The 57,671-nt window shown below is 59.7% G+C and carries 49 protein-coding genes and 1 riboswitch (2 of these 50 cut by a window edge); of the genes, 25 read left to right on the plus strand and 24 right to left on the minus strand.

Features of this window, described 5'->3' with window-relative positions; translation table 11 throughout:
* From ACPYOP_RS08035 to ACPYOP_RS08075, 9 genes are all read right to left on the minus strand, one after another.
* Nucleotides 1-840: the 5' portion of an ATP-binding protein gene (locus ACPYOP_RS08035; protein WP_481409856.1), read on the minus strand. Its footprint begins 426 nt before the window's first position; the window shows 840 of its 1,266 coding nt (coding positions 1-840); the start codon lies at nt 838-840; its stop codon lies beyond the left edge, outside the window.
* The gene (locus ACPYOP_RS08040; RefSeq protein ID WP_481409857.1) at nt 837-1,568 is read right to left on the minus strand and encodes a response regulator; all 732 of its coding nucleotides are present in this window, start codon (nt 1,566-1,568) and stop codon (nt 837-839) included. Before ACPYOP_RS08040 ends, ACPYOP_RS08035 begins: the two co-directional genes overlap by 4 nt.
* Nucleotides 1,569-1,808: 240 nt before the next feature.
* Nucleotides 1,809-2,864, minus strand: a complete 1,056-nt coding sequence (locus tag ACPYOP_RS08045; RefSeq protein WP_481409858.1) for a hypothetical protein — start codon at nt 2,862-2,864, stop codon at nt 1,809-1,811.
* 18 nt (nt 2,865-2,882) lie between these two features.
* On the minus strand, nt 2,883-4,208 hold the full coding sequence (locus ACPYOP_RS08050; protein WP_481409859.1) for a glycosyltransferase family 4 protein: 1,326 nt from the start codon (nt 4,206-4,208) through the stop codon (nt 2,883-2,885).
* Nucleotides 4,209-4,247: 39 nt separating this feature from the next.
* Entirely contained in the window at nt 4,248-5,111 is an 864-nt protein-coding gene (locus tag ACPYOP_RS08055) for an FkbM family methyltransferase (protein WP_481409860.1), read from the minus strand.
* Nucleotides 5,112-5,237: 126 nt separating this feature from the next.
* On the minus strand, nt 5,238-6,407 hold the full coding sequence (locus tag ACPYOP_RS08060; protein ID WP_481409861.1) for a polysaccharide biosynthesis/export family protein: 1,170 nt from the start codon (nt 6,405-6,407) through the stop codon (nt 5,238-5,240).
* A 57-nt stretch (nt 6,408-6,464) separates the two neighbouring features.
* On the minus strand, nt 6,465-7,250 hold the full coding sequence (locus ACPYOP_RS08065; protein ID WP_481409862.1) for a helix-turn-helix transcriptional regulator: 786 nt from the start codon (nt 7,248-7,250) through the stop codon (nt 6,465-6,467).
* A gap of 871 nt (nt 7,251-8,121) precedes the next feature.
* Complete coding sequence (locus tag ACPYOP_RS08070; protein WP_481409863.1) at nt 8,122-8,856, minus strand: ABC transporter ATP-binding protein; 735 nt, start codon at nt 8,854-8,856, stop codon at nt 8,122-8,124.
* Nucleotides 8,853-10,058: a KpsE/RkpR family capsule polysaccharide export protein gene (locus ACPYOP_RS08075; RefSeq protein WP_481409864.1), complete on the minus strand. Its 1,206-nt coding sequence runs from the start codon at nt 10,056-10,058 to the stop codon at nt 8,853-8,855. Before ACPYOP_RS08075 ends, ACPYOP_RS08070 begins: the two co-directional genes overlap by 4 nt.
* A 583-nt stretch (nt 10,059-10,641) precedes the next feature.
* On the opposite strand from ACPYOP_RS08075, the gene ACPYOP_RS08080 reads away from it, so the two are divergent.
* From ACPYOP_RS08080 to ACPYOP_RS08090, 3 genes are all read left to right on the plus strand, one after another.
* The gene (locus ACPYOP_RS08080; RefSeq protein ID WP_481409865.1) at nt 10,642-12,765 is read left to right on the plus strand and encodes a capsular polysaccharide biosynthesis protein; all 2,124 of its coding nucleotides are present in this window, start codon (nt 10,642-10,644) and stop codon (nt 12,763-12,765) included.
* Nucleotides 12,765-14,126 carry a glycosyltransferase family 4 protein gene (locus ACPYOP_RS08085; RefSeq protein ID WP_481409931.1) on the plus strand — a complete coding sequence of 454 codons (1,362 nt, stop codon included), beginning with the start codon at nt 12,765-12,767 and terminating at the stop codon, nt 14,124-14,126. The genes ACPYOP_RS08080 and ACPYOP_RS08085 overlap by 1 nt, the downstream gene beginning before the upstream one ends.
* An 86-nt stretch (nt 14,127-14,212) precedes the next feature.
* Nucleotides 14,213-15,265 carry an FkbM family methyltransferase gene (locus tag ACPYOP_RS08090; RefSeq protein WP_481409866.1) on the plus strand — a complete coding sequence of 351 codons (1,053 nt, stop codon included), beginning with the start codon at nt 14,213-14,215 and terminating at the stop codon, nt 15,263-15,265.
* Nucleotides 15,266-15,381: 116 nt separating this feature from the next.
* On the opposite strand, the gene ACPYOP_RS08095 is transcribed toward ACPYOP_RS08090, so the two are convergent.
* A complete protein-coding gene (locus tag ACPYOP_RS08095; protein WP_481409867.1) occupies nt 15,382-16,191 on the minus strand; it encodes an ABC transporter permease in 810 nt (269 codons plus the stop codon).
* A 164-nt stretch (nt 16,192-16,355) separates the two neighbouring features.
* Here ACPYOP_RS08095 and ACPYOP_RS08100 point away from each other — a divergent pair, with 164 nt between their 5' ends.
* Nucleotides 16,356-17,567 (plus strand): KpsE/RkpR family capsule polysaccharide export protein, encoded by a 1,212-nt coding sequence (locus tag ACPYOP_RS08100; RefSeq protein ID WP_481409868.1) that lies wholly within the window; start codon nt 16,356-16,358, stop codon nt 17,565-17,567.
* Nucleotides 17,568-17,711: 144 nt separating this feature from the next.
* Here ACPYOP_RS08100 and ACPYOP_RS08105 read toward each other — a convergent pair whose 3' ends face one another.
* The 9 genes from ACPYOP_RS08105 to ACPYOP_RS08145 all read right to left on the minus strand — a co-directional run bounded on the left by ACPYOP_RS08105 (nt 17,712) and on the right by ACPYOP_RS08145 (nt 28,654).
* Nucleotides 17,712-18,557: a tetratricopeptide repeat protein gene (locus tag ACPYOP_RS08105; RefSeq protein WP_481409869.1), complete on the minus strand. Its 846-nt coding sequence runs from the start codon at nt 18,555-18,557 to the stop codon at nt 17,712-17,714.
* Nucleotides 18,554-19,501, minus strand: a complete 948-nt coding sequence (locus ACPYOP_RS08110) for a hypothetical protein (protein WP_481409870.1) — start codon at nt 19,499-19,501, stop codon at nt 18,554-18,556. Before ACPYOP_RS08110 ends, ACPYOP_RS08105 begins: the two co-directional genes overlap by 4 nt.
* A gap of 7 nt (nt 19,502-19,508) precedes the next feature.
* Nucleotides 19,509-21,827 carry a glycosyltransferase family 4 protein gene (locus ACPYOP_RS08115; protein WP_481409871.1) on the minus strand — a complete coding sequence of 773 codons (2,319 nt, stop codon included), beginning with the start codon at nt 21,825-21,827 and terminating at the stop codon, nt 19,509-19,511.
* A gap of 164 nt (nt 21,828-21,991) precedes the next feature.
* Entirely contained in the window at nt 21,992-23,182 is a 1,191-nt protein-coding gene (locus ACPYOP_RS08120) for a Hint domain-containing protein (protein ID WP_481409872.1), read from the minus strand.
* Nucleotides 23,183-23,236: 54 nt separating this feature from the next.
* Entirely contained in the window at nt 23,237-23,932 is a 696-nt protein-coding gene (locus ACPYOP_RS08125) for an outer membrane protein (protein WP_481409873.1), read from the minus strand.
* A gap of 903 nt (nt 23,933-24,835) precedes the next feature.
* On the minus strand, nt 24,836-25,390 hold the full coding sequence (locus ACPYOP_RS08130) for a DUF982 domain-containing protein (RefSeq protein WP_481409874.1): 555 nt from the start codon (nt 25,388-25,390) through the stop codon (nt 24,836-24,838).
* Between the two features lie 547 nt (nt 25,391-25,937).
* Nucleotides 25,938-26,183, minus strand: a complete 246-nt coding sequence (locus ACPYOP_RS08135) for a helix-turn-helix domain-containing protein (protein ID WP_481409875.1) — start codon at nt 26,181-26,183, stop codon at nt 25,938-25,940.
* 312 nt (nt 26,184-26,495) lie between these two features.
* Nucleotides 26,496-27,029 carry an NUDIX hydrolase gene (locus ACPYOP_RS08140; RefSeq protein WP_481409876.1) on the minus strand — a complete coding sequence of 178 codons (534 nt, stop codon included), beginning with the start codon at nt 27,027-27,029 and terminating at the stop codon, nt 26,496-26,498.
* Between the two features lie 296 nt (nt 27,030-27,325).
* Complete coding sequence (locus ACPYOP_RS08145) at nt 27,326-28,654, minus strand: dicarboxylate/amino acid:cation symporter (protein WP_481409877.1); 1,329 nt, start codon at nt 28,652-28,654, stop codon at nt 27,326-27,328.
* 218 nt (nt 28,655-28,872) lie between these two features.
* Between ACPYOP_RS08145 and ACPYOP_RS08150 the strand changes: the two genes are divergently transcribed.
* Both ACPYOP_RS08150 and ACPYOP_RS08155 read left to right on the plus strand, forming a co-directional pair.
* A complete protein-coding gene (locus ACPYOP_RS08150) occupies nt 28,873-30,750 on the plus strand; it encodes a sensor histidine kinase (RefSeq protein ID WP_481409878.1) in 1,878 nt (625 codons plus the stop codon).
* Nucleotides 30,747-32,099 (plus strand): sigma-54-dependent transcriptional regulator, encoded by a 1,353-nt coding sequence (locus ACPYOP_RS08155; protein WP_481409879.1) that lies wholly within the window; start codon nt 30,747-30,749, stop codon nt 32,097-32,099. Before ACPYOP_RS08150 ends, ACPYOP_RS08155 begins: the two co-directional genes overlap by 4 nt.
* 99 nt (nt 32,100-32,198) lie before the next feature.
* On the opposite strand, the gene ACPYOP_RS08160 is transcribed toward ACPYOP_RS08155, so the two are convergent.
* From ACPYOP_RS08160 to ACPYOP_RS08170, 3 genes are all read right to left on the minus strand, one after another.
* Complete coding sequence (locus tag ACPYOP_RS08160; protein WP_481409880.1) at nt 32,199-33,806, minus strand: hypothetical protein; 1,608 nt, start codon at nt 33,804-33,806, stop codon at nt 32,199-32,201.
* Between the two features lie 211 nt (nt 33,807-34,017).
* Nucleotides 34,018-34,893, minus strand: coding sequence for a glutathione-dependent disulfide-bond oxidoreductase (yghU, locus tag ACPYOP_RS08165; RefSeq protein WP_481409881.1), 876 nt, complete (start codon nt 34,891-34,893; stop codon nt 34,018-34,020).
* A gap of 582 nt (nt 34,894-35,475) precedes the next feature.
* Nucleotides 35,476-35,622 carry a DUF1127 domain-containing protein gene (locus ACPYOP_RS08170; RefSeq protein WP_015342994.1) on the minus strand — a complete coding sequence of 49 codons (147 nt, stop codon included), beginning with the start codon at nt 35,620-35,622 and terminating at the stop codon, nt 35,476-35,478.
* A gap of 235 nt (nt 35,623-35,857) precedes the next feature.
* Nucleotides 35,858-35,954: riboswitch (TPP riboswitch) on the plus strand.
* A 50-nt stretch (nt 35,955-36,004) separates the two neighbouring features.
* Between ACPYOP_RS08170 and thiM the strand changes: the two genes are divergently transcribed.
* Genes thiM through ACPYOP_RS08190 form a run of 4 tightly spaced genes read left to right on the plus strand, consistent with a single transcriptional unit; the run spans nt 36,005 to nt 39,031 of the window.
* Nucleotides 36,005-36,808 carry a hydroxyethylthiazole kinase gene (gene thiM, locus ACPYOP_RS08175; protein ID WP_481409882.1) on the plus strand — a complete coding sequence of 268 codons (804 nt, stop codon included), beginning with the start codon at nt 36,005-36,007 and terminating at the stop codon, nt 36,806-36,808.
* Nucleotides 36,805-37,440 (plus strand): thiamine phosphate synthase, encoded by a 636-nt coding sequence (gene thiE / locus ACPYOP_RS08180; RefSeq protein WP_481409883.1) that lies wholly within the window; start codon nt 36,805-36,807, stop codon nt 37,438-37,440. Before thiM ends, thiE begins: the two co-directional genes overlap by 4 nt.
* Nucleotides 37,441-37,448: 8 nt before the next feature.
* Nucleotides 37,449-38,270 (plus strand): bifunctional hydroxymethylpyrimidine kinase/phosphomethylpyrimidine kinase, encoded by an 822-nt coding sequence (gene thiD, locus ACPYOP_RS08185; protein ID WP_481409932.1) that lies wholly within the window; start codon nt 37,449-37,451, stop codon nt 38,268-38,270.
* Complete coding sequence (locus ACPYOP_RS08190) at nt 38,267-39,031, plus strand: 3-oxoacyl-ACP reductase (protein WP_481409884.1); 765 nt, start codon at nt 38,267-38,269, stop codon at nt 39,029-39,031. The genes thiD and ACPYOP_RS08190 overlap by 4 nt, the downstream gene beginning before the upstream one ends.
* A gap of 80 nt (nt 39,032-39,111) precedes the next feature.
* On the opposite strand, the gene ACPYOP_RS08195 is transcribed toward ACPYOP_RS08190, so the two are convergent.
* Nucleotides 39,112-39,984 carry an undecaprenyl-diphosphate phosphatase gene (locus tag ACPYOP_RS08195; protein ID WP_481409885.1) on the minus strand — a complete coding sequence of 291 codons (873 nt, stop codon included), beginning with the start codon at nt 39,982-39,984 and terminating at the stop codon, nt 39,112-39,114.
* 540 nt (nt 39,985-40,524) lie between these two features.
* Nucleotides 40,525-41,229 carry a transcriptional regulator NanR gene (locus ACPYOP_RS08200; RefSeq protein WP_481409886.1) on the minus strand — a complete coding sequence of 235 codons (705 nt, stop codon included), beginning with the start codon at nt 41,227-41,229 and terminating at the stop codon, nt 40,525-40,527.
* A gap of 185 nt (nt 41,230-41,414) precedes the next feature.
* Here ACPYOP_RS08200 and oiaX point away from each other — a divergent pair, with 185 nt between their 5' ends.
* The 15 genes from oiaX to ACPYOP_RS08275 form a co-directional block, all read left to right on the plus strand.
* Nucleotides 41,415-42,674: a 3-oxo-isoapionate-4-phosphate decarboxylase OiaX gene (gene oiaX, locus ACPYOP_RS08205; protein WP_481409887.1), complete on the plus strand. Its 1,260-nt coding sequence runs from the start codon at nt 41,415-41,417 to the stop codon at nt 42,672-42,674.
* A gap of 5 nt (nt 42,675-42,679) precedes the next feature.
* On the plus strand, nt 42,680-44,014 hold the full coding sequence (locus ACPYOP_RS08210) for a four-carbon acid sugar kinase family protein (protein WP_481409888.1): 1,335 nt from the start codon (nt 42,680-42,682) through the stop codon (nt 44,012-44,014).
* Nucleotides 44,015-44,102: 88 nt separating this feature from the next.
* Nucleotides 44,103-44,930, plus strand: coding sequence for a phosphogluconate dehydrogenase C-terminal domain-containing protein (locus tag ACPYOP_RS08215; protein WP_481409889.1), 828 nt, complete (start codon nt 44,103-44,105; stop codon nt 44,928-44,930).
* Between the two features lie 78 nt (nt 44,931-45,008).
* Nucleotides 45,009-45,950: a substrate-binding domain-containing protein gene (locus tag ACPYOP_RS08220; RefSeq protein ID WP_481409890.1), complete on the plus strand. Its 942-nt coding sequence runs from the start codon at nt 45,009-45,011 to the stop codon at nt 45,948-45,950.
* Nucleotides 45,951-46,030: 80 nt separating this feature from the next.
* The gene (locus ACPYOP_RS08225; RefSeq protein WP_481409891.1) at nt 46,031-46,675 is read left to right on the plus strand and encodes a DUF2291 family protein; all 645 of its coding nucleotides are present in this window, start codon (nt 46,031-46,033) and stop codon (nt 46,673-46,675) included.
* Nucleotides 46,672-48,225: a sugar ABC transporter ATP-binding protein gene (locus tag ACPYOP_RS08230; protein ID WP_481409892.1), complete on the plus strand. Its 1,554-nt coding sequence runs from the start codon at nt 46,672-46,674 to the stop codon at nt 48,223-48,225. Before ACPYOP_RS08225 ends, ACPYOP_RS08230 begins: the two co-directional genes overlap by 4 nt.
* Nucleotides 48,222-49,286: an ABC transporter permease gene (locus ACPYOP_RS08235; RefSeq protein ID WP_481409893.1), complete on the plus strand. Its 1,065-nt coding sequence runs from the start codon at nt 48,222-48,224 to the stop codon at nt 49,284-49,286. Before ACPYOP_RS08230 ends, ACPYOP_RS08235 begins: the two co-directional genes overlap by 4 nt.
* A 1-nt stretch (nt 49,287) precedes the next feature.
* Complete coding sequence (locus tag ACPYOP_RS08240) at nt 49,288-50,322, plus strand: Gfo/Idh/MocA family protein (protein ID WP_481409894.1); 1,035 nt, start codon at nt 49,288-49,290, stop codon at nt 50,320-50,322.
* On the plus strand, nt 50,319-52,196 hold the full coding sequence (gene apnL / locus ACPYOP_RS08245; protein ID WP_481409895.1) for a D-apionate lactonase: 1,878 nt from the start codon (nt 50,319-50,321) through the stop codon (nt 52,194-52,196). The genes ACPYOP_RS08240 and apnL overlap by 4 nt, the downstream gene beginning before the upstream one ends.
* A gap of 58 nt (nt 52,197-52,254) precedes the next feature.
* Nucleotides 52,255-53,274: a dihydroxyacetone kinase subunit DhaK gene (locus ACPYOP_RS08250; protein ID WP_481409896.1), complete on the plus strand. Its 1,020-nt coding sequence runs from the start codon at nt 52,255-52,257 to the stop codon at nt 53,272-53,274.
* Nucleotides 53,271-53,915 (plus strand): dihydroxyacetone kinase subunit DhaL, encoded by a 645-nt coding sequence (gene dhaL / locus ACPYOP_RS08255; protein WP_481409897.1) that lies wholly within the window; start codon nt 53,271-53,273, stop codon nt 53,913-53,915. The genes ACPYOP_RS08250 and dhaL overlap by 4 nt, the downstream gene beginning before the upstream one ends.
* A gap of 80 nt (nt 53,916-53,995) precedes the next feature.
* A complete protein-coding gene (locus ACPYOP_RS08260) occupies nt 53,996-55,081 on the plus strand; it encodes an extracellular solute-binding protein (RefSeq protein WP_481409898.1) in 1,086 nt (361 codons plus the stop codon).
* Between the two features lie 95 nt (nt 55,082-55,176).
* A complete protein-coding gene (locus ACPYOP_RS08265; RefSeq protein WP_481409899.1) occupies nt 55,177-56,076 on the plus strand; it encodes a carbohydrate ABC transporter permease in 900 nt (299 codons plus the stop codon).
* Nucleotides 56,073-56,960 carry a carbohydrate ABC transporter permease gene (locus ACPYOP_RS08270; RefSeq protein WP_481409900.1) on the plus strand — a complete coding sequence of 296 codons (888 nt, stop codon included), beginning with the start codon at nt 56,073-56,075 and terminating at the stop codon, nt 56,958-56,960. Before ACPYOP_RS08265 ends, ACPYOP_RS08270 begins: the two co-directional genes overlap by 4 nt.
* 38 nt (nt 56,961-56,998) lie before the next feature.
* A protein-coding gene (locus ACPYOP_RS08275; RefSeq protein ID WP_481409901.1) for a DUF5060 domain-containing protein crosses the window boundary here: on the plus strand, nt 56,999-57,671 show its 5' portion. Its footprint extends 842 nt past the window's final position; only the first 673 of its 1,515 coding nucleotides appear in the window; it begins with the start codon at nt 56,999-57,001; its stop codon lies off the right edge, out of view.

The following is a 57,671-nucleotide window of genomic DNA, read 5'->3' on the forward strand; positions in this document are numbered from 1 at the left end:
AATCCTGTCGAGCCGTACCCGCTCCAGGCTGTCCTTGGAAATCTCTTCGCGAACGAGGCCAATGGCGCTGTCGGCGATCCTGTCGAGTTCCTCCAGATCGGCAAACCATTTGCGCCGTTCCTCGTGGTCCTGGATGAATTCGGCACGCAGCCGCATCCGGGTCATCGGGGTTCGCAGATCGTGCCCGGCGGCGGCAACGAGCCGCATCCGGCTTTCCGTGGCCGCTTTCACCCTGGCCGAAAGACCGTTGAGCGCTTGTGCGGTGGCGCGAATTTCGCCCGGGCCGCTTTCCGGTATGTGCGGCAGCGTGCCGTCCGGATTGACTGCCGCCACCGCCTGTTCCAGCAGACGCAGCGGTTTCATGATCTTCGAAGCCGCGAAGATGGAAACGAGCACGCTGCCGATGATGATGAGGCCGAGCCAGCCGACAAGGATCTTCCAGCCATCCGGAGGCGGGCCGTGCGGTGTCATCGGCATGACCAGCCACTTGCCGTCGGAGAGCTTCAGCGACGCGATCAACTCGCCCGTCGACTGATGCGATATGATTGCGTCGCGCATGCCGGAAATGCGAAGCAGCGCCTCCATGAGAAAGCGCGAGAGTTCTTCATCAGGCGGGCCGCCGGCCGGCATGGGAGCGATGATCAATCCTGCCGATTCCGCCATGGCTCGATCCTTCTCTGCGAAGGTCGCGAGAATGGAAAGCTGCCGGGCCGTCCGATCGATCGTCATGTCCGGTCGTGGCCCTCGCATAACGAGGCTGGCCACGAAAGAGGAGGAAATGACGACCAGGACGATGGCTGTCAGCAGGAGTAACGCCAGGCGCGCACCAAGTGACCTCATGAATCGCCTTTGATAGCCGTTACCGGGACGACGAGCTGATAGCCGCCGTTGCGGATCGTTCTGAAAATGGGATCTTCCGTCGTTTCTCCCAGCTTGCGTCGCAGCCGGCTCATCAAAACATCGATCGAGCGATCGGCGGGGTCGCGATCACGCCCCTGCGTCAGGTCGAGCAGCTGGTCACGCGACAGCAGCCGGCCCGCGCGCTCGAGAAACGCCTTGAGAAGATCGAATTCGGCACCTGTCAGCGCAATGACCTCGCCATTATCCCGGCTCACCCGACGAAGTTGCGGATCAAGCACCATATCCGCGAACTGATAGCGCCTTTGCCCAGGCTCTGTCGAAGAGTCCTCGTTCGTACGACGCAGCACGGCGCGAATGCGCGCCGCCAGCTCGCGCGGATTGAACGGTTTGCCGAGATAGTCATCGGCGCCGATCTCAAGACCGAGGATACGATCTATGTCTTCCTTCAGGGCGGTCAGCAGAATGACGGGAACCCGTGGACGACGGTTTCGCAAATCGCGGCAGAGATCGAGGCCGGATCCATCGGGAAGCATGACATCCAGCACCATCAGGTCGGGCTGGCGGCGGCTCAGCGCGTCGTTGCATCCGCGAAGGTCGCTCGCCGTCGACACACGGAAACCCTGTTCCTCGAGATACCGACCCAGGAGCGAACGTATCTCGTGGTCATCATCGACGATCAGAATATCCGGCGGGGCGTTGGCGTTCATAGGCTTCATTCCGTTTTCTCAACCCTTATACAAACTATCAATTCGCTGAAAAGAAGGGTTTTGCGGCGCCAATACGGAATTTTCAGCGCGGGAAACGTTGGTTTACAAAATTCCTAGAGCTGGAAATATTGAGCAATGAAATAATGTTCGGCACAGCAAAATGAGACGGCAATCAAGATGCCGTCGCCGCCGGAAGCATGTCCTGGCTCCATGACGCGCGAAGCCAGCGCGGTGGTCGGATCAGGCGGCTCGCCGCCACTCGACGCTCCAGGCGGAAAGCCGTCCCTCGATGGCGCCGCTGTCCATCATCAGGCGAATTTCGATCGGAGCGCGCGGATCGACGACATCAATCGGCACCGCAGCTTCGAATGAACCCGTGCCTTGCGGACAGACCCGCAGCCTCCCCAGCAATTCGGCGGCATGGATTTCTATCGTGAAGATCTGCCCGTAGCAGTCCTCGTTCACATCGAAATTGAGTTTCGCATTCCAATGGCCGGTCGGCAAGTGGAGGTAGGGGCCATAGATCAGGCAACGGGCTTCTCCGGTCAGATCCACCAGTTCATCCAGGCCCTGCTCCAATCTGTCGCCTGAAAAAAATGTCTCCTGCGGCCAGAAGATGGTGGTGCCGAAAGCCTCCGCCTGACCAAATTCCAACGGGTGAAGGACCTTCCTTGCCGTCTCGCGCAGGGACTCGCTAAGCTCGGGCACCTCTTCCCGCGGCGTCAGATATCCCGCGATGACCGCCGCCGCGGCCTCCTCCAGTTTCGGCGCTTCGGCGAGCGACAGCTGGCCGGACGGCGCCATGCCGACATGCAGCAGCGCGTTTGCAATCTGCTCCAAAGTCAGATCGGTGCTGAAATGGTCGTCGATCTTCCGGAGCAGCAGATCGATGCTGCCCTTTTGGCTGACATCGTTGCGGCGCAGGACCAGTGCCGCGGAAGCGTTTGCAAGCGGCTCCAGGCAGGCGAGGCTCGCGGACACGGCCCTGACCAGGCCGATATCCCGCTGTTCGGTGGCGCGTGCGAGATAGGAGACCGCATCGATGGGATCTTCGAGAAACAGCAGAAAAGGCACATTGACCCTGCGGATCAGTTCCGACAGCTTGGCTTCCGGAAATTGCGAGACGAGCACGGCATGCATCCCCGATCGGCTCTGGACGTGCTGCTTGAGATCCTCGATCGTGTCCGTTGCGATGATTGCATAGTCGCCGAACGCTTCGCGTGCGAGTGCATGGACGGCGGCGACACCCCAGGAAGACATGACACCCGGCATGCCGAAAGCGAAGAGGATGGTCATATCCAAGCTCTCCCGTGATTATCCGTTGAAAAGCGTGTCATAAAGCGCGCTCACCTTCTGCTGATACCGATCCGGCGAGAAGCGGGCCGCCTGCATCGGGCCTGCCTTGGCAAACGAGGCGCATAGTGCGTCGTCCTGATCCAGACTGGCAATCGCCTTGCGCATTTCCTCGGTATTGTACGGATCGACCAGCAGCGCCGCATTTCCGGCAATTTCCGGGATCGATCCTTCCGTGGAGCTGAGGACCGGCGTTCCCAGCTGCATGGATTCGAGCACCGGCAGGCCGAAGCCTTCGTAAAGCGAAGGAAACAGCACGGCGCGCGCGCCTCTGATCAGGCTTATCAGCAAGGGATAGGAGACGAAGTCGAAGCGTTGGATCTGTCGTTGCGGCAGGATGCGGTCTTCGGCGCGAAGATAGAAGCGGAACCGATCGTCATCGATGAGCTGCTGCGTTTCAGCGCCTTTCCATCCCGGAGCGCCGACGATGATGAGCGGCTTGCTCGTCTTTGCCGCAAGATAGGCTTCGACCAGCCGCGAAATGTTCTTTTTCGGCTCGAAGGCACCGAAAAAGAGGAAATACTCCTTCCAGTCGAGATGGAAGATGCCGGCAATCTCGTTGGCGACCACATCGGCCGGCTTCTCGCGAAGCTGTTCCGGCACGTGAACCGCCTGATAGGTATTGCTGACCCGCGCCTCGTCGGCGCCGAGAACCTTGATGATATCGGCACGGGAAGTCTCGGACACGGTCACGATATGGTCGGCCCGCCGCACGAGGGAGCGCAGCATCTTGTAGTGATAACGCTTGTCGTCCTCGGTCAGATAAGGCAGCCGCAACGGAACCAGATCGTGGATCGTATAGACGTTCAAAGCCTTCTTCGCCGCAATCGGCATGGGATAGGTGCAATGCAGGAGATCCGGCTGGGCCTCGAACTTCATGGTAAGATTGTTGCCGTAGCGCTTGAAATGGTACCTCGCGAGCTGGAACAGATCGTTGGAGGCGTAAACCATGCCGGAATCGCCGAGCTGCGCTTGCAGCGACTTCAGAATGACCGTTCCGCTCAGCGGGATCGGAATCGGCTTGATGCCGAACGGCGCGGCGATACGTCGGCGCAGCCATCGCTTTGTCGCGGAAAGCGGGCCTGGCACACGGGCGCTGGAATCGTCAAACAGCAGCACTTCCCGCAATATGGGATCCTTCGGAACGTTTCCAGGCATTCCGTGGACGACCCCGGTCTGATAGCCGAGCGCACGCGCCGTCGACATCAGGCTCCTCGTGTAGGTCGCGACACCGGTGCCCTTCTTCAGCGAAAGATTGAGGCCATCGTAAAGGATCGTCTGACTCACTCCGGTCTCTCCTTCAGCATCTTGCATCCCTCCCCGTCCTCAGGCCGGCTTGTCGCGGGAAAGGACAAGGAGCGAGTCGTCGGTCCCGTATTTCGAGAGCAGGTCCGCGCAGGTGATGGGGACGGCTTCGCCACTGAAGTCGAGACGCCGAAGCGATCCGTAGATGGCGGCAAGTCGCTCGAGAAAACCGGGTGCATCGGCATAACGGGCGGGATTGAATTCGACGACAAGCATCGGCTTGTGACGGGCGATGATCTCGCCCATCCCCTCGATGATGGTTTCTTCGGCTCCTTCGGCATCGATCTTTATGAAATCGACGCGCGTGCAGGATGAGCTCAACCTGTCGAGCGTCGTCACCGGAACCTTGATGAGGGCGCCATCCTGGGGGCGTGGCAGGAAAGTTTCCGCGACGATCAGCGCGTTTTTCGGCTCGCTATGGGGAACATAGAGGGATGCCTCGCCCGATGCCACGCTGCCGAGCGCCAGCCTCTCGATCCGCGTTCGTCCGATCAGTCCGTTCAGCTCGACGCTGCGGCGCAGGAAATCCGCAGCATGCGGGTTAGGTTCCACGGCGATCAGTTCGCCCTTGGTTCCGACGAGCTCGGCCAGGAGAAGCGAATAATAGCCGAAGTTTGCGCCGACATCGATCGCGGTCATGCCATGCCTGACGTTGCGCGCGCAGAACAAGGTCAGCCAGATTTCCCAAAAACCGTCCAGGAGGACATGGGACCCGAAGCCCCTGTCGCGGGTATCGATATAGAGCTTGTAGCGGCCGAGCACGCGGGCGAGCGCCGTATGGTTCCCGAGATAGGCGCTGCTCACTCGCTGCAAAATGGCAGCCTCGGCCTGATGCCGATCGAAGGCCATCAACTCGTGAAGGTGCAGCAGCGGCGAAGAACTCATCTTATCCCTCTCGATCCGGCCTTGATCCGGCATGCCCGCAATGCGATCCGCAGACCGGGCAACATCATGAAACGTCCTCGATTTCCGCAGCATTCTCGCTGCGGTCACGGCTTTCGAGCGATATTCTCAGTTTGCCGACGCGGCTATGCCGACCGATGCGGCGGACAATGCGGTTCCCGTGACGCCCTGGAAGAGACCCATGAATTTCTGAATATCGATCGAGGAGGCGTTGGAAATGTAGATGATGTCGCGCGGCTGGACCTCGAAGCTCTGCATGGCGAGCAGCGTCGAGCCGTTTTTCAGATTGAACCGATAGACGATCGGAACCGCTCCACCGCGTCTTAGCAACGGATTGTTCGGTGCGACGATACGGCGGGCAATGTCGGGCGGCTCGTAACGGAAGAGGAATATTCCCGAAGCATCGGCGCGGGAATCCTGAAGTCCTCCCGCACGCGCCACCGCATTTGCCATGGTCAGATGCTGTACGCTGAAGGGCACCTCGCCATTCTGCCCCGATGCGCCAAGGATCGTGTAGGTGCTCGGCTCGCGTACGACCGTCACCACGTCTTCGGGCCTCAATCTTATGTTCTCGCGCGGGTTCTGGACAATTGCGGTAAAAGGCAGGTGCATCGTCCTGCGTCCCCGCGTCAGATAGACGACGCTGTCGTTGACGCTGGCGCGCAATCCTCCCGCCGCGGCAATCGCATCGAGCACCCGGTCGCCGGCGGGCGATAGCGCGACGCGCGCCCCCCCGGCAACCTCGCCGGTGACGGTGACGGTGTTCGAGGCGCTCTGCTGCACCGTCACCAGCGCTTGCGGCTGCACCGCCTTGCCGACAAGGCCGGAGATCACGGCTCGCTCGACGGAGGCAGGCGTCCGGCCGGCCGCATTGATACGCCCCACATAGGGAATGCTGATCGTGCCATCGCTATTGATGGTTTGCGGCGGGATCGTAACGGAACTGCCCGTCGCCTGCTGTTGCCCCGAGGCACTGGATGCCATCCCGAACAAACTTCCAGGTGGTGCCTCCCATAGGCTGACCGAGACGACGTCGCCCACGGCGATCTTCAGGCCGGGATCACGCGCGCCCTCGCCGAAATAAGCCGCCAGGCTGGCCTCCGGCCGCGCGGCGCTCCGGACCATGGCCGTCGATATCACGTCGACCAGCGCAAACGGTGGCACGGTACGCGCCGCCGCCTCCTCCAATATGCGGGAGGCCTTGGGGCCGGCCTCCGGTAATGCACAGCCCGTAAGAACGCAGGCGAGAACACACAATAATCCGAACTTCAACGGCATTGACAATCCTGAACGGCATGGAGGCAGTTTTGCTGAGACATCATTGCTCTGAACACACTAAGCCGTTCCGACATCGTCACTGCGCTCCCGGGTAAACCGAAGGATCGATGATGGGCTGGAGCCGTAAGCATGCTTATAGAGAACGGAGAACCGCCCGGGATTGGAAAATTGCAGGCTCATGGCGAGGTCGGTGATGCTTTCGGCCTGGCCGCCCTTGATGGCGCCGTGGGCCGCGGCCAGCCGGTAGTTGCACAGGATTCCCATCGGCGTGTCGCCGCGATAGGTCTTGAACATGCGTTGCAGCGCGCGCGGGCTGCAGCTTGCGGCATGGGCTAGATCTTCCAGCATGATGGCGTTGTGTAGATTGTCGCGCATGAAGGCCTCTGCCCTCAGAAGCTGGCGCGGCGCACTTTCCAATGTTCCGCGATGGAAGGCGTCGGAAAGATTGTGCGGAAGCTTCGCAAACAACTTGACCAGAAGAAGCTCGCTGTAAGCCTTTGCGAGCATCACCCGTTCGACTGGGCGAGCGGTCATGAGATCCTTTTCGGCTTGACGAAGGGTCTGGTAGAGCCCCTGCGCCCCGCCTTGACGGAAGCTCACCGGCGCTAGGGCGAATTCCTGCACATAGGGCTTGCCCGTCAATTCCTCGAAGTGCTGCCGGATAACCGATTCCGGAATTTGAAACAGCAGCCAGGAGCTCCGCGGCTTTATCTCCAGCCGCTTGCCGGCGCGGTCGCTGATGCTGGCGACATTATTGGCGGGGATGCGCAGTGATTTATGCATCCGCTTGTGATTGATTTCCAACTCGCCTGCCAGAACGAATACGATGCTGACACGCGGCACGTCGTGTTTCGCAATAGCCTCCAGGCCAGCAGAGTGCTCCGCACTTATGATGGACGTCGATTGAACGGGCTGCTTGCTGAATTTAAAGGAATAATCGCCACTGGATTCCGACGGAACACTCCATTTCCAGTTTGGTTCAAGTACATCGAGATTGCGAACAATTGCATCACGAGAATACACTTCAAAAGTGCCAACACATTGTTCGGCAACTCTTTCCAACATCGCCATCCGCTATCCTACTCAAAATCTCAGATTGCATATTCGCAACCGCCACCACATGATTTTATCGAGCCAGATTTTTTCTAGCGTTCGTTACGAGGACTTCATGGTCTTGCCCCTTTGACCATCCCAAATCGTAGGATCATTCATCTTAAGTTGCATTATCGCCAATTAAATTAGCACGACGAATTTTAGCACAACAGTACAGATAATGACGCGGTTATACAGATTCCTACACCTCCATGCGCTTGCTCACGTTCAGCCCTCCGGCACGACGCCATCGGACAAAAATGTCCCTACCCATATAGCCACTATCCCTACGCTATACCGGCACTGGTTGCAGAAGTAGTTACTAATTTATGCGCTGCAATCACCGCATAGCGGTTGTGATTGGAATATCTGTCACACGCCGGCAAAATATGTGGCGAGAATCGCTGCGATTTCGAAAACAATCAAAAGGCGAATTATTTTCGATTGCTCCGATGTATCATGCGCTTTGACCAGGCGAACCGAGATGTGACGGCATTGTTTCGATGGTCGGCGAAGATGAGACAATGGTCGATCCATAGGCTTCCGATACTGTCTCATTTTGCAAAATCGGCGGGCGGCGTTTGTCGCCGATGCGCGAAAAAGACAACCAAAAGCATCCAGCCTACAATGTGGAGTAGATTCGAAATGCTGTTTCTATGTCATCGAAAACGCGGCCTCGACCATTTTTCAGGACCAGTGCCGATTTGCACAAATCGCCGATCACATTGAGGTTATGTCCGACGATGATCATCGAACGATCCTTGCGTTTGACGAAAAGTTCTTCGAAGGAGCGCAGCTGGAAGCGTTTGTCGCCGACGGCAAGCACTTCGTCGATGAGATAGCAGTCGAAATCGATGGCAAGCGACATGCCGAAAGCCAATCGTGCCCGCATGCCGGACGAGTATGTCCTGATGGGCATGCGCAAATAGCGACCAAGCTCGCTGAAATCCTCCACCAGATCGCGAATTTCGTCGAATGGCTTGTTGTAGATCCGTGAGAGGAAACGCATGCAGTCGAAGCCGGTCATCGAGCCGCCGAAGCCACCACTCAAAGCAATCGGCCATGACATCGACATGTTGCGCACGACCTTGCCTGATGTCGGCTCCTCTATCCCGGCAATCATCCGGACCAGCGTCGATTTTCCCGCACCGTTATGACCGAGAACGGCGATTTTCTCGCCACGGCCGATCTTGAAGGTCACGCCGTCAAGAACGCGGCGCATGCGCCCGTTCACTTCATATTCCTTGACGAGATCGAATACGCCGACAATGCCATCTTCGTGCCAAGGCGCCTCGGTCCTCTGGACCGCGACTTCCGATGGTGCGAATCGCGCCAGACTGGAAGGGAGATTAATCATTGCTGAGCCGCATGCTCATAGACCTGGATGACGAAGAAGCGCACGATCCAGAAAATGGCGAAGCAAACCGCAAGCAGCAGGAGGAATGACTGAAGTCGCTTCGGATAGAGAGCATGGTCCGGCAAGTTCGGATCGGCGATTCGTTCGAGATAGAGTTGCTGCCGTTGCGCGTCGATTTTCGCATTCTCCAGGGAAGCAGTGGCCGAGGTCAGCATTTTCGCGGCCATTTCCCGCTCCAGCAGCAGCTGTTCGTATTGGGCGATACGCGGCGCCATCGAACCGTCGCTGCCGACGATGCGTGCCCGTTCGTCGCTGATTTGCCGCTCTATTGCCGCGACGCGCGCTCTCAGTGCTTCATTCTGTGGGCTCCGAGGGGCCTGCTCGTCGAGCGCGGCAAGGCGCGTCTTGCTGTTGGCCAGATCGTCTGAGAGCCGGGCAATCATGTCGAGGGCCGCGGACGACTGCTTGCTCGGATCGACAAGCGCCTCGCGGTTGCGAAAATCCGTCAGTCTCTTCTGCATGTCGGACAGCCTCACCTGGCTGTCACCCACCTCGACCTGCGCATAGCGGATCGCATCCTGCCGGGCGCGATCATTCAGGCGATTGATGAGCTCTTCGGCGTGCTGAACCAGGGCGTTCGCCAGACGATAGGCGTCATCGGCCTGAAATGCCTTTACATTCAGTGTCGTCACGCCGCTGCCGCTGTCGGTGTGAACGTTGATGAACTGGAGATAATGCTCAAACAACTCTTCGCTATTGGCCTCGCGCCAGGGCAGAGGATAGCGGTTGAGAACATCCGCCTCCGGTCGCGAGAAAATGTCCTTCAGGCCATCCTTTTCGACGAGCGCGTCAACGGCTGCGCGGGACTTGATGAATTCGGTGACGATATAGCTGTCGTCCTGCGCACGAACGAAGCCGGTGCTCTGGAGGAAGCCGCTGAGCAGGCCCGCCGCATTCCTGTTCGGGCTGCGAACGACGAACTGGGTCTCGGAAACATACTGATCGGCAGATATAAAGGCATAGTAGATGCCGCCGAGCAGGCCGGGAATAACGACGATCAGCAAGAGCAGCAGCTGGGATCTGAGCCATCTCGCAATGGAAAGCGACCGCGGGACCGGCCGGCCCGTGACGATGCCGGACGAGCGCGCCGTTACCAATGTGACGAAATCGACGAAATCCTTGTTATTCTCGATACGGCTCATATGGGACCATCAATCTCTCGAAGAATGGCCTGAACCATTCAATAGTCATCTTGCCGAAGCTTCCCGCCCATGGCGGCAGGCTTCCGATTTCCGCCGCTCCCGATCGTCGCCTCGCCAAGGCGAATGACGTCCGGGGTGGCATTTAATTTCGCAAGAGATTCACATATATCCTTTGAAAGTCAAATATAATTCCCGGATCCTTTGATATTTTACATATCACAGCAAGAATAATTTGCCTTCTGTCGCAATTAATACTTTGGCGACGTGATCCGTATGGCGGGGCGAAATTGCGGCGGTGATAACTGCCATTCAATTCGCCATTTCTCCCTCATTGCTGGTTCAAGGAATTCGGAATGGGAAAGCTCGGAGGCATCTCGAACCGTGTCAGCAATCGTGCCGGACCGAATAGTCGTGAGCGTTCGCAGCTGCGAAGCGCAGCCATGAGATATGGATTTACCATCCTGCAATCGCTGCTCCCCACGCCTCCCGAACCGATCCCGCTCAGGCAATCGGTCGCTATCCGGCATTGCAGGTCGCTTCACTCAAGCGGCCATGACCGCTTCTAGCCTGCATTGGGGGATCTATGTATTTGGATTCGACGATTTTCTCCCAGGACATGCGGGGGTCGGCAGCAGAAACAGACGAACGGCCGTTCTGGCTGCCCCCGGCGAATGCACAGCTGCTCGCCTTCTTGGCGACCCAACGGCGTTTCCCTTTGATCGGCCCGGCGATCTCCGCTTCCCTCAAGCCGATCGAACTGATGGCGGGTGCTGCCGCGGATGGTGTCGTGGGTTGGGGAGATGGGTCGCTTGCCCGGATCGCGCGCCTTTATGCGCGCATTCACCGTCTGCCATTCTGGACCGTCGCCGAAGGTTTCCTGCAATCGTCTGGCACCAGCGCGGCGTCGCCGGTTTCCATCGTGACCGACGATCTCGGCATTCATTTCTCCGCCCATAAGCCGTCACGGCTCGAGGCTCTGCTCCAGGGCGGCTCATGCCATAGCGACATTCGGCGTGCGAGTGATCTGCGGCAGCGGATCGTCCGCGAGCGGCTTTGCCGAGACAATCATTTGCCTGAGGGCGTTGTTCTCCTGCGTCGAAACCGCCGCAGGCGTCTCCTGCTCGTTGACCAGGTCGTTGGAGATCGATCCATCGAAAGCGCCGGCGCCGATGCTAGAGCCTTCGCAAGGATGTGGGCCGCAGCCCGTGCTGACGGAAATGCTGATATCGTCATTAAGTGCCATCCCGATGTCGTCGCGGGCCGTGCCAAAGGTTTCCTCCAGCCCTTTATACACACAAGCGGAGTGCAGTTCGTCGACAAGGCCGTCTCCCTGCATTCGATACTGGATCTGGTCGATGAGGTCTGGACCGTGTCGAGCCATCTTGGCCTCGAGGCATTGTGGCGCGAAATACCCGTCGTGACCTTTGGCATGCCTTCCTATGCCGGCTGGGGACTAACCGACGATCGGGCCGAAGGTGCTGCGGCGATGGCGGCGCGCACCCGGCGAAAACGGCGCGTCAGCATAGACGAATTCGCCGATGTGGCATTCCTTCAATATTCCCGTTATGTCGATCCGGTCTCGCGCCATCCGATCACGGCCGAGCAGGCAGTCGAGCGGTTGCTCCAATGGCGCCATCACGCCCGCTCCCTTTCGGGGCGTTATCTTTGCATCAACTTCTCGCTCCACAAACGCTCGGTGATGCGCCGCTATTTGAGCGGTCCCAGATCCGAGGTGCGGTTCGCCACCGATCCGACGGCCATGCAGATCCAGAATGCCGACACGATCGTCCTGTGGGGGAATGCCGATCCGCCGGAGGAAGGCCTTCTTTGGAAAGGCGGCAAGAGGTTGCCGATCATTCGGGTTGAGGACGGCTTCATCCGCTCTTCCGGCCTCGGCAGCTCGCTCGTTCCTCCATCCTCGCTCTGCTTCGACAGGCAAGGCATCTACTTCAACGCCTCTGCCCCGAGCCAGCTTGAGACGATCCTGAACGGAACGAATTTCGACGAGAAGCTTCTCGATCGGGCAAAGCGCCTTCGGCAGGCGATCGTCTCCATGGGCATCACCAAATACAATCTGCCGCCGCAGGCCGCGCCGGACTATCGCGCGGAGGCTAAAGGCCGGGCGATCGTTCTGGTGGCCGGGCAGGTCCCGAACGACGCCTCCCTGCGCTTCGGCATGGCAAGCCATGCATCCGACATCGAGCTGCTAAAGGCCGTTCGGCGCGCAAGGCCAAAGGCGTTTATCATCTACAAGCAGCATCCGGATCTCCTGGCCAAGGCTGAAGGCCGTCACCCGCCTTCATCTCCATCGATGAGCGCTGCCGATCTTGTTGTCGGCAATGTCGCGCTCGACGATCTCCTGCAGGCGGTCGACGAAGTTCATGTCGCGACATCGCAGATCGGGTTCGAGGCATTGCTGCGTGAAAAGCCGGTATGGTGCCATGGCCTGCCTTTCTACGCCGGCTGGGGTCTCACCCATGACACCGTCGTATCGCTCCGGCGCAAACGGCTGTTGAGCCTCGACTCGCTCGTTGCCGGCGCGCTGATCCTCTACCCGCGATACTGGTCGAATATCGCCGATCTCCCCTGCGAAGCGGAAGATGTGGTTGCCGAGCTCTATCGCGCCCGCCTCGGGGCGGCTCCCAACCCATCGAGACGGCGCTGGCTTGCGCAGGTCATCCACATGCTTGAAGCGAGAAAATCGTGATGAAGCCGATCGTGATGGATATTTCGCGACTGATGGAGCGGGCGCATTGCCCGACGCCCACAGGCATAGATCGCTACGAGCTTCATTATGCGCATTGGCTGAACGAGCGACGCAAGCGTGCTGCCTTGACGAATGCCTTGGGATCCTCGCAAGCGTCCTGGTTTGTCGAAACGGGCCGCCACGGTGCGGTATCCATTGCGACCGAGCGAGCGGACAAGCTGGTCTCCACGCTTGCCAGCCGCTGGGCGGCGAGCGAAGTATCGAGCTCCCAGGCCGTCCTTCTCGAGCGCATTTTCGCTGCCATCGATGGCAAGATCCGCTGGGAGGCCGCTGAAGCGAAGGCGGGCGGAGCTCCCACCGGAAAACTGCGCAAGATCGCGCATATCGTCGCCAATCATTTTGCGCATGGGCGGACACTGCCTGGCAACGCATCCTTCGTACACGTATCCCATAGCCGGCTGGAGCGGACATCTGCTTTTTCATGGCTCGAGGAAACCGGGCGGAACGGCGTCTTTTACGTCCATGATCTCATTCCGCTCTCGCATCCCGAGTTCGTCCGGCCGGAAGAGCCGGAACGTCATCGTCGAAGGATGGCGACGGTGCTAAAACACGCCTCCCTCGTCCTGTGCAATTCCCAGGTGACGGCACGGGCGCTACGCACCTTCGCTCAGGAATGCAACAGAGAGCTGCCCTCCATCGCCGTGCTGCCCCCAGGCGTGGAGCAATGCTTCTTGTCTCCCCCCAATGACATAGCTCGCACGAAAATTCCGTATTTCGTGACGATCGGCACCATAGAACCGCGCAAGAATCACATTCTGCTGCTGCGTCTATGGCAATATCTAGCCGAACGCGACGGTCCGATGGCACCGCGTCTGGTGATCGTCGGCAAGAGGGGATGGGAAAACAGCCATATCCTGGCAATGCTCGAACGGTGCCCTGCCTTGCCCGGGCTCGTCATTGAAGTGCCGGGACTGGAGGATGCTGCTTTGGCGCGGCTGGTTGCCGGCGCTGCCGCCCTCCTCGCACCCTCGTTCACCGAGGGTTATGGCATGCCGATCGCCGAGGCCATTGCGCTCGGCACGCCGGTCGTCGCCTCCAACATCAGCGCGCATCGCGAGGCTGCGGGCGGGCATCCGGCCATTTTCCTCGATCCGCTTGACGGACTGAGCTGGAAAGCCGCGCTCGATATGATCGCCGCCTCGCCTCGGCATCGAACCAGACCAGGCCGGCCAGGCGGATGGGATACGCATTTCGATGATTTGGAGGCGCTGATCGAGGCCGACCTTTCCGCTCGGCGCTATGCGGCCCAACGAGCGCCGCGACGTATGGAGACGATATCACCATCGGCAATTCTACAATGATCGGACCTTGAATGGCACATGACAATGCAGGTGAAAAGCGGCAGCAGGATAGATTCAAATCGTCAGAAAGACGGGGGAGCAGCGACGTGACAAGTTTTTATGATATCGAGAACTGCTACAAATTCATTCTCGGCCGCGCGATAAACGACGACGAGCGCAATTCCATAGGGCAGAATCTCCTGCAACTGACGGACATTCCACTCGACGAGCATCGCCGACGTTTTCTCGGTTCCAACGAGTTCCACCAACGCCATAGCGAATTGCTGTTCAACAATTTCGTGCCGAAGTCGATTTTCGTTCTGTTCGAAACAAGATACAATTTCAAATTGTATCTCGATTTGCGCCAATACCACATTTCCTTCGGCATCATGAATGACGAATACGAGAAATTCGACATCGAGCTCGTCAAAGCCATTCTGCCAGAAACCGGACAATTCATCGATGTCGGCGGCAATGTCGGATATTACTCGCTTTCGGTTGCGGCTCATCCCGCTTTCAGGGGAACGGTGCTTGCCTTCGAACCCCTGCCCAAGCTTTGGGATCTCTTCAATCGGTCGATCCTGGCGAATGGCTTCGAAGGTCGAGTGAGTGTCCGCCAGCTTGCCCTTGCCGACGCGCCGGGAGAATTACAGCTGAGCGACGCCGAGGAAACGGTTAATGCCGGCGCAACACGGCTGATCACGAATGCGGCCGAAACCAAAGTTGGCCGCATGACGAAGGTCGAGACGCTGGATCGTGTTATCGGCGGTCTGAGGCCCGATGTCATGAAGGTCGATATCGAGGGGGCGGAAGGTCTGTTTCTGAAGGGTGCAAGGGAAACCCTCTCGGCGCATAGGCCCTCGCTGCTGATGGAGATCAATCGTGACATGCTCGCCGTTCTCTCGAAAGCGACGCCTGGTGCGATTCATCGCCAGCTTGCCGAACTCGGTTACGGCATCTGGACCAGCTCGCAAAATCAGCTCACACGGATCACGACTTCAGAAGAGCTCGATCTGAATTTTCAGATCGGCACGGTGGCGAACATTCTAGCAGTTCATGAAGATCGCGCAGAAAGCGTCAGCGAACGCCTTCAGCGCCTCGGATTGGTGCTGGCCTCATCCAAGACCAAAAAGCAGCGGCAGCAGGAGGTCGCGCTCTGACAACAGCAGCAATTGATCTTGCGGATTCGAATGCCCGCGTATCGCGACTTTACATGGAGACCTTATTGAATCAGTGGGTCAATAGTAGTGCAACGGCGGATCGTGCGTCAGCCGCGTCATTCGAACTTGATGTGATTGCGCGCCATATTCACCAGGAAAAGCCCGATGGCCGTGGTGAACAGGCAGCATTTCGTGATGTAGCCGATATCGTAGAAAGTCTGCACCGTATCGCCGAAGAAGCCGGCACGAAAGAGCTCGAAGCAGTGGACGGTGGGAACGTAGAGAGCCAATTTCTGCGGGCCGCTCGGCAGCCAGGCCACCATGAAGAACATCCCACCAATCGGCAGTGTGAGGTACTGGAACGGCGAAACAAATTTTTCCACGAATTCGAAGCGCTCGGAGCCGGCCGCGAAAATCAGCCCCACACCGAAGGAAAACCAGGCCATGAACAGCCAACCCGCCAAAAGCAGGCCGAGATCCTGGTAAGGCGGTATGATATTCGCGAGACGAGCGACTGTGTAAACGATGACAAGCGCCGCCGTCGTCCCGCCTGTTTCCAGAAGCCCCCGCGCGATCAAGGCGTCCGCCAGGCGGATCTGGCGATGATACATCAAGGGCAGATTCTGGCGCAAACACGAGACGGCATGGCCGCTTATGTGGCGCCAGAGCGTCAAGGGCATGTAGCCGCTCAGGACGAAGGCGGCGACCGTCAGTCCATGCGCTTCGTGACGCATCAAGGTCCACATGACCATGACACCGGCGGTCAGAATCATCGGCTCCAATGCGAGCCAGAGAAAACCAATATTCTCGCGCCCGTAGCGAATGAGCATTTCGCGCATGATGAGTGCGCCGAGCACGCGCGCCTGGATCTTCAATCCGATTATGAACTGCGAACGATCGCGGGTGTTCGTCGATACGTGATGCATGCGAGGGCCTCCTGTTCACCATCCCATCTTCATTGGATGGTGGAACAACGATACCGGCGAAAGCCGCTTGCTCAATCTTCATTGCGTCGGGCCTGGACAATTACCGCCCCCGGCGCACAGGCGCCGACAGACAACGGCACGCAGTCATCAGTGGGAACGCAGCCATGGCTCTGATAAATTCCGAAACACAAAGCAAGAAAGTCGATGCAAGGCAGCCTCGGCTGCCTTTCCGCCAAATGATTTCGAGATCGATCGTCCGGCCGGCGAAGACGGGAAAGCGCCCGAGGCGCTCAACACGCCTGGGCGTCTACATCCTCGCAGTCGTCGGTCCCACCCTGGTCGTCAGCGCCTATTACGCCTTCATCGCCGCGCCGATCTATGTGTCAGAGGCCTCCTTCGTCGTTCGCATGGCGGCACCGCCGTCATCGAATGCCTTCGGTTCGCTGCTGCAGAATAGCGGCATCACCCGCTCGCAGGATGACACTTTCTCCGTGCAGGAATATATCCGCTCGCGTCAGGCATTGAAGGAGCTCACCGAGCAAGTTCCCGTGCGGGCCATTTTCGGCAGCCGGCAGGCGGACCGACTGACGCGCTTTCCGCGGCCTTGGGAGAACAGCAGCGAGGAGGAACTCTACAATTATTACTCGGATCGAGTCTCAGTCATTCACAACGATACGACGGGCATCACCATGTTGCGCACGACAGCCTTTCACGCGCAGGATGCCGCCGATCTGAATACCGCGTTGCTTTCCCTCGGCGGCAAACTGCTCGACCGCTTGAACGAAAGAGCCCGCGGCGACGCGGTTCGCTTCGCCGATAATGAGGTGCAGGAAGCGCAGCAACGGGTCATCGATGCGCAGAAAAACATTACGAATTTCAGAAACAAGGAACTGATGATCGACCCTAATGCCAGCTCCATGTCGATGATCGACCTCATCACCAATCTGACCGCCGAGCTGGTCAATACGCGCGCTCGCCTTGCCGAGACGCGCAAGACCGCGCCCGACAGCAACTCCATCCCCTTCCTGACCAGCCAGATCGCAGCGCTGGAGCAGCAGATCGAAAATGAGCGGGCCAAGATGGTCGGATCGGACAAATCCGTAGCACCCAGGATCGCCGATTACGAAAGCCTCGTCCTGATGCGGGAATTTGCCAACAAGGCACTCGTTGCCGCCCTTGGTTCGCTGGAAGCAGCCAGGGCCGATGCCCGCCGGCAGCAACTTTATCTTGAGATCGTTGTACCGCCGCACCTGCCCGACGAAGCGGAGATGCCCTACGCCCTCAAGAACATCGTTGTGGTCTTCCTGTCTTTGAGCCTTGCTTACCTTCTGGGCTGGCTCATGCTGACTGCTATCAGGGATCACGAAAGCGGTTGATCCAAGCTTTGGGCAATTCCGCTTTTCTTCGAATCGCGAAAGCGCTCTATCTTCTTATTCCCAACGCATTCCGAACGGAAAACCGCTACGCCCTTTTCCTGGAAATGCTCCAGCACGGCATCGGCCGGCTGTGGCGTTCCGTTATCAATCGGAGTGCCAGAAGCAGGTATAGATTTCCGCCATGCAGGCGCGGATCTCGCGCCCGGCAATCGAGTCCGCGGTAATATGGCCATAGAGGCTGAACTCGGCGTCGCGTGCGCGAATGTAATATCGAAGAGCGGTCTCTATGTCCCGCATGGCCTTGTAGAGATGCGCCGTCTGGATTTCGACATCGATGACGGCGGCCGCATCGAGATTGTGTGCATATTCGCGATAGACATCATAAAGCTTCAATGCCTCGTCGAAATCGCCGGCTTCCTTGGTGACGTTTGCGTAGACGGCAATCAGGTCAATTTCGCCATCTGAGACCACCAGGTCGCGCAATTTCGGCTGCGCCTGCCGCCAGCGTCTCGACTGAACCAATTCCATCGCACTCTGACGCTTGCGTTCGATATCCGCACGCGAAAGCCGCAGACGCGCCGCTTCGAGATGGCCGGTTATTTCGGCGTCGTCAGGCGCAAGCTCATGGGCGCCTTCGTACCATTGCAGCGCGGCATCCGGCTCATGCATTCGATTGTAGAGGTGGCCGAGCTGCAGATGGATATCGATATCGTCCGGCTCCTCCTTCAGGAAATGCTGGTAGGCCTCCAGCGCCGCCTCGAAATCGCCGTTCTCCTTATGGGCGTGGCCAAGCTGCACCAACAATGAAATCCGTGCGGGATATTGCTCCACCGCCTGCTGATAGTAAAAGGCTGCAGTCGCCCAATCGCGCCGGTCACGCGCGGCGTCGGCCTCGGCCAGGACATTGACCGGTGCGCGGGCATCCGCCGTGCCGGTTCTGGGCTGTCCAACGCGCAGCAGCGTCGATGCAAATCGCAGCTCCTTTCTCATGATACATGCCGCATCGAGATGTTTCGCGGACGCAGCCAGCAGTCTTCGGGTGGACGCTCATGAATGCGGATACGCAATTCGATGAAACGATGCTCCCTTTTGACAGTCACGCATATGCTTCCCGAGAACGAGCCCACCAGCGTCATGGCCTGCAGAAAATCGAGACCGGAATTGGCGACCATCTCGATATCGAGCTTGGCCGCCTTCGGCTGGATGAGCTCAAGATCCAGCAGCCAGTCGCCTTCCTTGAAACTACGCTTGGGGCCTGTCAGTAACCAGCCCGGCTGGACGCTCCAGTTGCCATCATTGATCTGCGATGGCTGCTGCAAGAGGTCGGGGCCTATCATCCAGCCGACATTTTCGACCTCGCGCACGAAGACCACCGTCGCCTGCCCTTCTGAATTGACCAGCAATCCGGATGGAGTGATGTTCGCATTGGCGGAATCGCCGATATTCCGAGCCTCGCTGTCGCTTTCGGGCAGCAGCGTATCCCAGTAGGCCGTCTGGCCTTCCCTACGCGCAACGGCGACGATCCGCTTCACAACGGCGGCACGCGTGACGACGCCGCGCCGGAGATCGAACTCCAATCCCAACCGCTCGGCCGACGTCGGATCCCGTCCACAGATGCGCGAGAAGGCATAACGCAGGAAGGCCGCATCGTCGTCGCGGGCAAAACGCACGAAGTTCTCCACCATGGCGAACTGATCCGGCTCCCGTCGAAGCGCCTGCACGCCTGAAGGACCGCCGAGCGCTGACGGTACGGGACGACGAGCCTTCAACGCGTCGACAACGCGCAGCCGGTTGGTGCCGCCGCGAATGGCATTTGCAAGTGAGAGACGGTCATCCGATGTGAGGTCCGATTCCGTCAGGTCCAATGCCTTTGCCCAGGCGTCGACAAAGGATTCCGCAGGCAAGGAGAACACGTCTTTCGGTAGAATACTCAAGGGTTGTCTATGCAACTCGGCGATGGTCAATATTGCCCCCCAACATCTTTTCGATGGCTGTGACATGCCGCGCGGCAGTGCGCGGATAGGAATACCAATGCGCTGCCTGGCTGCGATCGCGATCCAGCATCGACAGCAACGCGGGATTTTGCGCAAGGCTCAGCAATGCCTCTGCTATGCACTCTATCTCGGTGCTTTTGACGACATGACTGATCGGCCAGAGGTCCCGCAGGACGGGTGAGCGGGAACACAGCAGGGGGCGATTGGCGCTCATTGCGATGCGCGCGGCCCCCGTGGCTGTTTCGGTCGAATGACCGTAGAGGAATGAAAGCAGGTCGCAGGTCATCAGTTCCCGACGCAACTCTCTCTCCGGGATGAAGTCGAAACGCGCCGTGACCTTCTCGGATATTCCAAGATACTCGATCAGGTTTTCGATCATGGCACGCGTTGCCCGGGATTCGTCGTTTGCAACCATGCAGTTGAATAGCTTTAGGCGCAGTCGAGGCTCGTAGTTTAATGCCTCCGCAAAGGCCAATACGAGACGATCGATGTTCTTGTGCGGCATCAGGAACCCGAAGGAGCCGATGGTAAAGTGCGACAGGTCAGGCCCCGGCGCATCTTCCGGCTCGGAAAGAACACCATGCGGCAAGACGATCGGATTCAAATGCCCTGAAGCCGAAAGCGCTGCCGCATCTTCCGCCGAATGCACGAAGACCATATCGAATGCTCGGGTCCAGTCGAGCGTGCCGCCTCGCAAGGCCTCCTTCACGCTGTGCATGGTCAGCACGCGCAGCCGATGACCCGTGGCGGAGATCGGCGGGATCAACAGCTCCATATCCGCTGTCGAAAAATGCCCCGGATGATGCTGCATCCAGAGAACATCGCCACGTCCCTGCTCCAATCGTCCCGCCAGACGCTTGAGCGAAGCGAGGTCATAACCCCAGAGCCGTGACATGCTGCGCGGAATGCCCTCGATGCTGTCCGAAGGCGCTTCCGGCAAGGCATCGTCTAGGATCCGCCGTGCGAAGACATGATCAAGCCTGCCCGCAAAGGCCGGTGTGGCGTAGAGATGCTGCGAATAGGTGGCGATGCCGCATTGCTGCTGCCAGGAAGAGATCAGATCCATCGTCCAGTCACGCCGCGCTTCGGCAGCCGTGGGGGCGGGTTTGGCAAGGGCAGCCAGCGTGCGGATGGCGACCGACTTCCAGCTGAAATGCGTCTTCAGAAGCGCTTTTGCTTTCTCGTTTCTGCTGCGTGCTTCATCGGGACGATCGAGCACGGCGCGCATCTGCGAGCCCAGATGTTCCACCGATGGTTCTGCCCATAAGCTGTGGGAGCCTGCCACATGAGCCTGGGACGCCGACATGTGACAATTGACCAACCAGGCCGTATCCGGGCGGCAGAAGTCAAGTTGGCCGCTATAGTTCGTGGTCACCACCGGAACGTCGAGCAGCATGGCTTCGGCCAAAGGCAGGCCGAAGCCCTCCCCCCTGCTCGGTGCCACCAGCATCGCGGCGGACCGATAAAGCGCACGCAGCTGGCTGGCATCATAATGTTGCTCGATGATGGTGATCGGCGGTGCGTCGGCCAGTCTGTCGCGCTTTTCCGCAAGGATCGATGCCAATACGTTGTTTGGGTTCGGAAACGTCTTGATCACCAGTTCGACCGGCTCATCCGCGCGGAACGTGCGCAGAAATGCCTCGATCAGGACATCGACACCTTTGCGTGGAAAGCAGGAAGACACATGCAGGATGCGCCGACGTCCGGTTGCCGGCAAGGGCGTATCGTTGGAGGTGACCGAGGCTGTCAAGTGATCGCAGCCATTTCCGGTTACCTCCACGGGAATGGTTATTCCAGAGCGCTGGAAACTGTCGCGGACGAAGGTCGATATTACGGTCACGACATCGAGATCACGATTGAAGCGATCCACCAGATATTGAGGGAATTCAAGCTCCTCCCAAGCGAACCCAACGTAAGTGTTCTGGCGCCCGACCATATCATGGGTCGCCGGCGGCCAGGTGTTTCGCAAATGGATGTCGTACATCTCTTTGAACGGATAGTCATTACGCATGCGGCGCATGATGTCCGTGGCAGCCGAAAGGTTTGCGTCACCTTGCCAGTCGTCCTCGTCCGTATGGCAGGTCAGATTGATGCCTAAATCTATGAGCGCCTGAGCGAGATGACGATTGACGATCGCCAGACTGTAGTCGCCCTTGAAAACGCCGTCATAGAAAACCGTCTTGCCGGCAAATCTCTCGATCAAAGATCGTTCGTCGATGCGCCCCGCATCGAGCGAATAAGGCGAAACAGCATCGTCATGGCGCATCCATCACTCCCAGGCACTGGAAACAAACAAATGAGCGATATGGCAAGCGGGCAAACTCGTGGACGTATCGTTGATACGAATGACGAGAATGCCGGCTTGCGCGTATCGCTTGCTTCAGCTCCGGGCGACCGTCGCCGTCTGGAGCTCGCTGCTCGGCTTGTATGTCAGGATGCCTGAGCTTCTCTGACGATATAGCCCATTTCCTCGGCCCGCTTTTCGAGAGAGGCGCGAGCCTGTTCGAGCACCTTGCCCGCATAGACCGGGGGATAGCACCAGTCATTCCAGGTCCGCGTCGCCACACCGGCAAGAGGGCCGAACCGCAACACGCCAGGCTCGAGGAAGGAGAGACGCCCGCCAAGATCGAGATAGGTCTCGGTCTGTGCTCCCTCGGCCAGGACGATCGCATGCTGCTCCAGTTCGATATGGAAATATTCGAACGGAACCAGCGTCGTCTCCTGCGTGATCGTCGTGCCGTTGACGAGGAACTTGGCCGGGATCAGCGCTTCCTCCAAGAACATGCAGTGATCGGGAGAGACGTATAAATCGCGAGCGGGAATATTTTCCGAAATGGCGCCCGCCTGGATGCGGATCGGGAGCGTGTCGCGGGGCTTGTCGATCGCCTTGGGATCAATCCGGCGGCGGCCGACCCATTTGATTTCCGCCACGCCGTTATGGGTGACGACGAGATCGCCGACGCGCAGATCCTCGACCGGAATCTCATCTTCCGGCGTACGGATTAGCGTGCCGCGCAGGAAGCAGCTCGTGAAGGTCAGTGTGTCGGTGCTTGGGTCATAAGTATAGGTAACGCCTGCCGGTATCGTGTAGGAGCCGAGCGGGCTCAAGATGCCCAACGCACCATAGAACGTGACGGTATTTCCCGACTGCTGGACAGAATTCGAACCGACGACCTCGATCCTGTCGCCTGACTGAACGTTCGTGACATTCGGCGGCGCCGACAAGCCCAAATTGATGCCACCGGGATCGTATGAGAACAGACCGGTGCCATTCGCATTGGCAAAGTCCACGGTAACGCCATTCAGCAAACCGACGTTGATCAGGCTGGCTTGGACGTTGATGCTGGAGCCGGCGCCGATCGCATAGGTATAGGTCGAACCGGCGCCGATATTCGCAAGGCCGGCATTGAGCGTCACATTGGCGCCGTTGATGGCTTCGATCGTGGTGCTCGAAAGCGCGCCTGTGCCGACGAGATTGCTGATATTTACATCCACACCGTCAACGATGACTGTACCGTTGGAAACGAGGTTGAGCTGGATTGTATCCCCCGACGTACCAGCATTACTGCTGTTGATCGTGGTCGTGCCGTTGTCCACAAGGTTGATGCCAATCAAAGCCATGTGATTATCCTCTCCATTAGATTAACACGTTGTTTTTAAAGGAAAACGCTTTCGTCAGAACTTGTAGTTCAGACCCACCCGAATGGCATGGAAGTCGAGGCTGGCTTTGGAATTAAGCACGTCTCCACCCACGTTGCTGCTGCCGAAATCGACATACTGATATTCGAGTTTAGCAGTCACATGATCGGTAAAGGCGTGTTCGACACCGGCGCCCACTGTCCAGCCGGCCTTGGTCTTGTCGTCGTCGAAGCTGCCGAAGCCGGCGAGAGAGCCCTTGTAGTTGACATGGCCATAGGCGAGGCCGCCGGTGCCATAAAACAAGGTGTTATCGTAAGCATAACCAATGCGCGGACGGAGTGTGCCGTACCAATCAATCTTCGAAGAGGCGCTCGCCACATCACTTCTGAAAGAGTCGCTGATATCAGCACCCTGGAAATCGGCTTCGAGGCCGATCACCCAATTGGGATCGAACTGGTAGTTGTAGCCGATCTGGCCGCCCCCAAGGAAGCCGGAGCCTTCAAGTTTCCCAAATTTACCTAGATAGCTCCCGAAGGAATGAAACCCTACCGTGTCGTTGCCACCGAAGGCGCCGCCTGCGTTCACACCGACATAAAAGCCGGTCCACGAAAACACCGGTGCTGTTTCCACCGGAGCTTGCGGTGGGGTTGAGACTGAGAGGTCGGCCGCATAACCTGCACTTGCCGCAATCATCGTCAAAAGGAAAGCGGTAGATCCCAAAAACTTGCGCATTCGAAAATTCTCCTCGAAGGGATTCACAAGATTCAACATGTAACTTGTGAAAGTTCACGTCGACGCCATAATATAGGCGCGTTTATAGCTGTAAATACGCCGTAACTAATATATATTTCTGGAATACATGCTTTATCTGTACAATATTGTCGCAATATGTATTGAATTATGACTTCATTTTTACTTGTGAGAGTCGCGGAGAATCTACTTTGATCCCGTTGACCTCAACGATGAGGAATCGATTTCACATCGCGTCGTTTCAGCGTTCCGGAATAAGCATGTGATGGCTCGCGACATCCTTCTCGATCAGAGAAAGCCGATTGTTTGCGGGAACTTAAGGGTGACGCAATCCGATGCGCGCTGTCGCTTTCGATATAGACAGGCGCCGGACTAATCTGCAGGTTTTGGTTGCTACTGCAGACACCGATCCGCTGCAGTGGGAGGCTCGACGGGGCGGACCCTTGAAGGTACGTCGAGCCTCCCCAACGTCCGCGCCGTTCGTAATCTTCATTGAGGATTCAGCAAAGATCGTCGCCGAGCAATCCTGGCGCGAGCATCGAACCGCGTCGCGCGACATCGGCCGGGCGTTATGACGTTGCGAAACAAACAAACATCCGGGTGTTAGGTTGTTGCTTACTCTAATGCCGGCTTTCCAAAGTCAGGCGCAATCAGACTTCTCGCGTCGTTTCTCGTATGGACGATACGACGGCGGCAGGCGACATCTTTGCAACTATCGCAACCGCCAAATTGCGATGGTCGGGAGGTTCGGTCGCCTGCAACATGCATCGGCCGGACCTCCTCGTATCCTCAAGGTCAATTCCGCTCGGCCGGCTTTTTGGCAGCACCGCCAAGGCTGACGAACGGACAGACAACTACGCTGAAAGACGGCGGTCTGCTCTTCCTTCAGAGCGTCACGGGGATGCCAGCCGCCTTGGCGGCCGCGATAAATGCCGATCGAACCTGCTGCGGCGACGCCCTGCCCGTGACGCCGTCAATGCAAGTCTGGAGCGCGTCTTCGAATGCCTCTCCATAGCGCACCGGCCATTGTGTCGTCAGGCACTCCACGGCGCGCATGACGGAATCGACGATCTGAACTGTACCATCATCATCGAGGCTGATTTTGACCGGCTCGAACGTAAGGTTTCGGAGGTTGTCGGAATTCTCGCCGGAGAAATCCTGCCGATCCTGAACGGCAGCTCGTTCGATACCTGCGCATCTTTGCTTCATGACCAGCTTGGTCAGTAACTTCATGTCGCGAGCAGTATCACCTGGCTTTGGCGCATCATCCTCGGCGGCTGTGCGTTCGAGATCGCTTTTGCTCGCGGCTGGCCGACCCCGCGACATCGTCAAATTATCTTCCGGGCGCCCCGGAGGACCAGGAGTTTTCGAGGGATTCGAACGAACAAACTGTTCGCCGATATCAGAATCAATGCCAAAATCCTTGGTATTCCGCCCCATGCCAACATGCCCCAATTAGCGTCCTCAACCCAGCCCACTACGAGCCTCCGCAGCCGCAATACGTTGCATCGACAAAAGTATTACTATTTGAAATCAGCAGTTTAACATGACCAAACTAGCGCTACGAAGCGAGTTTGACCAGTATCGCTGCAACAAAAACTGTGAATACCAGCCATGGAACCGTTCCGGGCTTGCTTTATCATGTATAACCACGGAAATTTTGCCTAAAGGTTCCATGGAAGGATTTCCATTTGAACCAAGCTGCACGTCTCAGAGCTACATGGTTGCGGACATGTGCTGATGCCTCTCAACCGAGCACCCACCAACCGCCTTCATCGGACCTCAGTTGAAAACATATGCGCTCCGCGGATCGGCGAATTTGACGGGAGAGCATTCACGCCAACCCGGATCGCACAACGAAGGTGGGAAGGAACACGAGAAATGAGCATCGCCCTGCGCGATATCGTGTGCGGCCATATTGTAAACGAACAAGATGCCGATTTTCCGCAGGAGAAATTGAAGGGGCGCACCGAAGTGCGCCGCCTGTTCAGAAGATGAAAAAAGTGGATGGCGGAACCTGCAATGCGGTGGCAATGCGACGAAGTTTCGCCGAATCCGCCTCTGCACCGGCCTCGATTTCAATGATTTCCTCAGTGGTGAGGCCACAGGTTTCAGACAGATCGTCAACCGTATAACCGATGGCTTCACGCGCCTGCCGCACGGCAGCTGCGATTTCCCCATGGGGAACGGTAGAAGCCTTTGAACTATCGATATTATTCGGAGTAATGGACATGAAATTTCTCCTTCCAAAGTCCGCCGGCAGTTCGTTGCCGGGTGAAGGCAGCTATTGCAGCCATGAGGCATATCGACCTAAACAGACGCGGCCGAACGCTGGGTCAATATAGGCATCAATGCGGCAAGGGCAAGCATGGAAGCGCATAGCTGCCCGGCGCCTGGCTCTCGGCTCATGTCATATTTTAATATTGAGTGATATCGCCGCACGTCACGGTTACAAAATAGCCGGGTGCGCTGAAGGCCTATTTCGCGATCGTTCGCTGCCACGGGATGCGATAGCTAGGAGCCAACATCACCCACTCCGGCAAAGTTACTTCTTGCCCCTTGCCTTGCGTATCTTCCGTTCGGCCGCGAGCAGGAGGCCCTTGAGTTCCGGTTCGCGCACGCGATTGGCCGCTTCGATGAAGGAGACCCATTCGACGCGGCGCTGGCCTCGCTCCGGGAAATCCTGAAGCACCTGATCGACCTCAAGCAAATGCAGCCCTACGATGCAGGGAAAGCGATTGCCGTCGGCAAGCTGCTTCAGATAGGTGAAGTAGCCGAAAGGCTTCTTCTTCACTTTTCCGCGCACGCCAGCCTCCTCATAAGCCTCTATGGCTGCGACCTCATGCGGTTTCTTGCCCTTGATAGGCCAACCCTTCGGGACCACCCAGCGCCCGCTTTCCCGGCTGGTGACGACGAGCATCACTGCATCGTCGCGTTCGGCTTCTTTCCTGTAGCAGATCGCAGCATATTGTTCGTGGACGCGGCCATGAAGCAGCGCATCCGCATGGGAAGCAAGCTCTGACAGGAAACTCTCCGAACGCCTCAAGGCCTTATGCTGCGCTGATATTGAAGACGCCATGCGCGGTTACCCACGACAAGGTCGATAGAGGCAAACCCACCCAAAAGCCGGCTGGCGTGCGTTCACAAAATTCCTCTGCGACACGCTGCCCTCCTATCCTGCGGCTCTGCCGAAATACCCAACTGTCAGTATGATGCTGTGAGCCGTTGCAGTGACAGTTTTATGAAGCCTGCTGTTGATGAGGAGAGTTGCATGGGTCGTCGCGGTCGATACACGAAACCGTGACCGCCCCGGCTGCCGAAATTGAAACGGCCCCACATGGAGGCCGTTTCGCACTTGGGAGGATGAAGCGAAGCCTACTCGGCCGCCTGCAAGCCAGGCGCCTCGATTTCCTCACTCAATTGCCCCGCCATGGCGGCGGCAAACTTGGTCTGGTCGAGTTCGTTTTCCCAGCGGGCGACGACGATCGTGGCAACCGCATTGCCGACGAAGTTCGTCAGGGCGCGGCACTCCGACATGAAGCGGTCGATGCCGAGGATCAGCGCCATGCCGGCGATCGGCACCGAGGGCACGACGGCAAGGGTAGCGGCAAGCGTGATGAAGCCCGCACCGGTGATGCCGGCGGCGCCCTTGGAGCTCAGCATGGCCACCAGCAGAAGCAGGATCTGGTCCCCAAGCGACAGCGGCGTGTCGGTTGCCTGGGCGATGAACAAGGCTGCCAGCGTCATATAAATGTTGGTGCCGTCAAGGTTGAAGGAATAACCCGTCGGGATGACGAGGCCGACAACCGAGCGCTTGCAGCCCGCACGTTCCATCTTGTTCATCAGGCCTGGCAATGCGGCTTCCGACGAGGAAGTACCGAGCACCAGCAGCAACTCTTCCTTGATATAGCGGATCAACGCCAGGATCGAGAAGCCGTTGTAGCGGGCGACGGCGCCGAGCACGACCAGAATGAAGAACAGTGACGTGGCGTAGAACGTGCCGATCAGGAAGGCCAGATTGGCGATCGTGCCGATGCCGTACTTGCCGATGGTGAAGGCCATGGCGCCGAAGGCGCCGATCGGTGCGAACTTCATCAGCAGCGCAACCATGCGGAAGATCGGGGTGGTCAGCGCCTGCAGGAAGTCGACGACCGGGCGGCCGCGCTCGCCGGCGGCGCCGAGCGCGATGCCGAAGACCACGGAGAAGAACAGGACCTGAAGGATATCGCCCTTGGCGAAGGCGCCGACGATCGTGTCCGGAATGATGTTCATCAGGAAGCCGACGATCGTCGCATCATGGGCCTGAGCCGCATAATTGTTGACGGCCTTCGTATCGAGCGTCGCCGGATTGATATGCATGCCGGCGCCCGGCTGCACGACATTCGAGACAATGAGGCCGACGATCAGCGCCAGGGTCGAGAAGGTCAGGAAGTAGATGAACGCCTTGCCGACGACGCGGCCGAATTTTTTCAGATCCGACATGCCGGCAATGCCCGTCGTGACCGTCAGGAAGATGACCGGCGCGATGACCATGCGCACCAGCTTGATGAAGGCATCGCCGAGCGGCTGCAGCGATGCGCCAAACTGAGGGTAGTAATGGCCGAGCAGGATGCCGGCGGCAATGGCGGTCAGGACCTGCACATAGAGATGCCGGTAAAAGGGAAGTTTGCCGCGCGTTTCGGCGGCAGCGATGGGAGCAATCATGATGTCCTCCGTTAAGCCCAACCGATCTCTCGGCCCTCCGGGCGACGACTAGAATTCAACAGCCTCCGACTGTTCCGTCTGGCTTTGCAACGGGCGTGCCAATTGAGGGGAAAGGCATTAACCATTTGATTTCATGTATTTTAAAATTCCGGCGCGGGAACGTGCCTTGCAACATGTGCGGCAATCCGCACAGATTGAATTGCGATCAGCGCGGAAATATGCACAATACGGCGATGCTACAGCGCGCCGCCACGGATCGACTTTTGACGCCAGAGCAGCTGAGCCGGCGCTCCCGCCGGGTTTGGCTCGCTTTTGCGTTCCTATCCGCCGCCATCATTGGGGTCGCTCTTTATGGCGCAAGCTTCTACGGCCGTGTCTCCGCGATCGAGACGTTGCAGAGGCAGGCGCATACGGATGCCAATCTCAAGGTCGCACTCTTGCGAGCGGTTCTCGAGCGTCCGCGCGCCTTGCCGCTCTTGCTGGCGGATGATCAGCAGGTCCGTGAGGCTCTCGCGGGACGGCGGATCGACGATATCGTTGCCTTGGACCGCAAATTGGAGAACCTCGTTTCCGGCACCAGCGCTTCGGTCCTCTATGTCATCGGCAAGGACGGGGTCACGATGGCCTCCAGCAATTGGCGGGAGCCCTTGAGCTTCGTTGGCAACGACTATTCTTTCCGCGACTACTTCAGCAAAGCCATGGAGGCGGGAACCGCAGAGCACTACGCGCTTGGTACGATCAGCAACCGCCCCGGTCTCTATATTTCGCGCCGCGTCGGCGATGCCGGCTCGGCATTGGGCGTTGTCGTGGTGAAAATGGAGTTTGATCAGCTGGAGGCCGACTGGAGCGAGAGCGGCCGCCCTGCTTATGTGACTGACGAACGTGGCGTGATCCTTATCACCAGCCTGCCTTCATGGCGCTTCATGACGACGACGTCACTTAACCGGGAAGAAGCGGCAGCCATTCGCAAGAGCCTGCAATTCGGCGCCGCGCCGCTCTCGCCTCTGCCGATCAGCCGTCCGCAAGCTATAGGCCCGGATGCGACCATCGTTCGCGCCGTCCTGCCCGGCAGCAGCGCCGCCGAATATTTGCGGCTGACGACCGCAATCCCTTCGACCCCCTGGCAGCTCGGTTATCTCATCCCGACCGATCAGGCGATTGCCTCCTCCATGCGCGAGACGCGTTTCTTAACCTTGACCGTCCTGCTGCCGATACTCGCCTTTGCCGCCTTCCTATTGCGGCGGCGCGATGTCTCCGTCATGCAGATCGCCGTCAGCAGGATCGCCCGCGAAGAGCTGGAGCGCCGCGTTTTGGAACGCACCGAGGATCTCAGCCGTGCCCGCGACCGGCTGGAGGCGGAGATCGCCGACCACCGGGCGACGGAAGCCAAGCTGCAGGGCGTGCAGCAGGATCTCGTGCAGGCCAACCGCCTTGCCATCTTGGGGCAAGTCGCAGCTGGCGTCGCCCACGAGATCAATCAGCCCGTCGCGACGATCCGAGCCTATGCCGAGAATGCCCATATCTTCCTGGACAGGCAGCAGACCGAGCCGGTCAAGGACAATCTGTCCGCGATCGCGGCGCTGACGGAGCGCATCGGCACGATCACCGAAGAACTCAAGGCCTTTGGCCGCAAGGGAAGAACCGCGCCCGAGCCGGTGGACATCAGAAGTGCGATCGAAGGTGCCGTCGTCCTGCTCAGGAGCCGGTTCGCCGGCCGTCTCGATGCGCTGAAGATCGATCTGCCGCCGACAGGCCTCCTCGTCGTCGGCACGCGCATCCGGCTGGAACAGGTGCTGATCAATCTTTTCCAGAATGCGCTGGAAGCTCTGGAAGGCCGCGAGCAGGCCAAGGTCGATGTTTCGGTGCGCGAGACGTCCGACGATGTCGAGATCGTGGTCTCGGATAACGGGCCGGGCATCCCCGCCGCAATCCTCGAACAGCTGTTTACGCCCTTCAATACATCCAAGGAAAAGGGCCTCGGCCTCGGCCTCGTCATTTCAAAGGATATCGTTGTCGACTATGGCGGCCGGATCGATGTCGAGAGCAACGGCAGCGGCACCCGCTTCACCATCCATTTGCGCAAGGCCACAGCATGAAGGACCATTCCCCCGTCTTCCTCATCGATGATGACAAGGATCTGTTGAGAGCGACGAAGCAGACCCTTGAACTTGCCGGCTTTACCGTCTCCGCCTTCCCCACCGCGACCGAAGCGCTGAACGCGCTGGATTCCGGCTTTGCCGGTGTCGTCGTCTCCGATATCCGCATGCCGCAGATGGACGGCCAGCAGCTCTTTGCCCGCATCAAAGCGTTCGACGCCGATCTGCCCGTTATCCTGATGACGGGCCATGGCGATATACCGATGGCGGTACAGGCGATCCAGGATGGTGCCTATGATTTCATCGCCAAGCCTTTCGCGACGGATCGACTGGTGCAGAGCGTGCGGCGCGCGGCGGAGAAACGGCGGCTCGTGCTGGAAAACCGCACGCTGCGGCAGGCAGCGGAGCAGGCCCAGGGCGATCTTCCGCTGATCGGCCAGACCCCGGCGATCGAGCGCCTGCGCCACACGCTTCGGCAGATCGCCGATACGGATGTCGATGTGCTGGTGACGGGTGAAACCGGTAGCGGCAAGGAAGTCGTGGCAAGCCTGCTGCATCGCTGGAGCCGCCGCGCCAAGGGCAATTTCGTTGCGCTGAATTGCGGCGCCCTGCCCGAAACCGTGATCGAAAGCGAGCTCTTCGGCCATGAGCCTGGCGCCTTCACCGGGGCGCAGAAAAAGCGCATCGGCCGCATCGAGCATTCCAGCGCGGGCACGCTGTTTCTCGACGAGATCGAAAGCATGCCGCCGGCGATCCAGGTGCAGATGCTGCGCGTGCTGGAAATGCGCGAGGTGACACCGCTCGGAACGAACGAGGTCCGCCCCGTCGATCTGCGCGTTGTGGCGGCCGCAAAGGTCGATCTCAGCGACCCGGGTCAGCGCGGCGATTTTCGCGAAGACCTCTATTATCGTCTCAATGTCGTTACGCTTTCCATCCCGCCGCTGCGGGAGCGGCGCGACGATATCCCCCTGCTCTTCGGCTATTTCGCCGAACGCGCCGCCAGCCGCTTCAAGCGCGATGTGCCGGCCGTTACGACCACGGTGCGCCGCCATCTGCAGCAGCACGACTGGCCGGGCAATGTTCGCGAACTCTCGCATTTTGCCGAACGCTTCGTGCTTGGGCTGGAGGCAAGCGTCCTGCCGAAATCCGGTGACGCGCCGACGGTGGAGGCAGGACTATCACTGCCTGCCCGCGTCGAGCGCTACGAGGCAGACCTCATCCGCGAAACCCTGCAGCAAAACAATGGCGACGTCAGGAAGACGATAGAGGCACTCGGCATTCCGAGAAAGACTTTCTACGACAAGCTGCAGCGCCACGGGATCGTCAGAGGCGATTTCGCCGACCTCTAGAGCATTTCCAGGAAAAGTGCGCAGCGGTTTTCCGTCCGGAATGCGTAGAAAAACAAGAAGATAGGGCATTTTTGCGATTCGAAGAAAAGCGGAAATGCTCTACGCGCTTGCAAGCCTTGCGGTGGGCATGGAGGAATGCCGTGCCGCGATCTCCGCCGTCCGGTCGAGCACCAGCATGGCCTGATCGATAACGCCTGCAAGCGCTTCGGTGCTCTTGGCAGCCCCCACGACCAAGGGCGCGCTCAGGCAAATGCGAAGGGCGCTGGCCGGCATCTCGCCGAAATCGGCGCAGCGAACGGGCTGGCCAAGGCGCACGGCGGCGAACCCATCTTCCTCAATGGCCAGCTCCTTGTAGACCGCCGCGGTCTTGGCAGCGTTTAAGACATCTGCATCGCCAGCGTTGCGCAGATAGAACGAAAAGATCGAAGGGATTTCATCCCAGTGGCGAACCGACGGCACATCCCACAGGCAGCGCCGATCAAGGGGGCGGCTGTCCAGCAACGCAAAGGCGGGGTCGTTGGCAAGCCTGGCGGTTACGGCTTCGGCGAAGGCGGAGAGAACGGTAATGACCTGCTCTTCCGGAAGAGCGACGAAGGATTGCAATTCGAACAAAGCCGCCTTCCAGCGTAGCAGCAGGCCGAAATTGGCGCGCTCGGATAGCGTTTCGCGCGCTGCCCAACCCTTTGGCCATTCGGCCTTGCCGCAATAATCGGACAGAGCCGCCGGCAGGTGGCGATGCCTGAAGCGTTCCGACATTTGCGGGGGGCATAGAAGCGCGCCGCAGAAAATCGGTCCGGCAAGGAATTTCGAGCCCGTGAGCGCCACCATGAAGCCATGCGCGAGGTAAGCGCCGATCGTTGCCGCCGACAGGCGGAACTGGCAGCCATCGATCATGATGTCGAGCGCGTCGCCGAAACGCGCCTTAAGGCGCAGCACGGTTTCCAGGCTCGGAGCAAGCAAACTGGTCTTGGAGACATCGGTCACGACGAGCAGGCATCTCAAACCCGCAGCACGGCCGAGTTCGATCAGGCCCCGCAATTCTTCCTCGACCTCGATATCCGCACGAAGGGAACCGTCCTTGTTCCGGACGGCGATAGTCGCGTTGCGTGTTGCGTCGCCGGGCCGCAGCTCCTCGCCTTTGGCAACCGCGCGGTCGCTGCTGACACGCCCCATGAAATGCCGGCCGGCCGAAGCGGTCATGACGCCGCTGCCGGTCTCGTTGCCCATCAGCGTGATGGTCATCAAGGCGCGATCATCCTCACGCGCCAGAAGCGAGGCAGCAAAGAGATGGATGTCCGTGCCCGAGGTTGCCAGGATCGCATCAATGTGCGGTTGTCCGGCGACCTGGTTGAGGCCAAGCTGACGCAATAGATCCTGACGCACTCGTCCAATTTCACGCTCATAGATGGCTGCGACCGAGCCGGTTTCCATTTCGCGGACCAGACCGGCGTGGTAGGTCTTGACTTCGGCAAAGGCACCGGCGGAAATCGTCGACGCCGTGGAGGAGCCGAAGGCAAGGTCGCCCGGACGAGGCGCCGGGCCATAGCCATACATATTGAGGCCGCTGGCGGCATCGCAATCCAGCCGCTCGTCACCGCCCGAAACCAGGCACTTTAAAAGCGCCTCTCTCTCCCCATTCGATTGCTGCGACGACAGGCCCGCGATGGCATTGTTATCCAGGGCATTATCATCAGCAACTTGCTGCATGGAGAAGCATTCCTCTTGCGTCATGGGTGAAACGCATTGCGGGAGCGCCTTGCGTTCTCTGCCGGGCGGTACGCCTCCGGCAGCAGGACATTAGACCCGACAAGATGGAGCGAGGCTGACTTGGCCGCCTCACGAACATCGCTTGCAAACCAATTAAAAACCCGCGAGCCGGAGACCGCGGGTTCGAAGAAATAACGAGCAAAACTGCCTGTCAGCTTGCAGGTTCGAGCTTGTCCTGCGTCTTGGTCTCGAAGTCGCTGGCCTCATGGCGCTCGCGCAGCTGCTCGGACGGATCGCCCGTCATGCGATTGACCATTCGGCCGCGCTTGACCGCAGGACGCGAATAGACCTGCTCGGCCCAGCGCTGAACGTTCTTGTAATCCTGCACTTGCAGGAATTCGCCAGCGCCGTACTGCCAGCCCTTGGCAAGACCGCCATACCACGGCCAGATCGCAATATCGGCGATGGTGTAGTCGCTGCCGGCGATATATTCGCTTTCGGCAAGACGACGGTCGAGCACGTCGAGCTGGCGCTTCACTTCCATGGCGAAGCGATCGATCGCATATTCGATCTTTGTCGGGGCATAGGCAAAGAAATGGCCGAAGCCGCCGCCGAGATAGGGCGCGCTGCCCATCTGCCAGAACAGCCACGACAGGCATTCGGCGCGAGCCGGCTGCTCGGTCGGCAGGAAGGCACCGAACTTTTCGGCGAGATACATCAGGATAGAAGCCGATTCGAAAACGCGGACCGGCTGCGGGCCGCTGCGATCCAGCAAGGCCGGGATCTTCGAATTCGGATTGACGTCGACGAAACCGCTGCCGAACTGGTCGCCCTCGCCGATCTTGATCAGCCAGGCATCATATTCCGCGCCGCTGTGGCCGAGCGCCAGCAGCTCTTCGAGCATGATGGTAACCTTCACGCCATTCGGCGTACCGAGCGAATAAAGCTGCAGGGGATGACGCCCCACAGACAATTCCTTTTCATGGGTCGGCCCGGCGATCGGACGGTTGATATTGGCGAACTGGCCGCCATTGGCCTTGTTCCAAGTCCAGATTTTCGGCGGCGTGTATTCGGCAGAACCGGTCATGGGCATCCTCCTGTCTCGGGGAATCACGTTGGGGGTTGGTCTTCGATGTAGCGCGCTACAGGTGTGGCACATAGTGCCGGCCGTTCATTTTTGCGAGAGGAGGTCGTCGGTTTTCAACCAAGCCCGGATCGGAGATGGCACAAACGGCAGTGATCGCGTTTCGACACGCGCTGCGTGGCAGCGAGGATGAAGCGAAAATCGGTTGAATGTGGTCTGAAACGAAAAAGCCTGCCGCGGGAGGAGGTGCGGCAGGCTTTTTACAAGAACCGAACAGCGGACGGGAGGAGGAATGCCGCTGTTCCCGCAGTCGTCCCTGGGAGGAGGAGAAGGACGTCTGCAAAAACGAAGGGATGCGGGAGGAGATGCATCGCTTCGATGAGAAGGATAATAGCCAAGTTTTGCTCACTGCATAGGCATTTATTTGCAGGGCAGTTATGCGCTATGCGAAAAGCGGCTGGCTGAGTTGATCCGCTTACGGTTCAGATCAAAGCATGGAACGATAGCTTCCAGACAAAACAAAAGCGCCTGCTCTGGAGAACAGGCGCTGGCATAATGCAGCTTTATAAGGAGCCGTTGCGGCCGTTAGCGAGCGATGGCTGCTCGGGCAACATTGCGGATTTCGCCGCGATCGATACCCAGGTCATGCAGTTCGCGCGTGGACATACGGCCCAGTTCGGCGACCGTCTGACGATACTTGCGCCAGTTATTAAAAGAGCGTGCTACGTTCATGATGATCCCCTTTCCTTGGGCTTTCGAAGCTGAGCGGCCGTGCTTGGCGCTCCCGTCGCTTCGATGAGAGATATGTAGTCGAAACCCTCAGCCTTTTGCAGAGCTAAGAGATCACTGCACCCATGCATTCAATGCATGTCTCGCCCGGAAATAAGGCGGTTCCAATTCCCATTCGTCGCTGAAGCCTTTGTGATTTGCTGATGACACCGGCGTCTTTGTCTGCGAAAAGTAGGAGGATGAGAGACAGGGGCGCCCGCTTTCCGGCGGGCTGAGAAGGACCCTTCGAACCTGAACCAGATCATGCTGGCGGAGGGAGTCGCTCGGGACCTCGCGAAGTTCAGCACGTCGTCCCTTTGCGCCTCGCCCGCCCGAAAAGGGCGATATGCAAGACCAAACCACACTAGGCAATCTGCTTCATGCCATGCGGGCCAATCCGCCGCTGGTGCAATGCATCACCAATTTCGTCGCCATGAATATTGCGGCCAATGTGATGCTCGCAGCCGGGGCATCGCCGGCGATGGTGCATGCCGAAGAGGAAGCAGGCGAGTTTGCCGCGATCTCCGGCGCACTGACGATCAATATCGGCACGCTCTCGTCCGGCTGGCTTGCGGGCATGCTGAAGGCGGCTCGGTCGGCCAACGACGCCGGAAAGCCTTGGGTCCTCGATCCGGTCGCCCATTATGCGACCGGGTTTCGCCGCAAGGCGATCGGGCAATTGCTGGAGCTGCGGCCGACGATCATTCGCGGCAATGCATCCGAGATCATCGCGCTTGCCGGCGGCGCCAGCCGTGGCCAGGGCGTCGATAGCCGCGACGCCGTAGAGCAGGCGGAAGAATCCGCCCGGCAACTGGCTGAAAAGCACGGATGCGTGGTCGCCGTCACCGGCGTTACGGATCTCGTGACGGATGGGCAGAAGGCCAAGCGCATTGCCGGCGGTTCGCCATTCATGCCGCAGGTAACGGCCCTCGGCTGCTCGCTCACCTGCCTCGTCGGCGCCTTTGCGGCGGCAACGCCGGATGAGCCATTCGATGCAACCGTAGCGGCGCTCGCGGTCTTTGCCGTTGCCGGTGCGCAGGCGGGAGTGCCAGCCGAAGGCCCAGGCTCCTTCTCCTGGCGCTTCCTCGATGCACTCGCAGCCCTCACTCCGGAAATATTGGATCGCGACGCAAGGATATCGGCAGCATGAAAGACTTCGATCTCTCGCTCTACCTCGTTCTCGACCCCACGCTATGTGCCGACCTTGGCATGATCGAAACGACCCGGGCGGCCATTACCGGCGGCGCCACGATCGTACAGCTGCGCGACAAACATGCCTCGACCGCAGTCATGATCGAGACGGGCCGGGCTCTCAAACAGATCCTGCAGGGAACCAATGCCCGGCTGATCGTCAACGACAATGTCGAGGCTGCCATCGCCATCGGTGCCGATGGTCTGCATATCGGACAAGAGGACATGAATGCCGCCGAAGCGCGCCGCTTGATCGGGCCGAACATGATCCTCGGCCTCTCGGTGGAAACGGAAGCCCTCGCCTCCGCCATGGATGCTGGGATCGTCGACTATGCTGGGATAGGCCCGGTCTTTGCCACGGCAACCAAGCCCGACCACAAGCAACCGATCGGCTTCCATGGTCTCACCCGCATCGTCGGGCTCTGCCCGGTTCCTTCAGTCGCGATCGGCGGCCTCAAGGCAGAGCATGCGAGAGAGGTTTTCTCGTCCGGCGCGGACGGCCTTGCGGTCGTCTCGGCCATCTGCGGCCAACCGAACCCACAAGCCGCGACAGCCGTCATCGCGAACGCCATCAAGGAGGCCCGCCCATGATCCGCCCCGTGATTCGCAACGTCCTGTCCATCGCCGGCTCCGACCCATCCGGCGGCGCCGGCATCCAGGCTGACCTGAAGACCTTTTCCGCACGCGGCGTTTATGGAATGGCCGTCCTGACCGCCTTGACGGCGCAGAACACACAAGGCGTCACCGGCGTTCATCCGGTGCCGCCCTCTTTCGTGGCGGACCAGGTCCGGGCGATCTTCGCCGATATCCGTGTCGATGCCGTCAAGATCGGCATGATTGCCAACGCCGCAATTGCGGATGCCGTCGCGGACATTCTGGCACGACATCGCGATGTGCTCGTCGTGCTCGATCCCGTCATGATCGCCAAGGGTGGCGCCGCCCTGCTTGCCGCCGACGCCGTCGACGTGCTCACTATGCGGCTCTTGCCGCTGGCGACAATCATCACACCGAACCTGCCCGAGGCTGCGGCGCTGCTGCATGACACGGAGGCAGGAAGCCGCGAAGACATGGCCCGTCAGGCGCTTGCGCTGGCAGCGCTCGGACCTGCGGCAGCTCTCGTCAAGGGCGGTCATCTCGAGGGTGGAGAAAGTCCGGACGTGCTGGCAAGCGTCGGTCGCCTGACCTGGTTCGAAGCCGAACGGCTGCCGACGAAGAACACACACGGAACCGGTTGCACGCTTTCCAGCGCCATCGCAGCCGAGATCGCCAAGGGCTCGCCGCTCCCCGAAGCCATCGCAGCCGCCAAAGCCTATCTCGCCGCCGCGGTTGCCGCCGCAGGCGAGCTTTCGGTCGGCAGCGGCCACGGCCCCGTGCAGCATTTCCATGCGCTCTGGGCAGACGGAAAAGGAGTGAGAAAATGAGCTTGCCGATCAAGGATCAGATCGTCATCGTTTCCGGCGCCGGGCGCGGTCTCGGTGCCGCGATCGCTACAGCCGTTGCTCGCGAAGGCGCGAAGGTTGCCATCAACTATCGAGCAAGCCGCGAACGGGCAGAGGCGCTCGCAGCACAACTTGGCAATCATGCGAAAGCGTTCCAGGCCGATGTCCGCGATCTCGGAGATACGAAGCGGCTCGTTGCCGAGGTGACCGAGCATTTCGGAGCGCCAACGACGGTCGTCCATAATGCACTGGCCGATTTCAGCTTCAACGGCGATGCGCGCTCGAAATTGGACGCCTTGAGCTGGGCCGAGATGGCGATCCAGATGGAAACCGCGCTGCAGGGCGCCTTGAACCTGATACAGTCGGTTCGACCGGTAATGGCGCAGGCAGGCTTTGGCCGGATCGTCACGATCGGCACGAACCTTTTCCAGAATCCGGTGGTGCCCTATCACGATTATACCGCCGCCAAGGCGGCGCTGCTGTCGCTGACTCGCACGGCTGCGTCCGAACTCGGCCCGCTCGGGATCACCGTTAACATGGTCTCCGGCGGTCTTTTGCGCACGACCGATGCGAGCAGCGCAACGCCGGAAGCTGTTTTCGACATCATCGCCGCGAATACGCCGCTGCGTCGCGTCGCTACGCCCGAAGAGGCTGCCGATGCGGTGCTATTTTTTGCAAGTCCATGGGCACGCGCCATTACCGGGCAAAATCTTATCGTCGATGGTGGCCTCGTCTTCGGATAATAGCCCCAGAATAAAAAAGGCGCTGCCTGGGAGGGCAGCGCCAGCATTGAAGTCTTGGCAGCCGGATTGATTTTGTCCGCTCAAGCCCATCCCATGATCAGCACGCCGAAGAGGATGACGACGCCAACCACGATGCGGTAGATGACGAAAGGCCAGGTCGAGAAACGCTCCAAAAAGCGCATCAGTCCCCATATGGCGATGAAGGACGATATGCTGCCGACGATCAGGCCGACGATCAGGACGGACCAGGCTTCCATCGGAATATGCGCCTTGTAGAGCTCGAAGAGCTCCTTCAGACCGGCAAGCGCAATGGCCGGCAGGCCGAGCAGGAACGAGAACCGTGCGGCCTCATCGCGCTTCAGGCCAAGAAACAATGCGCCGGTCAGAGTCGAGCCCGAACGAGAGACACCGGGAACAAGCGCGCCGACCTGGGTGATGCCGACGAACAGGGCATCCATCAGTGTCATCTGCTCGATGCCCTTCCTGTGGCGGCTGTAGAGTTCGGCAACCGCCAGAAGCAGGCCCATGACAACGCAGGCGATGCCGATGACCCAAAGGCTGCGCAACGATGTGCCGCAGGCATTCAGGGACGACGAAAGCAGGAGGCCTGCAATGACGATCGGCACCGTTGCAATCACGATGGCGATCGCAAGCCGCATCGCGGGCGAGCGCCAATCCCTTTGCCTGATGGCATCGAGCGATCCGAAGGTGACGTAGCGAACGTCGCTCCAGAAATAGGAGACGATGGCGGCAAGGGCCGCAAGCTGCATCGCAGCCGAAAAGGCCGAACCCGGATCCTGCCAGCCGAGCAAGGCCGGCACCAGGCGCATATGGGCGGTGGATGAGACCGGCAGAAGCTCGGTCAATCCCTGCACGACACCCAGTATCGCGATCTTGGCATAGCCCAGGGCAACAAAGCCCGTGTCTACGCCTTGCGTACAAACATCAGCCACGTTTTGATATCCTCAGTTCTTCAAGGGGGCTTGGCACCGGAAGGGTGCGATGAACTTGCTGTGGAACCGTTTTCCGACACGAAGCCGGCGGCTGCCTTGTAGGACGCCGTCAATTCCGCGTTATGACAGGGTGAGGATATAGCCGCGCAGGCTGAACTCTATCTGAAATTGCTGGCCTTGATTTCCAGGTTTATCGGATTTCTAGCCTTCATCGTCCGGCAACGACTGCATGTAGCGGATGATGGCATAAAATGCGACGAGAAGGACCGCGGCGCCGGCCGCGCGATGGACGTCATGTGAGATAGCATGATGATGTCTCACCATAAGGCAAGCCAGATTATAAAGGGTTATGACGGCCGCTGTCAGAACAGGAGCCAGGAAGAGCGCCATATTCCGCTGAATGAAATTGCCCATTACGCACACCTCGTTTGACATATGGCCAGATTCCACAAGGAATGGGGAGGAATTAGGACAGAGCCACCTCGCCCGTCAGCCATTGCGGCCCACGTCGCTCCGCATCCAGGTCACTTCGCATCAAGATCACTTCGTATAGAGCGCGCGGGATCTCTCCAGATGCTTGAGCATCGCCTGTTCTGCTCCATCGGCATCGTTCTTCGCCAGACGCGCGAGGATTTCCTCATGCTCGACCAGCGTGAACTTTTCCTTGCCGGTCCAGATCAGCATATCGGTGTGATAGGCCTTCAGCCATGCCAGCATGGCCTCGCTGACGGCGGCGAAAATCGGATTGCCTGAAATCTGGGCGATGCGCGTGTGGAACTGCATGTCGGCCGAAATGAACTCCTCCGCATCGCCCAAGGACACGCGCTGACGCTCGATGATGCCGTTGAGATCGGCGATATCCTTTTCGGTGGCGCGCTGCGCCGCCTCGCGCGCCATGCCGCGCTCGAAGAAGATGCGCGCGCTCTTCAAATGTTCGAGTGAGTCGGATGATTGGGAGAGCATGATCTTGGCGGTCAGGTCGACCTGCCGGAAGATCGATTTCGCCGTGAGCTGAAGAACCTTGGCGCGCTCGCCATGCGAAATATTCACCAGCCCCATATTGGCGAGCGCCTGCATGGCTTCGCGAATCGCCGGACGGCCGACGCCGAAACGCTCCATGAGGACGCGTTCGGATGGCATCTCGTCGCCTGGCTTGAGTTCGCCCGATGTGATCAACCGTTCCAGCCGGTCGAATACCTCATCCGACAGCTTTCGACGTACAATTTGTTCGACAGGCTGGCCCATGGAACCCCGCTTTCCCAAAGCCTTTTCTCCCTTATGCATTTTTGGCCGCCGCGGCGGAAGCCCATACGAAACGTGTTATCGACTACCGGGCAAAAAAATCGTTGCAGAAGTTGGGATACTCATTATACCAGATCACCAGTTTACGCCACGCGAAAATCGTCGGCGAGAGGAGCATTCAGTCGCTTATGACCATCACCGTCACCTACCGTATCGAAACGCCCGGCAGCATCGAGGCGATGGCCCGCAAGATCGCCAGCGATCAATCGACCGGCACCTTCGTTGCCGTGCCCGGCGAAACGGAAGAACTCAAGGCACGCGTCGCCGCTCGCGTCACCGCGATTAGCCCGCTTTCTGATGCGGAGCGTCCGACTTGGCCGGAAGTGGCCGATGGGCATGGCCCGATCCACCGCGCCGATGTCGATATCGCCTTCCCGCTGGACGCGATCGGCACCGATCTTGCGGCGCTGATGACGATCGCCATCGGCGGCGTCTTCTCGATCAAGGGCATGACCGGCATCCGCATCGTCGACATGAAGCTGCCGAAGGCCTTTGGCGACGCGCATCCCGGCCCGCAATTCGGTGTTGCCGGCAGCATGCGCCTGACCGGCGTCAGCGGCCGTCCGATCATCGGCACCATCGTCAAGCCGGCGCTCGGTCTGCGGCCGCAGGAAACGGCTGCCCTCGTCGGCGAATTGATCGGTTCCGGCGTCGATTTCATCAAGGACGACGAAAAGCTGATGAGCCCGGCCTATTCGCCGCTCAAAGAGCGCGTCGAGGCCATCATGCCGCTGATCCTCGATCACGAGCAGAAAACCGGCAAAAAGGTCATGTATGCCTTCGGCATTTCGCATGCCGATCCCGACGAGATGATGCGCAACCACGATCTGGTGTTGAAGGCCGGCGGCAATTGCGCTGTCGTCAACATCAACTCCATCGGCTTCGGCGGCATGAGTTTCCTGCGCAAACGCTCCGGGCTGGTGCTGCATGCACATCGCAACGGCTGGGACATCCTGACCCGCCATCCCGGCGCCGGCATGGATTTTAGGGTTTACCAGCAGTTCTGGCGCCTGCTGGGTGTCGATCAGTTCCAGATCAACGGCATCAGGGTCAAATACTGGGAGCCGGACGACAGCTTCGTCGAATCCTTCAAGGCCGTAAGCACGCCGCTCTTCGATCCCACAGACTGTCCGCTTCCCGTTGCCGGTTCCGGCCAATGGGGGGGGCAAGCGCCCGAAACCTACCAACGCACCGGCCGGACCACGGATCTTCTCTATCTCTGCGGCGGGGGCATCGTTAGCCATCCCTTTGGACCGGCTGCCGGCGTTCGCGCCATCCAGCAGGCATGGCAGGCGGCGGTTTCGGACATACCACTTGCCGACTATGCGAAGGATCATCCGGAGCTTGCCGCCTCGATCGCAAAATTCAGTGACGGCAAGGACGCCTGATAGCGATGTCCAAACTTCTTCTCAGCTATTATGGCGACGACTTCACCGGCTCCACCGACGTCATGGAGGCCCTCGCCTCGAATGGGGTGCCGACGGCCCTCTTCCTCGGCGTTCCCAGCGAGGCCATGCTGGAGCGGTTCAAGGATTGCCGCGCCATTGGCATTGCCGGTACCAGCCGCAGCGAAACACCGCAATGGATGGACGAGCATCTAACGCCTGCCTTCACATGGCTCAGGAGTCTCGATGCCGCCATATGCCACTACAAGATCTGCTCGACCTTCGATTCCAGCCCAAAGATCGGCAACATCGGCAAGGCGATCGAGATCGGCAAGCGGCTCTTTCAGCAATCCGTCGTGCCTGTTGTCGTTGGGGCGCCGCAGCTGAAACGCTACACCGCCTTCGGCCACCTTTTCGCGGCCTATCAGGGCCAGGTTTTCCGGATCGACCGGCATCCGGTCATGAGCCGGCATCCGGTCACGCCGATGGATGAGGCCGATCTGGCCGTTCATTTGAGCAAGCAGACGTCCCTTCCTGTCAGCCTCGCGGATCTCGTCACGCTCCGGGCAGCCGATGCCGATAAGCGGATCGATGCGCTGGCAGGAGTGGATGAGGGTATCCTGCTTCTCGATGTCGACAGCCAGGAAACACAGGCCGCTGCGGGACACCAGCTATGGCGGCTTGCAGGCAAGGGCAACGCCTTCGTGGCGGGCTCATCCGGTGTCGAATATGCCCTTCTCAATGCCTGGCACAACGAAGGCCTGATCGGAGAGAAACCGGAATTCGCAGCTCCCGGCAAGGTCGATCGCCTGGCGGTCGTTTCTGGCAGCGTATCGCCGACGACGGAACGACAAATCCGCCGGGCCACGGCTGACGGTTTTGACGACATCGATCTCGATCCCTTGGCGCTCGTCGGCGAGGACGCCGAACACGCTCTGGAAAAGGCGGTCACTTCCGGAATTGTCAGCCTCAAGGCCGGCCGCAGCGTCATTCTTCATACAGCGCTCGGCCCATCCGCCGACCGCGGCGGCGACATCGACCGTATTCCCGGCGCGCGGCATCGCCTCGGACAGGCTCTCGGCACGATCCTGCGGCGGCTGATCGAACAGGAAAATCTCCGCCGCGCTGTCATTGCCGGCGGCGACACGTCGAGCCACGCCCTGAAGGAACTGCGCGTCGAGGCACTGACAACCCTCCTGCCATTGCCCCAGACGCCGGGCTCGCCGCTTTGCACAGCCCATGGCAGCTACGCCCCCACCAATGGCCTGCAGATCGCGCTGAAGGGCGGGCAGGTCGGCACCGACGACTACTTCGCGCAGATCCGCGACGGCAGAGGGTCCTAGTCGCATATTTTCGGGCATACATTGGCATACTCATTGACTCATCATACCACTTACGATACCACAGTCCGAAAGTGAACGAGGGACTAACATGACTGCAATTGCTCTTTTCGGCGCCGGAGGCAAAATGGGTTACCGGCTCGCCAAGAACCTGAAAGGTTCGCGTTTCGATGTGCGCCATGTCGAGGTCAGCGATGCCGGCAATGCACGCCTGAAGAATGATCTTTCCGTCGATTGCGTACCGGCCGATGCCGCACTCGATGGCGCGGACGTTGTTATCCTTGCCGTGCCTGATACGGCGATCGGCAAGGTTGCCGCCGGCATCGTCGACAAGCTGAAGCTCGGCACGATGGTCGTCGCGCTCGACGCCGCCGCCCCCTTCGCCGGTCATTTGCCGCACCGTGAAGATCTTACCTACTTCGTTACCCATCCCTGCCATCCGCCGATCTTCAACGACGAGACCGACATGCAGGCGAAGAAGGACCATTTCGGCGGTCTCTTTGCCAAGCAGCACATCGTTTCGGCGCTGATGCAGGGTCCGGAAAGCGCTTATGCTCTCGGCGAGGAAATCGCCAAGGTCATCTGGGCGCCCGTCATGCGCTCGCACCGCGTCACCGTCGAGCAGATGGCGATGCTGGAGCCGGGCCTTTCAGAAACCGTTTGCGCCTCGCTGCTCGTCGTCATGCGTCAGGCCATGGACGAGTGCGTCGCCCGCGGCGTTCCGGCGGAAGCTGCCCGTGACTTCCTGCTCGGCCACATGAATGTGCTCGGCGCCGTCATCTTCAAGGAAGTTGATGGCGTGTTCTCCGATGCCTGCAACAAGGCGATCGAATTCGGCATCCCTGCCCTGATGCGCGACGACTGGAAGAAAGTGTTCGAGCCGCAGGAGATCGCGGAAAGCATCCGTCGCATCACCTGATCGACGTCCCGGGGAGGGTTCGCCCTCCCCTTTCTGCCCTGCCGGGAACAGGGCATGTTTCATAACTGGGAGGAGACCATGAAACTAAGACGCAGACTGACACTTGTAGCCTTTACCGGTGCGCTTGCTCTGGGAACGGCAATGCCGGCCTTCGCGGCTGACCTGATCGCCATCATCACGCCGGCCTTCGACAATCCATTCTTCAAGGCAGAGGCCGTCGGCGCCGAAGCTAAGGCGAAGGAGCTAGGTTACGAGACGCTCGTCATGACGCATGACGACGATGCGAACAAGCAGTCGGAAGTCATCGACACGGCCATCGGACGTGGCGCCAAAGCCATCATCCTCGACAATGCCGGCGCGGATGCGACGGTCGCCGCCTTGAAGAAGGCCAAGGATGCCGGCATCCCCTCCTTCCTCATCGACCGCGAAATCAACGTCACCGGCATCGCCGTCGCCCAGATTGTTTCCAACAACTATCAGGGCGCACAGCTCGGCGCGCAGGAATTCGTCAAGCTGATGGGCGAGAAGGGCAATTATGCCGAACTCGTCGGCCGCGAAGCCGATACCAATGCCGGCATCCGCTCGCAGGGCTATCACGACGTCATCGACGATTATCCGGACCTGAAGCTCGTCGCCAAGCAGTCGGCGAACTGGAGCCAGACCGAGGCCTATGCCAAGATGGAAACCATCCTTCAGGCAAATCCCGACATCAAGGGCGTCATTTCGGGCAACGACACCATGGCGATGGGGGCGATTGCCGCCCTGCAGGCCGCCGGCCGCAAGGACGTGATCGTCGTCGGCTTCGACGGCTCCAACGACGTGCGCGACTCGATCAAGGCCGGCGGCATCAAGGCGACGGTCATGCAGCCGGCCTATGCTCAGGCCCAGAAGGCGGTCGAACAGGCCGACGCCTACATCAAGACCAAGACGGCGCCGAAGGATGAGAAGCAATTGATGGATTGCGTCCTCATCAATGCCGACAACGCCGGCAAGCTTGAGACCTTCGCGCTAAAAAACTGACAGCGGGCCAGATACGTTGGAGGGCGCAGGAAAACCGCGTTCTCCGGATGCTTTTTTTCTGCGAGATCGAGGTGCACTGCATGTTGAGGATCAGAGGCGCGCTCGTTGCCTTTGTGTTGGTCGCGGCATTGCCCGGCTGTAAGATTATCAAGACACCGACGCCCGAGGAGAAAGCGGCAGCGGCGGCGAAGGGCGCCTTCGATCCCGCGTCGAAGGTCGAGGCGATCTGGCAATCTCGGGTCCTGCCCGGCATCGAGAAACGCGCGGGGGACATCAAGATGGTATTGCAGGCTGTCACATCCAGCCCGGACGAGGCCGGCGCGAAATATGGAAATCCGCGAAAACAGGCTTCATCGCCCTGGACCTATGCCGTCAAGCTGAGCGGCAAGATCGTCGCAGCCGATACCGCCTCGCGCGCCGGAACCCTCGATGTCGATGTGGATGGCGACGGCAAGGCGGACGCGAAGGTGCAGATCGGCCCGGCGATCCGCGGTACGGCACTGCGCGACGCGCTGGATTTCCTGGATTTCAACGAATTCAGGAACCAGATCGAATGGGCTCAGTTCGGCAAGGCCTTCAATGAGAAGGCAAACTCGTCCTTTCTGGCGGCCCTGCCCCGGAACGGGCTGACCGGGAAGACAATCACGGTGACCGGCGCATTTCCGCTGCCCGCATCCGGCCAGCTTCCCCTGATCACTCCTTCGGCCCTGACATTGGGGCAATGACCATGAGCGAAACGCCAAGCAACGATATCATCCTGCGCCTGGAGGACGTTTCCAAGGTCTATTCCGGCATCGTCGCCGTCAAGCATGCCAATCTCGAGCTGCATTGCGGCGCGGTCAATGTGCTCGTCGGCGAAAACGGCGCCGGCAAATCTACCCTGATGAAGATCATAGCCGGTGTCGAACGGCCGAGCTCGGGCCGCATCCTGCTCGAGGGTGAGGAAGTCTCCTTCAGCAGCCCCGCCGACGCGCAGGCTCGCGGAATCGGCATGATCTTCCAGGAGCTCAATCTTTTCGCCAACATGACGGTGGCCGAGAACATCTTTGCCACGCGCGAAATCACCCGTGGCGTCTTCGGTATCGATCACAAGGCGCAGGTGGTAAAGGCCAACGAGTTTCTGGACCGGCTCGATGCCGGCATAGACGCCGAAACCATGGTGGAGGACTTGCCGATCGGGCAGCAGCAGCTTGTCGAGATCGCCAAAGCCATCTCGCTCGATGCCCGCATCCTGATCATGGACGAGCCGACATCGGCGCTGTCCGCGGCGGAAGTCGATATTCTGTTCAAGGTCATCGCAGAGCTGAAGGCTCAGGGCGTTGCGATCGTCTATATATCGCACCGGCTGGAAGAGCTGATGCGGATCGGTGACCACATCACCGTCCTGCGCGACGGGCAGATCACCGGCCATGCCATGGTTCGCGATATCGACACGAAATGGATCGTCCGCTCGATGATCGGATCCGACGCCAAGGATTTCGCCAGGGACGGAGGCCATGCGATCGGCAAGGAAGCCTTCCGCGCCGAGGAGATCAGCCTGCCGAGGCGCACGGGCGGCCTCGCCGTCGATCATGTCTCGCTGTCGGTGCGTGCCGGCGAAATCCTCGGCATCTATGGCCTGATGGGTGCCGGACGCAGCGAATTCTTCGAATGCGTGATGGGCCGGCATATGCATTCGACCGGACGCATCTATATCGATGGCGTCGAGGTTCGCGCACGCGACACGACCCGGCGCATCCGGCACGGCCTTGCATTGATCCCCGAGGACCGGCAGCGCGAAGGACTGGTGCAGGTCCTGTCCATCGCCAGCAATTTGACGCTTGCGAGCCTTGGGCGTTTCGCCCGGCTGCTTTTCCATATCGATCCGGGTGTTGAAAAGAACGCCATCCGCGACATGATTCGCGACCTTTCAATCAAGGCGCCCAATCCGGATTTCGAGGTCACCTCCATGTCCGGCGGTAATCAGCAGAAGGTCGTCATCGGCAAGGCTCTGATGACCGATCCGAAGGTGCTTTTGATGGACGAGCCGAGCCGCGGCATCGATGTCGGCGCCAAGGCCGACGTCTTCCGCACCATGCGCCGGCTCGCCGGCAAGGGCCTCGCAATCTTGTTTTCAACTTCGGACCTTGAAGAGGTCATGGCTCTTTCGGACCGCATCGCTGTGCTCAGCAACGGCAAGCTCGTGACCGTTCTCGACCGAAGCGAAGCGACGGAAGAGGCCATCATCGCAGCCTCCGCCAAGGGACATGGACATACAGGGAAACTCGCGTCATGACGGCAGATACGTCCTCCGGCCTTGCGGCCAATCGCTCGAACGGTTCCGTTCTCCTGACGCTGATGAAGCTCAGGACCTTCATTGCCCTCTTTGCCGTCATCATCTTCTTTGCGATCTTCGCACCGAACTTCACCTCGACCGCCAACATCATCCTGATGTCGAAGCATGTCGCGCTCAATGCCTTCCTGGCCATGGGCATGACCTTTGTCATCGTCACCGGCGGGATCGACCTTTCGGTCGGTTCGATCGTCGGCCTCTGCGGCATGGTGGCGGGCGCCCTCATCCTGAACGGCGTCGAACTGCGGATCGGATACACCGTCTATTTCAACATCTATGAGATCATTCTCATCACGCTGGCCGTCGGGCTGCTGATCGGGCTCATCAATGGCCTGCTCATCACCAAGCTCAACGTGGCGCCTTTCATCGCCACGCTCGGAACACTCTATATCGCCCGTGGCCTCGCGCTGCTGTCTTCGGACGGACAGACCTTCCCGAACCTGGTGGGTCGGCCGGAGTACGATACGACGGGCTTCGACGTCTTCGGCGCCGGCCGCCTGCTCGGCCTTCCCGTTTCCATCTGGATCCTGATCGTGCTGGCGCTCGTCGCCGCCTATGTCGCCCGCTCGACGCCGATCGGCCGGCACATTTTCGCCGTCGGCGGCAACGAGCGCGCCGCGCGCATGTCCGGCATCCGCGTCGATGTGGTCAAGATCTTCGTCTATATGTTCTCAGGGCTCTGCGCCGCCATTGTCGGCATCGTCATCTCGTCGGAGCTGATGGCGGCCCATCCGGCAACCGGCGAAAGCTTCGAGCTGAATGCGATCGCGGCAGCCGTGCTCGGCGGCACCTCCATGTCCGGCGGCCGCGGCACCATCGGCGGCACGATCATCGGCGCCTTCGTCATCGGCATTCTTTCGGATGGCCTCGTGATGATGGGCGTATCATCCTTCTGGCAGATGGTCATCAAGGGGCTGGTCATCATCATCGCTGTGGTCGTGGATCAGGCGCAGCGGCGCCTCCAGCAGCGCGTAACGCTCATGCAAATGGCAAAGGCAGGCTGAAATGGCAGAACTCAAGGGCGCTTTGATCGGTTGCGGCTTCTTCGCGATCAATCAGATGCATGCGTGGCGAGACGTCAAAGGCGCCAGCATCGTTGCGATCTGCGACCGCGACCCGGAGCGGCTGAGGATCGTCGGCGACCAGTTCGGCATCGAGCGCCGCTATGTGGATGCCGCCGCGATGTTTGCCGATGGCGGCTTCGATTTCGTCGACATCGCAACGACAGTCGCAAGTCATCGCACCCTGGTGGAGATGGCTGCCTCCCACAAGATCCCGGCCATTTGCCAGAAGCCGTTCGCAAAGACGCTGAGCGATGCCAAGGCAATGGTCGCAGTCTGTGCGCAGGCTGGCGTACCGCTGATGGTGCATGAAAACTTCCGCTGGCAGACACCCATTCAGGCCGTCAAGACTGCCCTGCAGTCGGGCGCGATCGGCGAGCCCTTCTGGGGTCGCCTCTCGTTCCGCTCCGGCTACGACGTTTTCTCGGGCCAGCCCTATCTGGCCGAGGGCGAACGGTTCATCATCGAAGATCTCGGCATTCATACGCTCGACATTGCCCGCTTCATCCTCGGCGACGTGGCCTCGCTGACGGCTCGCACCAAACGGGTCAATCCGAAGATCAAGGGCGAGGATGTCGCAACTATCCTGCTCGACCACGAGAATGGCGCGACATCGATCGTCGATGTCAGCTATGCCTCCAAGCTTGCAGCCGAGCCCTTCCCGGAGACGCTGATCGAGCTCGACGGCACCAAGGGCACCATTCGCCTCTCGCAGGGCTATCGCCTCGAGGTCAACGCCCCTAATGGCGTGAGCGTTTCGGATGCATCGCCGCAGCTTCTGTCCTGGGCTTCGCGTCCCTGGCACAATATTCAGGAAAGCGTTCTCGCGATCCAGCAGCATTGGACCGACCGTCTTGCCGATGGCGGCGAGACCTCCACGTCAGGCGCTGACAATCTCAAAACTTTCGCGCTTGTCGAGGCCGCCTATCAGAGTGCTGCCAGCGGGCGCCCTATCGATATCGGGGCGATGCTGCGATGACGGTCGAGGTCGATCCGTTCCAGCTCTACGGCACGCGCGAGAGCGAAACGCCGCCGGTGCGGCTGACATCGGGCAGGCTCGACGTCGACTTCAAGGACGGCAATCTCCGGGCCATCCGCTATGACGGCGCCGAAGTCTTGCGAGCGGTTTCCTATCTGGTTCGCGATCGTGATTGGGGGACCTATACCCCTGATATCGACGATCTGCGGGTCGATCAGCGCCAGGATGGGTTTTCCGTCAGCTATGTTGCGCGCTGTACAGGCCCTGAGAATACCGAACTTGCAATCGACGTCCGGATAACGGCTGAGGCCAATGAAGCCCTGACCTTCGAAGCGACAGCGCTCTCGACGACCGGCTTTGAGACCAACCGCTGCGGCTTTTGCATCCTGCATCCGATCGTCGGCGTTGCCGGTATGCCCGTATCGGTCGAGCATGTCGATGGCAGCCGAAAGAGCACGCATTTCCCCGACCTCATCGAACCCTGGCAGCCCTTCAAGGATATGCGGGCGATTACGCATAGCGTGACGTCGAACGTGACGGCCGAGTGCCGCATGGAAGGCGACACCTTCGAGATGGAAGATCAGCGCAACTGGTCAGATGCCTCCTACAAGACCTATGTGCGCCCGCTCGCCCTGCCCTGGCCTTATCGCATTCCGGCCGGCGAGCCGATGCGGCAGCGCATCGTTCTGACCATAGGGGACATGCGGCGTTCGCCACCCTCTTTTTCCCATGCTTCGGATGCAGCGATCACCCTAAGCCCGGGGACAAAATCCGGCACCATGCCGTCCATCGGCCTCGTCGTTACCCCCGGGGAAGCGGATGCGACGCTGGCTGCGCGCGACCGGCTGGCTGAGATTGGGCCGCAGGAGCTGCTGTTCCACGTCGATCCGAATGCCGGCCACGGCGCTGACGCCTTCAAACGCTTCGCCGCTGTCGCCGCGCTTCATGCCGGCAAATCGACGCTGGAAATCGCATTGCCCTGCCGCCAGGCGCCGCTTATTGAAGCGCAGCAAATAGCAGACTGGATGTGGGCGGTCGGTTTCAGGCCGGATGCAATCATCATCTCCCCTTCCGTCGACCGGCAATCGACGCCGCCGGGCAGCGAATGGCCCGAGTGCCCGCCGCTCGATGAGGTCTATGCCGCCGGGAGTGCCGTCTTCCCCGATGTGCACCTTGGCGGCGGCATGCTGAGCTATTTCACCGAACTCAATCGCAAACGGGTTCCCGCCGATACCCTCGATTTCATCAGTCATTGCACCAATCCCATCGTGCACGCGGCCGACGACCTCAGCGTCATGCAGACGCTGGAAGCACTGCCGTTCATCACACGCTCGGTGCGCGCCATCTACGGCGACAAGCCTTACCGCATCGGCCCTTCCACCATACCGATGCGGCAGAACCCCTATGGCAGCCGGACGATGGATAATCCCCGTGGCAGCCGCATCGCCATGGCCAATACCGATCCCCGCCACAATGCTCGTTTCGGCGCGGCCTTTGCGTTTGGCTATGCCGCTTGCGTCCTCGATGCCGGATTGGAATGCCTAACGCTTTCGGCACTGACAGGGTCGTTCGGGCTGCTTGCCGGAGAGAACGAGCCGTCGGCCGCAGGAACCACGCGGCCGCTCTTCAATGTGGTCTCGGCCCTGTCTCGCCTCGCCGGCCAGCAATGGCGCGAGTGCCTTTCGTCCGATCCGGCAGCGGTCCTTGCCTTCATCACGGCGAAGGCCGACGGATCGCGGCAGCTCCATTTGGTCAACATCACACCGACTTTACAACAGATCGAGCTGGGGAAATTCCGCCTGGCGGAGCAGACCGGAAATAACAGGCTCACGCTTGATGCCTATAGCGCTGTTTCGGCGGTGTTGATGGATTGACCTTCAATCGCAGACGCGCATGTTAGTCCCAACAATCGCAATGATTTGGGAGGACTGCGTGAAGACGAAGAAGCTGATCAACGAAGGCGCGGCCGCCGTGGATGAGATGCTGGCCGGGATATTGGCTGCCCATCCGCGTCATCTCCACGCCGTTGAAGGATCGCCGCGCTCGATCGTGGCAAACCATGGGCCGCGAACCGGCAAGGTCGGCCTGGTCATCGGCGGCGGATCCGGACACGAGCCGACATTTCTCGGCTTCGTCGGCAAGGGGCTGGCTGATGCCGCCGCCATCGGCAATGTCTTTGCCTCACCGCCGCCCGATCCGATCATCGAATGCGCCAAGGCGGTCGATGGCGGCGCCGGTGTGCTCTTCATGTACGGCAACTATGCCGGCGACGTCATGAATTTCGACATGGCGGCGGAGATGCTTGCCATGGACGATATCGAGGTGCGTACCGTGCTGACGACGGACGACATCGCCTCCGCACCGGTCGATCAGAAGGAGCGCCGTCGCGGCGTTGCCGGCAACGTCTTCATCTTCAAGGCCGCAGGGGCCGCCTGCGATCTGATGTATGGGTTTGACGATGTCGAACGGGTGGCACGCTGGGCGAATGAACGCACCTATACGATGGGCGTCGCGCTATCGCCTTGCTCCCTGCCGCAGACGCGCAAACCGAATTTCGAGATCGGCGCCGACGAGATGGAGATCGGTATGGGCATCCATGGCGAGCCGGGCGTCGCCCGTGGGCCGATGCGATCTGCGGATGAGGTGACGAGCGAGCTCGTCGGCAAGATCCTCGACGAGATGAAGCCTGCTCGTGGTGATCGGGTCGCCGTGCTCGTCAATTCGCTGGGCTCGACGCCGCTTATGGAGCTCTACATCATGATGCGCAAGCTCAAGATGATGCTCGACGATGCCGGCCTCGTTATTCATGTGTCGCTGGTCGGCAACTACTGCACGTCGCTGGAAATGGCCGGCGCCTCGATCACGCTCATGCATCTGGACGACGAACTGCAGCGGCTGATCGACCATCCCTGCGATTGCGCCATGTTCCGCTCCGGCGAGGCCCTGTCATGACGACGGTGACAACGGAAGATCTGAAGGCGCTTTTCGTTCGGATCGCCGAGGCAATGGCACGCGAAAAAGATCGCCTCTGCGAACTGGACGGCGTCATCGGCGATGCCGATCATGGTATCGCCATGGAGCTCGGCTTTGCCGCCGCCGCGAAGGCGGTTTCGGAGCTGGATTCGACGGCGGCCGATCCGACGCTGGTCTTCAATACGGCGGCAAAATCCTTCCTCAATGCCGTCGGCGCCTCCTCCGGGCCGCTCTATGCGACGGCGCTTATGCGTGCGGGTGCGGTCGCCAAGGGGAAGGCCACGCTGAACGACGACGACATGGTCGAGATATTTTCGGCCTTTGCCAAAGGCATCCAGGATCGCGGCAAGGCAGAGGTCGGCGAAAAGACGATGGTCGATGCCTGGGTGCCGGCCGCAGCAGCCTGCCGCGCCGTGCGAGATCAAGGCTTGCCGCTTGCCGCATGTCTGGCCGCCGGCCTTAAGGCTGGCGAAGCGGGAGCGGAAGCAACGAAGGATATGATTGCCGGAAAAGGCAGGTCATCGCGGCTTGGCGAGCGGACCTTGGGGCATATCGATCCGGGCGCTGCCTCGGCGGTAGTAATCATATCCTGCTTCAAAGCCCACTTCATGTTAGAATGATGATGACCTCATCATACCAGTTGACATGTTGATAACGATTTGTCAAAACCGCCCTCAGCTTGTTCAGAGGAGGACGGGAGATGGCTATCAATTTCAAATATGCGCGTTGGTTCGGTGCTGCGGCGATTGCAACTGCGGCCCTTTGGGCGACCAATGCCGCCGCGGAAGATCTGACACTGTGGACGCTGAACTTCGACAATGGCGCGGCAAACGGCGCGCTGAAGAAGGTGGCGAAAGACTTCGAGACCGCCAATCCCGGCACGCATATCGAAATCGTCCAGCGCGGTGTCGATGAACACAAGACCGCCCTTCGCGTCGCAGCAGGCTCCAGCAAAGGCCCGGATATCTATTTCAGCTGGGCCGGGCTTGGTCTCGGCGGCGAATATGTGAAGGCCGGCATCACGCAGGAGCCGAAGACCTATGAGGAGCTGCTGGCCGCAGCCGACAAGCTCAAGGCCGCAAAGATTCCGGCCTTCACCTTCGGCGGCTCCGTCAACTGGCACGTCATGCGCCTGATGGACGTGCTGCTCGAAACCAAGTGCGGCGCCGACAAGCATGACGCGCTGATGGCCATGAAGACCGACTGGACCAAGGAGCCCTGCGCGACCGATGCCTTCACCGAATTTGCCAAGTGGACGAAGGATTACACGCTGAAGCCCTTCATGGGCATCAGCAACCAGCAATCCTATACGCTGTTCGTCGCCGGCCGCGCCGCGATGATGCTCGAAGGCGACTGGCTGGTCAGCCAATTGAGCGGCAGCAAGGTCAACCTCGACGACTATGGCATCGTGCCGTTCCCGACGAACACCAACCGCCTCTACGGCTTTGCCGAATACAACTACGTCAGCACCAAGAGCAAGAATCCGGATCTCGCCGCGAAATTCCTCGACTATTTCCTGTCGACGAAGGTGCAGCAGGATCTGGTCGGCCAGATCAGCTCGATCTCGGTCAACAAAAATGTCCAGTATACCGACCAGAAGCCGCTGGAAGCGAAGTGGCTTGAGATCTTCAAGACCTTCAGCAAGGTCTACATGAATGGCGATCAGGCCTTCCCGCTTGACGTCACCACCGAATACTTCCGGGTGATCAATGACGTGGCTGCCGGCAATATCCAGCCGGCCGACGCCGCCAAGCAGCTGCAGACCTTCATCTCCGGCCGCACCTGATCCCTTGAGGGAGGCCGCCGCTCCGATTGCCGATCGCGGCCGACGGCTTCCCTCACCTTATGCCCACGCGTCAGCTGCCGCCGGGAGCAATCAGAATGTCATTCCGCAATCGAACCCATGATCCCCACGTCCAGGCAGCGATCTTGCTTGCGCCGGCCATGCTGATCTACGCGATTTTCGCGCTTTACCCGATGCTGAACGTGGTGGTGCTGAGCTTTCAGAAATGGAATGGCCTCGATCCGCAGCGCCCTTTTGTCGGCCTGGCAAACTATCAATATATCTTCACGCAGGATCCCGTCTTCTGGGTTGCTTTCCGCAACACAGTGATCTGGACGATCATGTGCGTGATCTTTCCGCCCATGGTCGGGCTGCTGCTGGCGCTGAGCCTCAATCAGAAGCTCTTTGCCCGCAATACTTTCCGCGCCATCTTCTATCTGCCTGTCATCATCGCCCCGATCGCGGTCGCGACGATGTGGAAGTGGATGTACGACCCCTTTTTCGGTTTGTTCACCGAAATCCTGACCTCCATGGGCCTGCAGGACTGGATTCAGGATTGGCTCGGTGACAAGGACGTCGCGCTCTATTCGGTCTTCGTCGCCTATCTCTGGCAGTCCGTCGGCTTCTCCATGGTGCTGTTTCTCGCGGGCCTGCAGAATGTCTCGCAGACGCTGGTGGAGGCCGCCCGCATCGACGGCGCCGGGCGCTGGAACATCTTCCGCTACGTAACCCTGCCGGCGCTGCGCACGACGCTGACCATCGTGCTGGTGCTCTCCGTCATCTCGTCGCTGAAGGCCTTCGACATCGTCTACGGCCTGACGGGCGGCGGGCCGGCGCAATCCACGCAGATGCTGGCGCTCTGGGCCTTCACACAGGCCATGCAGATCTTCGATTTCGGCCGCGGCGCTGCGATCTCCGTCATTCTGCTGCTCATCACCATCGTCGTCGTCATTCCCTACCTGCGCTGGACGCAGAAGCATGAGGAGGCCGAACAATGACGGCGGCATCGGCCACATCCATGTCGGACGACTTCGAGACGATCGCCCCGGCAAAGCACAAGCGCGATCCAGTTCTGATCGGCTTGTGGGTCGCTCTGTTCCTGGTCGCGGCGATCTGGCTTGCACCTTTCATCTTCATCGTCTTCACCTCCTTGAAGACGCAGGCCGATGTGACGTCGACCGGCGCCTTCATGCCGCCGCTCGATCCGGCCTTCGAGAATTATTCGAGCGCCTGGGGCCGCGGCAATTTCGCCAATGCCTTCCTGAACAGCACCATCATCACCGTCGTCAAGGTGCCGCTCGGGCTCATCCTTTCGGCGATGGCGGCCTATGCACTCGCCAAGATCCGGCTGCGGTTCAGCAAGTTGCTGCTGCTCCTCGTCGTTTTCGGCACGATGATCCCGTTTCAGGTGATGCTGGCGCCGCTCTTCACGCTGGTCAATTCGCTCGGACTGATCGACACCTATCCCGGCGTGATCCTTCCCTATATCGCTTTCGGCGTGCCCTATCAGGTCTTCATTCTGCACGGCTTCTTCAAAGGCATTCCGAAAGAGCTGTCGGAAGCAGCCCTGATCGACGGTGCGAGCCACTTCACCATCTTCCGGCGGATATTCCTGCCGGTCTGCCTACCGGTGCTCGCGGCCCTGCTGATCCTGGATTTCGTCTCGACGTGGAACGAGTTCGCGATGGCGCTCGTGCTGCTGCAGGACCAGCATATGTGGACGCTGCCGCTTGGGCTCATGTCGTTCCAGGGCCAGTTTTCCAATGATTACGGGCAGTTGAATGCCGCGATCGTCATGACCGTGCTGCCGGCTACCATCGTTTATCTGATCTTCCAGCGCTACTTCGTCTCCGGGCTTACCTCCGGCGCGGTCAAGGGCTGAGCGGTCGAATCATCCATACGCCATTCGAGGAGAACATCATGTCCAACGCGTCCGTCGAAAAATGGGGGGTCTTCGAAGCGGCCTTCAACGGTCCTTCGAGCGGCAATCCCTATCTCGATGTGGCATTCGATGCCGTTTTCAGCCAGAACAGCCGCGAGATCAGCGTGCCCGGCTTTTACGATGGCGACGGCGTCTATCGCGTTCGCTTCATGCCCGACAACGAAGGCGATTGGTCGTTCCGCACGCGCTCGAAGACATCAGAGCTGGATGGCCAGACCGGTTCGTTCGTCACGACCAAGCCGTCCGAGGGCAACCATGGCCCCGTGCATGTCCGCAACAAGTTCCACTTCGCCTATGCCGACGGCAAGCCGTTCCTCTCCTTCGGCACGACCTGCTATGCCTGGACGCACCAGCCGCTGGAGATGCAGGCCCAGACGCTTGAAACACTGAAGAAGTCGCGCTTCAACAAGATCCGCATGGGAGTCTTCCCCAAGGACTATCCTTATAACGTCAACGAGCCTCTCTACGCCTGCTTCGAAAAAGGCGCTGACGGCAAGGAGGATTTCGATCGGCCGAACCCCGTTCTCTTCCGCCATTTCGAGAGCCAAGTCGCGGCCCTTTGCGATCTCGGCATCGAAGCCGATATCATCATGTTCCATCCCTATGATCGCTGGGGTTATGCCAACATGTCGGCCGAACAGGATTTCCGCT

The organism is Rhizobium sp. KNZ2-6A (assembly GCF_056755475.1).

Excerpts from the sequence above, each read along its gene's own strand:
- ACPYOP_RS08105 (WP_481409869.1), bottom strand. The coding sequence starts at position 18,557 with ATGAGAAAGGAGCTGCGATTTGCATCGACGCTGCTGCGCGTTGGACAG.
- ACPYOP_RS08190 (WP_481409884.1), top strand. The coding sequence starts at position 38,267 with ATGAGCTTGCCGATCAAGGATCAGATCGTCATCGTTTCCGGCGCCGGG.
- ACPYOP_RS08260 (WP_481409898.1), top strand. The coding sequence starts at position 53,996 with ATGGCTATCAATTTCAAATATGCGCGTTGGTTCGGTGCTGCGGCGATT.
- ACPYOP_RS08225 (WP_481409891.1), top strand. The coding sequence starts at position 46,031 with ATGTTGAGGATCAGAGGCGCGCTCGTTGCCTTTGTGTTGGTCGCGGCA.
- ACPYOP_RS08150 (WP_481409878.1), top strand. The coding sequence starts at position 28,873 with ATGCACAATACGGCGATGCTACAGCGCGCCGCCACGGATCGACTTTTG.
- ACPYOP_RS08040 (WP_481409857.1), bottom strand. The coding sequence starts at position 1,568 with ATGAACGCCAACGCCCCGCCGGATATTCTGATCGTCGATGATGACCAC.
- ACPYOP_RS08070 (WP_481409863.1), bottom strand. The coding sequence starts at position 8,856 with ATGATTAATCTCCCTTCCAGTCTGGCGCGATTCGCACCATCGGAAGTC.
- ACPYOP_RS08240 (WP_481409894.1), top strand. The coding sequence starts at position 49,288 with ATGGCAGAACTCAAGGGCGCTTTGATCGGTTGCGGCTTCTTCGCGATC.
- thiE (WP_481409883.1), top strand. The coding sequence starts at position 36,805 with ATGAAAGACTTCGATCTCTCGCTCTACCTCGTTCTCGACCCCACGCTA.
- ACPYOP_RS08140 (WP_481409876.1), bottom strand. The coding sequence starts at position 27,029 with ATGGCGTCTTCAATATCAGCGCAGCATAAGGCCTTGAGGCGTTCGGAG.
- ACPYOP_RS08120 (WP_481409872.1), bottom strand. The coding sequence starts at position 23,182 with ATGGCTTTGATTGGCATCAACCTTGTGGACAACGGCACGACCACGATC.
- ACPYOP_RS08115 (WP_481409871.1), bottom strand. The coding sequence starts at position 21,827 with ATGCGCCATGACGATGCTGTTTCGCCTTATTCGCTCGATGCGGGGCGC.
- ACPYOP_RS08220 (WP_481409890.1), top strand. The coding sequence starts at position 45,009 with ATGAAACTAAGACGCAGACTGACACTTGTAGCCTTTACCGGTGCGCTT.
- ACPYOP_RS08045 (WP_481409858.1), bottom strand. The coding sequence starts at position 2,864 with ATGACCATCCTCTTCGCTTTCGGCATGCCGGGTGTCATGTCTTCCTGG.
- ACPYOP_RS08230 (WP_481409892.1), top strand. The coding sequence starts at position 46,672 with ATGACCATGAGCGAAACGCCAAGCAACGATATCATCCTGCGCCTGGAG.
- ACPYOP_RS08160 (WP_481409880.1), bottom strand. The coding sequence starts at position 33,806 with ATGCAGCAAGTTGCTGATGATAATGCCCTGGATAACAATGCCATCGCG.
- apnL (WP_481409895.1), top strand. The coding sequence starts at position 50,319 with ATGACGGTCGAGGTCGATCCGTTCCAGCTCTACGGCACGCGCGAGAGC.
- ACPYOP_RS08125 (WP_481409873.1), bottom strand. The coding sequence starts at position 23,932 with ATGCGCAAGTTTTTGGGATCTACCGCTTTCCTTTTGACGATGATTGCG.
- thiM (WP_481409882.1), top strand. The coding sequence starts at position 36,005 with ATGCAAGACCAAACCACACTAGGCAATCTGCTTCATGCCATGCGGGCC.
- ACPYOP_RS08210 (WP_481409888.1), top strand. The coding sequence starts at position 42,680 with ATGTCCAAACTTCTTCTCAGCTATTATGGCGACGACTTCACCGGCTCC.
- ACPYOP_RS08075 (WP_481409864.1), bottom strand. The coding sequence starts at position 10,058 with ATGAGCCGTATCGAGAATAACAAGGATTTCGTCGATTTCGTCACATTG.
- ACPYOP_RS08095 (WP_481409867.1), bottom strand. The coding sequence starts at position 16,191 with ATGCATCACGTATCGACGAACACCCGCGATCGTTCGCAGTTCATAATC.
- ACPYOP_RS08200 (WP_481409886.1), bottom strand. The coding sequence starts at position 41,229 with ATGGGCCAGCCTGTCGAACAAATTGTACGTCGAAAGCTGTCGGATGAG.
- ACPYOP_RS08060 (WP_481409861.1), bottom strand. The coding sequence starts at position 6,407 with ATGCCGTTGAAGTTCGGATTATTGTGTGTTCTCGCCTGCGTTCTTACG.
- oiaX (WP_481409887.1), top strand. The coding sequence starts at position 41,415 with ATGACCATCACCGTCACCTACCGTATCGAAACGCCCGGCAGCATCGAG.
- ACPYOP_RS08170 (WP_015342994.1), bottom strand. The coding sequence starts at position 35,622 with ATGAACGTAGCACGCTCTTTTAATAACTGGCGCAAGTATCGTCAGACG.
- ACPYOP_RS08085 (WP_481409931.1), top strand. The coding sequence starts at position 12,765 with ATGAAGCCGATCGTGATGGATATTTCGCGACTGATGGAGCGGGCGCAT.
- dhaL (WP_481409897.1), top strand. The coding sequence starts at position 53,271 with ATGACGACGGTGACAACGGAAGATCTGAAGGCGCTTTTCGTTCGGATC.
- ACPYOP_RS08100 (WP_481409868.1), top strand. The coding sequence starts at position 16,356 with ATGGCTCTGATAAATTCCGAAACACAAAGCAAGAAAGTCGATGCAAGG.
- ACPYOP_RS08055 (WP_481409860.1), bottom strand. The coding sequence starts at position 5,111 with ATGAGTTCTTCGCCGCTGCTGCACCTTCACGAGTTGATGGCCTTCGAT.
- ACPYOP_RS08235 (WP_481409893.1), top strand. The coding sequence starts at position 48,222 with ATGACGGCAGATACGTCCTCCGGCCTTGCGGCCAATCGCTCGAACGGT.
- ACPYOP_RS08270 (WP_481409900.1), top strand. The coding sequence starts at position 56,073 with ATGACGGCGGCATCGGCCACATCCATGTCGGACGACTTCGAGACGATC.
- ACPYOP_RS08130 (WP_481409874.1), bottom strand. The coding sequence starts at position 25,390 with ATGGGGCGGAATACCAAGGATTTTGGCATTGATTCTGATATCGGCGAA.
- ACPYOP_RS08135 (WP_481409875.1), bottom strand. The coding sequence starts at position 26,183 with ATGTCCATTACTCCGAATAATATCGATAGTTCAAAGGCTTCTACCGTT.
- ACPYOP_RS08215 (WP_481409889.1), top strand. The coding sequence starts at position 44,103 with ATGACTGCAATTGCTCTTTTCGGCGCCGGAGGCAAAATGGGTTACCGG.
- ACPYOP_RS08080 (WP_481409865.1), top strand. The coding sequence starts at position 10,642 with ATGTATTTGGATTCGACGATTTTCTCCCAGGACATGCGGGGGTCGGCA.
- ACPYOP_RS08265 (WP_481409899.1), top strand. The coding sequence starts at position 55,177 with ATGTCATTCCGCAATCGAACCCATGATCCCCACGTCCAGGCAGCGATC.
- ACPYOP_RS08155 (WP_481409879.1), top strand. The coding sequence starts at position 30,747 with ATGAAGGACCATTCCCCCGTCTTCCTCATCGATGATGACAAGGATCTG.
- yghU (WP_481409881.1), bottom strand. The coding sequence starts at position 34,893 with ATGACCGGTTCTGCCGAATACACGCCGCCGAAAATCTGGACTTGGAAC.
- ACPYOP_RS08145 (WP_481409877.1), bottom strand. The coding sequence starts at position 28,654 with ATGATTGCTCCCATCGCTGCCGCCGAAACGCGCGGCAAACTTCCCTTT.